Raw genomic sequence first — 57,477 nt, forward strand, 5'->3', positions numbered from 1 at the left:
GCGTTCTCCGCGCCCGCGTCGCTCGGGCACGCTGTACTCTCCCGGGGCGTCGAGGAACAGGCCAGTTTCGCCTCGCTCGCCGCGCGCCAGACGCTGCGTGCCTGCGATGCGTACCGTCTGGTGGTCGGCTGTGAACTGGTCGCCGCCGTAAGGGCGTTGCATCTGCGTGGCCTCAGGCCCGAGCCTGAGCTCCCGGTGGGCCGGGCGCTGGAGCTCGCCGAGACGGTGCTCGACCGGGACCTGGCCGACCGGCCGCTCACGGACGACGTGACGGCGGCGGCGCACCTGCTCGACCGGTTCACCGACATCTGGAGGGGGAGCACGCCATGAGCGTGACCGACAGTCCGGCCGCACGGCTGCAAGCGCTCTTCGAGGGGCACCGGCTCACGCCGACCCAGCGGCGCATCGCGCACAGCATGGTGCGGCGGGCCGCCGACGTGCCATTCCTGTCCAGCGTGGAGCTGGCCGAGCTCGCCGGGGTCAGCCAGCCGTCCGTCACCCGCTTCGCGGTCGCCCTCGGTTTCGACGGCTACCCGGCGCTGCGCCGGCACCTGCGCGACGTGACGCCCGCCGAGCAGACGTCGGGACCGGGGTCGTACAACGAGTACCAGCAGGCCGTCGAGGCGGAGATCGAGAACCTGAAGCACCTGGCGGAGGTGCTGGCCGACCCGCGGCCCGTGGAGCAGGCCGGGCGGATCCTCGCCGCCTCACGCCCGCTGCCCGTCCTCGGACTGCGGGCGGCGGCCTCCCAGGCGTACGGCTTCGCGTACTTCGCGGCGAAGGTGCACCCCGATGTCCGGCTGCTCAACGAGGGCGGCACGATGCTCCAGGACCGCGTCGACGCGGCCGTGCGGGCGGGGGCGAGCGCGCTGCTGTGCTTCGCGCTGCCGCGGCACCCGCGCGAGGTCGTGGACGCGCTCGCCTACGGCAAGGAGGCGGGTCTGACGGTGGTCACCGTCGCCGACTCGGTGTTCGCACCGGTGGCGAAGTTCTCGGACCTGCTGCTGCCCGCCGCGGTCGGCACGGGACTCGCCTTCGACACGGCCTGTGCGCCGATGCTGCTCGGCCGGGTGCTGCTCGAGGCGATGTGTGACGACCTGCCGGACGCGCAGGCCCGCCTGGAGGAGTTCGATGTGCAGGCCGCTTCCCGGGGGCTGTTCGTGGAGTAGGCCCGCTCGATGCCGGACCTCCCTCGGGCGGCGGTCTTTTTCAGACTCGTCTCAGTTTCAGACTCGTCTCAGTTTCTGTTCAGTTTCTGTCGTTAGCCTGCCCGAACTGATCCACATCACCAGGTGAGACGGGAGGCCGGAACGTGGGACGCGGAGGACATGGAGGACAGGGACTGGCCCGGGTGGCCGTCGTCGTGCGAGCCGGGGCCGCGCCACTGTGCTGGCTCGGAGTGTTCGCGGCCGGCATCGGCGTGCTCGTGCCGGGAGTGACGGGGCGCCGGATCGGTGTCATGGCCGGAGCCGCGCTGTTCATCGTCGCGACCGCGGTCACCGCGTACGGGGGCCGCAAGCGGTACATGGCCCTCGCCCGCGGTGCCGCCCGCGTCGGCAAGTACGACGTGCTCCAGGACCGGGCGGTCACCGTCCGCGGCTGGCGGCTGGGACACCGCTGGTGGCTGCTCGCAGCCGTCGTCGCCGCACTCGGCAGCTCCTTCGCGGTACCCGCCGCCGGTGGCATGCTGCTCGCCGGAACCGGCGCCGGGCTGTGGCTGAAGGCAGCCTGGCTGGGCCGCCGCGAGCGTGCCGACGAAGCTCTGCTCTGGGTACGGGTGGACTGGCTCGGCCGCTGTGGCGGCGCACCCGCGGGCAAGCCGGTCAAGGGCTACCGCGGCACCGGCGTCGCGGCCGGCGACGCGGCCCCGGGCGGGGCGCGCCGCCGTACCGCGGAGCTCGTGTAGCGCGGCGGCTACCGCGGTCAGACCTCCAGATCCTCCTCGATCTTCTTCAGCTGGTGGCGGGCCATCGCCAGATTGGCGCGCTTGGCGTCGAGGACGAGGTAGAGGAACAGACCGTTGCCGCCGCGGCCGGTGAGCAGCCGGATCAGGTGGTACTGGTCGCTCAGCGTGATCAGGATGTCCTCGATCTGCCCCTTCAGGCCGAGGTGCTCCATGGTGCGCAGCTTGGCCCGGACGACGTCGGTGTTGCCCGCGGCCGCGACGGTGAGGTCGAAGCTCTTGCTGCCGCCGAGTGTGCCGAGCGCCATGCCGCTGGTGTAGTCGACCAGGGCTGCCCCGGTCGCACCCTCGATCGCGGCGAGCGCTTCTTTCAGCGTGGTTTCGGTGTTGGCCATTTGGTGGTGTGTCCTTTCAACTTTCCGTGGTGGTGCGCGCGTTCGCGGCCGATCGAGGGCTCGCGGGGGTGCGCGTGGTGCGGGTCCGCGTAGGTGCGGACCTGGCGGCGGTCTTGGTGGGTGTTCCGATGGCGCGGGAGGGCGCGGGCTCGGCCGGGAGCGCGGCCTCGTCGACCAGTTCGCCGATCCGGGTGCTCGCGCGCCGGCCCTCCAGGTGCAGCCGGCCGACGTTGACCCGGTCCTGGGCCAGCAGCGTCAGCACGGCGCTGCGGCCGGCCGCGTAGGTGGCCACATAGCCGTGGACGCCGCGGACGAGCAGCTCACGGAAGTCGCCCTGGCCCGTCGTGTCGGACAGCCGCATGGCGACGCCCAGCGCGGCCGCGGTCAGCGCGGCGATCCCTTCCGGTTCGACGCCCGGCGCGTCCTGGGCGAGGACGAGTCCGTCGACGCTCGCGGCGAGGGCCCCGGTCAGCTGGGGGATGCGGGCTCTGAGCCGGCGGAGTTCCTCGAGGACCTCGGGCTCCGCGTCCATCAGGGGTCTCCTCTCGGCGGGGCGTTGCCGTTCGATCCGGTCAAAGGGCCTCCAGCGCATCCCTCAGCCTCTTCAGCAACGTGATGTGGGGGTCGACGAAAGGCGGCAAGGACGGCGCGGGCACAGGGGGTGCAACGCTCTGCGCGACCGCGCCGGCGGTGGGCGAGACGACGCCCGCCGCGGCCAGGCGCCGGACGTCGACCAACGTGTGAAACGCGGGGCGGCCCAGCTCTCGTGAGATGTCGGCCGCCGTCCGTACTCCGTCGATGCGGACGAGCACCTTCCCCTGGCGGGGCGTGACCGCCGGGCCCGCGGGGAGGCCGGTGCGGGCGAGGGGCGCCTCGTCCGTCGCCGGGTCGGGCCAGATGCGGTGCAGGAGCTCGCGGCGGCGCAGCGTCTCCCGTTCCAGCGCGGCCACCGGAACCGGGCGGACGGGGCCGAGCCAGTGGCCCTCGCCGTAGCGGAAGCGGGCGGGCGCGCTGCTCGGGCCGAGGACGAAGTACGCCGCGTCGAACAGCGCCCCCAGATGGCACAGCTCCAGCGCGCCCTGGCCGATCCGGCCGCGGTCCACCAGGAACCGGCCCACCAGGCGCTGTGCTCCCGCCTGGGCGACCGCCTCCCGCCAGCCCTCCTCCTCGAGTGCGCCGCGCGCGATGAGCAGGGCGTCGAGGCCCGGGGTCGCGGGGCTCTCGGCGTACACCACCCGGCCGTCGGACAGATGGAGCATGCCGCCCTCGCGCATCAGCACCCCGGTCGCGCGTTCGGCGGCGAGCCGGCTGAGCATGGGCGACAGGCCGCCGCTCGGGATCTGCGTCTGCTGCCGCACGGGCAACGGCGGCGGGGAAGGCATCCTGACCGTCGTCATCCCAGCACCAGCCGCCCTGCCATCTCGCCGAGCCGGATGCGGGCCAGGGCGAGATTGCCCTCCGCACGGGCCAGCCACAAATGCAGGAAGACGCTGCTGTCGAAGCTGGTCGGGACGAATCTCAGCAGGTGGTAGCTGTCCCGGTTGGCGATGATCAGGTCCTCGACCGGGCACGCCTCGTCGGCCCAGTCGGCGTCCTCCGGGGCGAACGCGCGGTGTTCGGCGGCCAGCCGGGCCAGTTCGGCGGCCTCCGCCGCCGTCGTCTCGTGGTCACCGCCGGGTGAGTCCCCGACCGTGCCCAGGGCGAGCCCGCTGATCCAGTCGACCACCGCGGCACCCCGGGCACCGGGCAGTCTCATGGCCTCCAGCAGGCACTCGTCGATTCCGGGCACCGTGGCTCCCCTCCCGCCTCGGGTACGGCTGAGTGACGCCGACGTTACGCAACGTGTGCGCGAGGAGTGAGTGATCCGGCATTTTCCAGTGGAAAATGCCGCCGACCGCTAAGGTGGGCCGGCTCTGCCTGCTCACGAGGCTGTTGGGGCAGGTGTGACGCCTGCGCTCTGACGTGTGGATATGTGGACGAGGTGCACGGGCAGGGGCGCCCGCTGGGGCGCGCGGCGTCCTCAGAGCTCCGTGAGGGTGCCCACGTGCGCTCCGCCCGACTCCGCGACGATCTCCTCGAGCGTCTGCGGCTCCCGGACCACCGCGAAGCGGATCCCGCCGCCCTCGCCCGGCGCATAGCCGTACACGCCCGGCCGGGCCAGGGAGTTGTACGCGTAGTGGTGCGCGAAGTAGTAGGCGCCGGTGTCCAGCGCCGCGGCGTAGTCGCCCTGCTCCAGGAGCGGAAGCGCCTGCGCCTCGGCCAGCAGGTCGCCGGAGAAGCACGCCGGTCCCGCCACGTCCTGCACCACGTCGGGCCCCTCCTTCGGGTGCCCCTTCGCGTCGTACGCCCCGATCCGCAGCGGCCACGACGCCGGCGCGTACACCGTGCGGGTCGCGACCTGCACGCCCGCGTGCGTGACGGCGACGGCCCGGCCGCCCGCGCGCTTGGTGTACTCCACCCGCGCCACCACGGTCCCGTGCTTGGCCAGCAGGGACCGCCCGAACTCCGTGACCAGCCCGTACCGCCCGTCGAACAGCCCGGGCACCGCCTCCGCGAGGAGCCGTGCGTACTGCGCGTACGTCGGCGTCGTCCTGTCCGAGGCGAAGTTGACCGGCAGCCCGCCGCCGATGTCGATCGTGTCGATCTGGCGCCGCCCGACCCTCCGGTTGATCTCCTCGGCGAGCGTGTGGCTCTCCGCTATGCCCCGGGCCATCAGCGAGAGCGGTACGCCCTGCGAACCGGAGTGCGCGTGCAGCCTGGTCAGCCAGGGCCGCTCCGCATAGGCGCGTATCAGCCACTCACGCGCCCCCTCGTCCCGCAGCGCGACCCCGAACTTGGAGGTGGCGGTCGCCGTGGACAGCGCCTCGATCGCACCGCCCCCGATCTGCGGATTCACCCGGATCCCGAGCGGGGAGGACGTCTTCGTCGTGCGGACGAGGGAGTCGATCCGCGCCAGCTCCTGAGGATTGTCCGCATTAACGGCGATCCCCAGCTCCAGCGCCTGCCGCAGCTCCGCCGGTGTCTTGGCGGGCGCGTCCAGCACGATCCGCTCCGGGGCCATCCCGGCCGCCCTGGCGAGCGCCAGCTCCCCGGGGCTCGCCACCTCGGCGCCGATGCCCGCCTCCCGCAGCAGCCGCAGCACCGGTACGAGCGGGGTCGCCTTCACCGCGAAGGCGTGCAGCACCGGCGTGCCCGGCGGGAGCACCGCGTCGAAGGCCGCCCGCAGGGCCGCCGCCGAGTCCCGGATGCCGGCCACGTCCAGCAGTGCGGCGATGGGGGCGTCCGGCCCCAGCAGCCCATGCTCGACGGCGCCGCGTACGGCCTCGTCCCGGCGCGCCACCCGCTCGGCGTCGTCGGGGCGCTCGTCCCCGCCGGCCCTCCGGGTCCCACTGCCCCTCGTGTCCACCGCGTCCCCCGTCCCCGTGTCACCGTGTGCGGTCATCTCTCCAGCCAAACATCCCCGCCGCCGCCACGCTGGCGCAAGAACGTATTGACTAGTTCTATTCAGATGGTCAGGATGTGAATAACCACTGCAACAGTCCGTGCGCGCCCCCAGCCGCGTGCGGCCGTACCCCAGGAGGCAGACCATGTCAGGACCCCGCCCTGTCCGAGCGCCGCGCGGCACGGAACTGAGCGCCCTGGGATGGCAGCAGGAAGCCGCCCTGCGGATGCTGCAGAACAACCTCGACCCCGAGGTCGCCGAGCACCCCGACAAGCTCGTCGTCTACGGCGGCACCGGCAAGGCCGCGCGTGACTGGCGCTCCTTCGATGCCATGGTCCGCACGCTGAAGGGCCTGAAGCAGGACGAGACGATGCTCGTCCAGTCCGGCCGTCCCGTCGGCGTCATGCAGACCCACGAGTGGGCGCCGCGTGTCCTGCTCGCCAACTCCAACCTCGTCGGCGACTGGGCCAACTGGGAGGAGTTCCGCCGTCTGGAGGCCCTCGGCCTGACCATGTACGGGCAGATGACCGCCGGTTCCTGGATCTACATCGGCACCCAGGGCATCCTCCAGGGCACCTACGAGACGTTCGCCGCCGTCGCCGCGAAGAAGTTCGGCGGCACGCTCGCCGGCACCATCACCCTGACCGCCGGACTCGGCGGCATGGGCGGCGCCCAGCCGCTCGCCGTCACCATGAACGACGGCGTCGCGATCTGCATCGACTGCGACCCGCGTGCCATCGACCGCCGTATCGAGCACCGGTACCTGGACGTGAAGGCGGACTCCCTGGAGCACGCCCTCCAGCTGGCCGTCGAGGCGCGGGACGCCCGCCGCCCGCTGTCCATCGGCGTCCTCGGCAACGCCGCCGAACTCGTCCAGCAGCTGCTCGCCATGAGCGCGCCCATCGACATCGTCACCGACCAGACCTCGGCCCACGACCCGCTGGCGTACCTGCCGGTCGGCGTCGCGTTCGAGGACATGGCCGACGCCGCCGCCAAGGACCCGGCCGGTTTCACCACGCGCGCCCGTGAGTCGATGGCCAAGCACGTCGAGGCGATGGTCGGCTTCATGGACGCCGGTGCCGAGGTCTTCGACTACGGCAACTCGATCCGCGGCGAGGCTCAACTGGCCGGATACGACCGCGCGTTCGCCTTCCCCGGCTTTGTGCCCGCCTACATCAGGCCGCTGTTCTGCGAGGGCAAGGGCCCCTTCCGCTGGGCGGCGCTGTCCGGCGACCCGGCCGACATCGCGAAGACCGACCGGGCGATCCTCGACCTGTTCCCGGAGAACGAGTCCCTCGCGCGCTGGATCAAGATGGCCGGTGAGCGCGTCCACTTCCAGGGCCTGCCCGCCCGTATCTGCTGGCTCGGCTACGGCGAGCGGGACAAGGCCGGCGAGCGGTTCAACGACATGGTGGCGAGCGGTGAGCTCAGCGCGCCGATCGTCATCGGCCGCGACCACCTCGACTGCGGCTCGGTCGCCTCGCCGTACCGCGAGACCGAGGCGATGCTCGACGGCTCGGACGCGATCGCGGACTGGCCGCTGCTGAACGCCATGGTGAACGTGGCGTCGGGCGCCTCCTGGGTGTCCATCCACCACGGCGGCGGCGTCGGCATGGGCCGGTCGATCCACGCCGGTCAGGTGACCGTCGCCGACGGCACGAAGCTCGGCGGCGAGAAGATCCGCCGGGTGCTGACGAACGACCCCGGGATGGGTGTCATCCGGCACGTCGACGCCGGGTACGACATCGCGGAGTCCGTGGCCGGGGAGCGGGGCGTGCGGGTCCCGATGCGCGAAGGTGACGACGCGTGACCTTCCACAGCATGTGGGCGGAGCTGCTGCCGATCGGCCGCAGCTCCGCCTCCGGCGGCTACCGCCGCTTCGCCTGGACGCCCGTCGACGGCGAATGCCGGGCCTGGTTCGAGGAGCAGGCCCGCAGCCGGGGGCTCGGCTACGAGGTCGACCGCAACGGGAACCAGTGGGCCTGGCTCGGGGATCCCGCCGCCGGGGACGCCGTGGTCACCGGGTCGCATCTGGACTCCGTACCCGACGGCGGCGCCTTCGACGGGCCCCTCGGCGTGGTGTCCTCCTTCGCGGCCCTCGACGAACTGCGCCACCGGGGCGTCGAGTTCACGAGGCCGCTCGCCATCGTCAACTTCGGGGACGAGGAGGGCGCCCGGTTCGGGCTCGCCTGTGTCGGGTCGCGGCTGGCCGCCGGGCAGCTCACCCGGGAACAGGCGCACCGGCTGACCGACGGCGACGGCGTCACCCTGCCGAGGGCCATGGAGGCCGCCGGACACGACCCCGACGCCATCGGGCCGGACCCGGAGCGGCTCGGCCGCATCGGCGCGTTCGTCGAACTGCACGTCGAGCAGGGCCGCGCCCTCGACCTGAGCGGCGACCGGGTGGGCGTGGCCAGCGCCATCTGGCCGCACGGCCGGTGGCGGTTCGACTTCCGTGGCGAGGCCAACCACGCGGGGACGACCCGGCTCGACGACCGCCGCGACCCCATGCTGCCGTACGCCGAGACCGTCCTCGCCGCCCGCCGTGAGGCCGCGCTCGCCGGTGCCGTCGCCACCTTCGGCAAGATCGCCGTCGAGCCCAACGGCGTCAACGCCATCCCCTCGCTGGTCCGTGGCTGGCTCGACTCCCGCGCCGCCGACCAGGAGAGCCTCGACACCGTCGTCGGCGACATCGAGAAGGCGGCTCGTGAGCACGCCGACGCCCACGGGGTCGACCTCGACGTCGTCCGTGAGTCCTTCACGCCCGTCGTCGAGTTCGACCACGCCCTGCGCGACGAACTCGCACGCATCCTCGGCAAGGACGCCGGCCTGACCGTTCCCGTCCTGGGTACCGGGGCCGGACACGACGCCGGGATCCTCTCCACGAGCATCCCGACCGCGATGCTGTTCGTGCGCAACCCCACCGGTGTGTCGCACTCCCCGGCCGAGTACGCCGCCGAGGACGACTGCCTTGCCGGGGTGACCGCACTCGCCGACGTACTGGAAGGGCTGATGTCCAGGTGACACGGACGTACTGGCTGGAGCACGCCTGGCTCGACCCGGTCGTCGAGCAGGGTGTGGCCCTCGATGTGGCGGACGGCCGCATCACCGCCGTCCGCACCGACGTCGGCACTCCGCCCGCCGGCGCCGAGATCCTGCGCGGACTCACCCTCCCCGGGCTCGCCAACGCCCACTCGCACGCCTTCCACCGCGCCCTGCGCAGCACGGTCCAGGTCGGCTCCGGCACCTTCTGGACCTGGCGGGAGGGCATGTACGCGGTCGCCGACCGGCTGACCCCCGAGACGTACCACGCGCTCGCCCGCGCCGTGTACGCGGAGATGGCGCTGGCCGGGGTCACCGCCGTCGGTGAGTTCCACTACGTGCACCACGCCCCGGACGGCACCCGGTACGCCGATCCCAACGCCATGGGCGAGGCTCTCATCGACGCCGCCGCCGAGGCCGGCATCCGCATCACCCTCCTCGACGCCGCCTATCTGTCCTCCGGCTTCGGGCAGCCGCCCAACGCCCACCAGATCCGTTTCTCCGACGGCACCGCGGACGCCTGGGCCGAACGCTGTTCAGTTCTCAAGGAACGGGATCACGCGCGGATCGGTGCGGCCATCCACTCCGTACGGGCCGTGCCCGCGGGGGAGTTGGCCACGGTGGCGCGCTGGGCCGAGGAGCGGCGGGCCCCGCTGCATGTGCACCTCTCCGAGCAGACGGCGGAGAACGACGCCTGCCAGAAGGCCCACGGCCGCACCCCCACGCGCCTCCTGGCCGACCACGGTGTCCTCGGGCCGCGCACCACCGGCGTCCACAACACGCATCTCACCGACGAGGACATCCGGCTGATCGGCTCCACCGGCACGGGCACCTGTATGTGCCCGACCACCGAACGCGACCTCGCCGACGGCATCGGCCCGGCCAAGGCCCTGCAGGCGGCCGGCTCCCCGCTCTCCCTGGGCTCCGACAGCCACGCCGTGATCGACCTCCTGGAGGAGGCGCGCGCGATGGAGCTGAACGAGCGGCTGCGCACCCGTACGCGCGGGCACTGGACGGCCGCGGCCCTGCTGCGTGCCGCCTCCGAGGACGGGCACGCGGCACTCGGCTGGCAGGACGCGGGCGTCCTGGAGCCAGGCGCGCTCGCCGACTTCACGACGATCGCGCTCGACTCGGTCAGGACCGCGGGGCCGCTGCCCCGGCAGGGCGCCGAGACGGCCGTATTCGCCGCGACGGCAGCGGATGTGCGCCATACGGTCGTGGGCGGGCGCCATGTCGTACGCGACGGGGTGCACACGCTCCTACCGGATGTGCCGCGGGCGCTGGCAGACGCCGTCGAAGCCCTGCGCGCCTGACGTCCACCACCGGTCCGGCCACCCACGAGGAAACCATGAGCAGCACGGTCATCACGAACATCGCCAGCCTGGTCACCAACGATCCCTCCCTCGGACGGGGGTCCCCCGGCTCGGGCACATCCGAGAACGGGGGAGCCTCCCCCCTCGGACTGATCCAGGACGCGGCCGTCGTCATCGACGGCGACCGCGTCGCCTGGATCGGTGAGTCAAGCCAAGCACCCGCCACTGACAACCGGGTCGACGCGGGCGGCCGGGCGGTGATCCCGGGCTTCGTGGACTCCCACTCGCACCTCGTCTTCGCGGGCGACCGCACGCAGGAGTTCAACGCCCGTATGTCGGGCCGCAGCTACTCGGCGGGCGGCATCCGGACCACGGTGGCCGCGACCCGGGCGGCGACGGACGCGGACCTCGAGGCCAATCTCGTCCGCTACCTCGACGAGGCCCTCCGCCAGGGCACCACCACGTTCGAGACGAAGTCCGGCTACGGCCTGACGGTCGAGGACGAGGCGCGCGCCCTGCGCATCGCCGCCGCGCACACGGACGAGGTCACCTATCTCGGCGCCCATGTCGTCTCCCCGGACCACGCCGACGACCCGGCCGCGTACGTGGCGCTGGTCACCGGCGAGATGCTCGACGCATGCGCCCCGTACGCCCGGTGGATCGACGTCTTCTGCGAGAAGGGCGCCTTCGACGGCGACCAGGCCCGCGCGATCCTGACCGCCGGCAAGGAGAAGGGCCTGCACCCGCGCATCCACGCCAACCAGCTCTCGTACGGTCCCGGTGTGCAGCTCGCCGTCGAACTCGACGCGGCCAGCGCCGATCACTGCACGCATCTGACGGACGCCGACGTGGACGCGCTCGCCAACGGCCGGACGGTCGCCACGCTTCTGCCCGGCGCCGAGTTCTCGACCCGCGCGCAGTGGCCCGACGCCCGCCGTCTGCTGGACGCGGGGGTGACGGTGGCCCTGTCGACGGACTGCAACCCGGGTTCGTCCTTCACGTCCTCGGTACCGTTCTGCATCGCACTGGCCGTCCGGGACATGCACATGACCCCCGACGAGGCGGTCTGGTCGGCCACGGCGGGAGGGGCCGAGGCCCTGCGCCGCACGGACATCGGCCGCCTCACCCCGGGGGCGTACGCGGACCTGGCGATCCTCGACGCCCCGAGCCATGTCCACCTGGCGTACCGGCCGGGGGTACCGCTGGTCACCGAGGTGTGGCGGCGCGGCAGGCGCGTGGTCTGACCGGGTGCGCCCCCCGGCCGCGGCCGCCGTCGGTCAGGGGGCGCCCGCCCGCCAGCGCTGGTCCGCGCCTCCGGTCAGCGGGTCCAGCGACAGGCTGTCGTCGTCGTGCGCGGTGAGCGCCGTCTCGATGGCGATGGCCGGGCGGATGACCCCGTCGCTGCCCACGGCGAACTTGAGGTTCTGGCCGTTGGAGCCGTAGACCGAGTGGCAGGTCCAGATGCCGACGCCGTTGTAGACGGAGCCGCGGCTGTCCAGGCAGTAGTCGGGGTCAGCCGCGGACTGCACGACACCGCGTTCCGAGTCGACGCGCCACCGCTGGCTGGGGGAGGACGTACAGCGGACCATGGCCACGTCCGTGCCGTTGTCGAAGTCTCCGGCGACCTCCAGGCACAGACCCGAGGCGGTGTTCACCATCTGGGCGAAGGAGCCGTTCGGCGCGTGCGCCGTCGGGGTCGGCTTCGGCGACGGCTTCGGCGGCTTCGAAGTCCGCGAGGGAGAAGGTGACTTGGGGGTCGGCGTGGGTGTGGGAGTGGGGGAGGCCGACGGCGACGTGGAAGGGTGCACCGAGACCGTCGCGGTGACCGTCACCGCCGGCGGGACGGCCGGAGGGCTGACGGAGGCGCCGGCCGCGCTCTGGTCCGGTGAGCCGCCCGAGGACAGCAGGAAGATCACCAGCGGCGCCAGTGCCAGTCCGAGAGCCGTGGAGGCCAGGGCGAGCCGGCGGTTGTGAGCCCAGGCGGGCCGCCCCGTCGCGGCCGTGACGCCGAGCGGCTCGCTCGTGCCGTTCCCGATGTACGCCGTGCCGCCCCATGGCAGCAGGCCATCCGCCAGCGTGCCGCGCGGGTTCTCCCGCAGAGCGGTGAGTTCTTCGTAGGCGGCCGTGCAGTACGCGCAGTGCGCCATATGGGCGTGAAGATCGGCGCTGTAACGGGGGTTGTCCGGCCGTACCGACTCCTCGATCAGCCGCCGGAAGTCGCCGCAGCGCGGATCGTCGGATGCGGCGAGGCGCATTCTCAGACAGGCCTGCACCATGGACTGGAGGGCCTGTCCGACGCCGTACTCGACGTCCTGGACCCGGAGACCGAGGAAACCCGCCGTCCTCGCCGCGGGCTCCTGTTCCACGAGGCCGTACCAGATCAGGCCCTGGGTGCGGGACGGAAGGGACTGGAACGCCGCGAGCATCGGCGGGACGGGACCCTTCGGCCCGGCTGTGTTCAGCACCAGGAGCAGACCGGGGTCGAGGCCCGCGGCCCGCTCGTCGACGGCCCAGGACAGCGCCAGCCCGGCGGTCAGCAGAAGGAGCCGGTGCCGCCAGGGGACGCCCGGGTCGACGCCGCGCGCCGTTTCGCGGGCCGCCGCGGTGAAGGCCTGTCCGGCCAGCTGCCGCGCGACCGTTTCGCTCGTGGTGCACAGCCGTGCGTAGGCGAGGACCGGGGCCCTATGGCGGGCGCGCAGTTCCTGCAGTGCCGTGTACGAGGTCGCGGTGTCCGCCCGCAGCAACTCGGTGAGCCGTGTGTCGGACGGACCCGTGGGTGTCTCACCCCTGTCGTCCGCCGCGGATGTCCCGCCCGCGGCTTCGGCCGCGTTGCCCGTCCCGTCGGACCGAGCCATCCACCTGCCTCCTCGCACCCGCGCGGCGCAGTTCGCCGCTCCGCTGACTTACCGGCCAGTTTGGGGGTGACCCATAGTGGAGGACTGTGGCCCGCGGGGAAAGAGGTTTCCCCTGGTAACCAAGAGGTGGAAGTGAGTCCGTGACATGCGTCGTGGATGTCCTGGCGGGTCCTCAACATGCGTCCGTCCGGCGCCGATTGGAGCGCCGGACGGAGACATCACATCAGGTGGGCCGTCACTCCTCGACCGTGAGACCCTTCCGCAGCCGTCCCAGGGTTCGGGTCAGCAGACGGGACACATGCATCTGCGAGATGCCGAGTTCCTCGCCGATCTCCGACTGCGTCATGTTGGCGACGAAGCGCAGAGACAGGATCTTGCGGTCGCGCGGCGCGAGTTCGGCGATCAGCGGCTTCAGCGACTCGATGTACTCGATGCCCTCGAGCCCGTTGTCCTCGTAGCCGATGCGGTCCGAGAGCGCGCCCTCGGAGTCGTCCTCCTCGGGCTGGGCGTCGAGGGAGCTCGCGGTGTAGGCGTTGGAGGCCGCCATGCCCTCGACGACCTCGTCGTTCGAGATGCCGAGGCGCTCCGCCAGCTCGGTCACCGTGGGTGCGCGATCGAGCTTCTGGGCGAGTTCGTCGCCGGCCTTGGCCAGGTCGAGGCGGAGTTCCTGGAGCCGGCGCGGGACCCGCACCGACCACGAGGTGTCGCGGAAGAAGCGCTTGATCTCGCCGATGATCGTCGGCATCGCGAAGGTGGGGAACTCCACACCGCGGCTGAGTTCGAAGCGGTCGATGGCCTTGATCAGGCCGATCGTGCCGACCTGGATGATGTCCTCCATCGGCTCGCTGCGCGTGCGGAAGCGGGAGGCGGCGAACTTCACCAGGGCCAGGTTCAGTTCGACGAGCGTGTTGCGTACGTACGAATATTCGTGCGTGCCTTCTTCGAGCGACTCCAGCCGTTCGAAGAGCGTCTTGGAGAGGGCCCGCGCGTCCACCGCTCCCACCTCGTCGTACGGGGGGATCTCCGGGAGGCCGTACAGGCCGTCGGGCTCGGAGAGACCCCCGAAGCGGGCGAGGTCATGGGTGCCGTCGTGATCCGGTCGTTCCAGGGGGGTTGTCGACGTCGCCCTCTGGGTCTGCGATGCGTCGAGCCGGGGTGACATGATGTCCTCCATCGTTCTCGGCATATGGCTGCCGATGCCAACTACTGCACTGCGGTGTGCGGCGCCTCCGAAGCCGGCCGTGTCGAATGGCTGTCCCTCTAGCCCTACCTGCTTTCGCGAGTCGACCGCAAGTGCTTTCTGTGATGAAATGTCCGAATTGGAAGGGTTGTTCGGGTGTTGAGAGTCGTATGGAAGGCGTAGTGTTCGAGAGCGTCCACCAACAGGCACGAAGGTCGGGAGAGAGACGGCATGGACCGCGGGACGGTCGGCAGCGCACAGTCGGGCCGGCTTCTGGTCGAGGTGCGGCAGGAGGGCACGAGCGCCGTCGTGACCCCGGCGGGTGAGCTGGATCACCACACCGCCGATCTGCTGCGCGAGCCACTCGAGGACTGCCTCGAGAAGGGGTTCGCGCGCCTTGTCGTGGACTGTTCACGGTTGGAGTTCTGTGACTCCACCGGGCTGAACGTGCTGCTCGCCGCCCGGCTGAAGGCCGAGGCCGCGGGCGGCGGTGTCCATCTGGCGGGAATGCTGCCCGTCGTGGCCCGGGTCTTCGAGATCACCGGGGCGGACGCCGTCTTCGCCGTCCACGACACGCTGGACGCGGCTCTGGCCGAGTAGAGCGGGTCGGGGGGCCCAGATGTCACTGTGTGACCGGTGCGTTACGCGCGTCACAGTTTCCCGGCCGAATCCATGGGTGTTCCAGCGGCCCGGTCGGGCAGGAGACATGCTGAATATGTCGGCAGCCAGGGCGAAAGCCGCACAAGGAGAGCCCCCGTACGAACAGCGCAAGCAACTACCGGCGGTGACCCCCGTCGGCCCCGTACTGAGTCTTGAATCGTGAACTGGTGAATCGGTGAGGTGAAGCGCTGATGAGCACCACCCGGCCCTACTCGCCGGGCGACCGCGGCCCCGAGCCCAGCGGCGCTTCCGGAACGCCCGCGCAGGGTCCGTCCGCCGGGGGCGCCTCCTCGGGCACACCCGAGGAGGGGGCGTCACCCCCGGGCCGGCAGATGCGCAGGATGAGCTTCGAGGGAGAGAGCGGCGTCGTCCCGCTCGCCCGCGACTTCACCCGCCAGGCGCTCTACGCATGGGGCTGGCTGCCCGCCGGCAGCGCCGACCAGCGTGCCGCGGCCGAGGATGTGCTCCTCGTCGTCTCCGAGCTCGTCACCAACGCGTGTCTGCACGCCGAGGGGCCGGAGGAGCTGTGGATCTCGTGTGACAGGAAGGTGCTGCGCGTCGAGGTCTCCGACCACGGTGCGGGCCAGCCCACACCGCGCACCCCGCACCGCGCCGGCCGCCCCGGAGGGCACGGGATGTTCATCGTGCAGCGGCTGTGCCTCGACTGGGGGGTCGTGCGCTCGCCGGGGGTCGCGGGCAAGAGAGTGTGGGCGGAGCTCGGCGCCCCCGCCTAGCGCTTACCGTCGGTCACCGCAGTTCGAACCCTCCTTCGCACATCACTCCCGGCATCACTTCCCGCACACCGGATCGCCATGGATCCGGTGCGCACTGTGTCTTCCCTCTGCAGGGCCCCGGGCGTACCTTGACGGCCGATCTGATGTGCCGTCAGGAATGAGGGGACCGTGTCGTACCACAAGCGAACCGTCGCGGTCGCGTCCGCCGCTGCCCTGGCCGGCTCGGCGGTGCTGCTGACCGCCCCCGTGGCCCGGGCCGAGGTCGTCGACGTCAACTACCAGTGCAAAACGCCGATCGGCGCCAAGAGCGCCGTCTCGCCCATCGACATCAAGGGCGTCAAGAACGGCAGCGCCTACAGGATCACGATGTCCTGGCAGAAGGGCGTCTCCTCCAGCCCGGTCGAACTGGGCAAGGGCGCGATGAACCCGAGCGCGACCATCGATCTGGGCGGCGCCGAGAGCGGCACCATGTCGGTGACGGGCCCGGCCAACCAGGCGGCCATCCCGGCCAACACCCCGATCAAGATCAACGACTTGAGCGGGACGTACACCCCGAAGAAGACCGGCAAGGTCACCTTCACCGCCGGTGTGCTCACCATCAAGGCACTCGGCACGACGACCACGTGCACGCCCGCCGGCCATCCGGGGCCGTCGCTGACCCTCGACGTCACGGCGGCGGGCGGTGGCTCAGCGGGCTCGGCCCCGAGCGGGGACTCAGCCGGGCAGCTTCCGCAGACCGGCCCCGAGGACTCCGCGATCGCCCTGGGCACCTTCGGCGGGACGGTCCTGCTCGCGGGTGCGGCCGGTGTGCTCTGGCTGACACGCCGGAACCAGGCGGTACGCCGCTGAGGCGTACCCCCGGGCCCGTACCCGCCGCCCACCCGTCCACCGTCCCTGCGAAGCGCTGCGCGCACCTCCCCCCTTTCGCCCCGGGAGCCGCCGATGCCGTACCTCCGCCACGTCCTCCGCCTCTCCGTCGCCGCCCTGGCACTGCTGGGTCTCGCGCCCGGCGCGAGCGCCGACGGCTGGTGGTCCGTGGCGCCCGCGACGGGCGGCGCGGGCGGGCGGCCGTACGTCTACGCGGAGGGAGAGCCGGGATCGGTCCTGCAGGACGCGGTGTCGGTGCTCAATCCGGGCCGCGGGCCGCTGACCGTCCGGCTGAGCGGGGCCGACGCCGGCGACACCACGCAGGCCGGCTCCACGGCGCCGCGTACGAGGCCCGTCGAGGCCGGAGCGTGGCTCAGGTTCGCGCGGACGACAGGAGGGCGCAGGGTCGCCGCGCACACGGTCTCGGTCACGGTCCCCGCCCGCACTCGTGCCGACGTGCCGTTCTCGGTGACGGTGCCCACGGACGCAGCCCCCGGCGACCGCGCGGCCGCGATCCTGGCGAGCGCGGACGGCCGCACGTCCGCGGTCCGTCTCCGGCTGCGCGTGCGGGGACCCGCGTTGTCCGCGGTGACCGTCGAGCACGTGCGGGTGCACGGTGGACGCATCGCGTACGAGCTGGTCAACCGCGGCACCACGGTGCTCGCCCCGAGACTCGCGGTACATGCCGACGGGGTCCTCGGCCCGGTCCTCGACCGTGCCCCGCGGGCGCTGCCCCTCGAACTGCCTCCGGGCCACCGGGTCCGGCTCACCGAACCCTGGCCGCACCACCCGGTGTTCGACTCCGTGAAGGTGCGACTCACCGTCACGGCGGCGGGCGCGGCGCCCGGTTCGGCGTCCGCGTCGGCATGGTTCGTGCCCTGGGGTGCGCTGGCCGGGACGGCCGCCGGGCTGCTCGCGGCCCTGGGCGCCGGTGTCGTCGTACGGCATCGCGGGCGCCGCCCGGCGGACCGCGAGACGGACGACCGGACGCGTACGGACGCCGAGTTGACGGGAGCGGTGACGTGAAGGGGCGGATCCTGGCGCTGATGGCGGCCCTCGTGCTCGTCCTCGCGCCCCTGTCGGCACCCGCCTGGGGCACGGACAAACCGGCGGTCGAACTGTCCGCGTCCCAAGCCGGGACCGGGGGTTCGATCACCGTGAGCGGCAGCGGGTGGCGGCCCAGGACCCTGCTGATGATCCTGATCTGCGGGCGGTCCGTGCCCTCCCGGGGGGTGATCGGCGGCACCAACTCCTGCGCCAACGCGGACGGAAAGGCCGTCACGACCGACACCCAGGGCGCCTTCCGCAGACAGCTGCCGGTGGCCGAGCCACCTGTGCCGTGCCCCTGTGTGGTGCACGTCGCCACCGTCACCGGGGCGAAGGCGGACGTCGACGCGATCTTCCAGGTCGCGGGCCACCCCGTGGAGCCGCTGCCCGCCGAGCCCGCCACCGGGCGCCTCGCGGTGCTGGCGGACACCCGCCTGGACGGCACCAGCGGCCTGCTGACCTGGTTCGGGGCACCGCCCGCACGCACGCTCGTCTTCACCGTGGGCAACGTCGGCTCCTCGCCGGTCAAGGACCCCGTCTTCCGGGTCGGGACCGCCCACGGCGTGTTCGCCCCGCAGTGGGACGAACAGCAGTGGCACGGCACCGTCGCGCCGGGACACAAAGCGCGCATCGAGCTGCCGGTGGAGCTGCCGGCGGGGGCCCACGGCGACTACACGGTCTCGCTGGAGTACGGCGGCAAGCTCCTCGCCGAACAACCGTGGGGCGTCGGCCGCCCCTGGGGCGTGACCCTCTTCTGGATCCTGCTCTGCCTGGTCGTCCCGGCCGCCGTCTTCCGCATCGGCATGGCCGTCGTGGACCGGGTGAGGCCGCGCGGAACGGCGAGGCACACGGCAGGCCGACGGACTCTGCGGCTGCCCCAATTCACCCTGCGCAAGCCGGGGCCGGACGTCTCCTCGCCCGCCCCGGCCACCTCCGGCACTTCGGCCCTGCCGTGGTTCACCCCGGACACCGGTCCGGGTACCGCGGTGAACGGTCGGCTCTCCGCACCGCAACAGAACAGTCCGACGACCCCGACGAAGGGAAACACGTGAGCGCGCAACGGAGAGCCCTTGCGGCAGGGGGCAGGAACAGGAGGGCGGGCGCCGCCGGTCTGGCGCTGATGCTGGGCGGGGCGGGTGTCCTGCTCGGTGTGGCGGCCGCACCCGCACAGGCCGCCGAGGTGGCCTACAGGACCGAGTGCATCCCGCCCGCGATCTCGGGCCTGCCGCCGGTCGAGGGCACCACCAAGGTGCAGATCACGGCGCCCGCCGAGGCGAAGGTGGGCGACGAGGTGACCGTCACCTGGAAATTCGTGCAGGCCGCCGCCAGGAACCCCGATGTGCTCGACCTGGACAAGGACACCGTCAAGCCCACGGGGACGCTGAAGGCGGGCGGCGCACAGACCGCGGACATCGCGATGGAGGGCCCGCGGTCGAACCCCGCGATCCCGAAGAACAGCGACATGAAGCTGTCCGACATGACGGGCAAGGTGAAGCTGACCGCGGCCGGAGAGGTGACGCTCACACCGGACGCGTACAACGTCAACGTCAGCAAGCCCATCTCGACCGACACCAAGTGCACGCCGAAGGAGACGGTGCAGCCGGCGGCGACCATCAAGGTGACCGACGGCGGTGGCTCGGGCGGGCAGCCGACGATCAACCCCACCTTGCCGACGGGGCTGCCGACGCTGCCGACGAACCTGCCGACGAGGCTGCCCACCGGCTCCTCCCCGTCCACCTCCACACCGACGGCGAGCGCGAGCGAGACCGGCGGGAACGGCGGTGACTCCGGTACCGGCGGGCAGAGCGACTTCACCGGCAAGGAGGTCCAGGTCCCGTACGCCTGCAAGACGCCCATCGGCGACAAGAACGCCACGTCACCGGTGCAGATCAACGCCAAGAAGGACGGCGGGAACTTCGCTCTCACGGTCCAGTTCAAGAAGTCGGTGATGAACAGCCCGGCGGACATCCCCAAGGGCTCGGTCAAACCGTCGATGGAGGTCGTGCTGGGCGGCGCGGACAAGGGCACCGTCCATGTCGAGGGCCCGGTGAACGCGAACGACATCAAGTCGGGCGACCCGATCGAGATCCCGGACCTGACGGGCACCTACAAGCCGGGGGCGAGCGGACAGTCGACGCTGTCGCCCGGTGTGCTGACCATCAAGGCCCTCGGTACGACCACGACCTGCACGCCGACGAAGACCGAGGTGTCGCTGACCCTCGACACCTCGCAGCAGCCGGGCGGGGCGTCCGGCGGCACGTCGACGTCCGAAGGGACCTCCGCGGGAACCTCGGGCGGTCTGGCACAGACGGGCGCGGAGGACCACGGCGCCCTGAAGGCGCTGGGCCTGGTGGCCGGGACGGCGATCCTGCTGGGCGGGGCGGTCTTCACGTTCCTGCCCCGGCGCGCCCGCTGACCCGGGTGAACGGCGGAGGGCCGCCGCACCCCCATGGGTGCGGCGGCCCTCCGGAAGCCGGGACCGACGTCAGTGCACGTCGCCCATGAGCTCCTTGACCTTCTTGCGGTACATCACCACCGCGACACCCGCGACCACGGCGATCGCGGCCTCCAGGGTCACGATGCCCGTCGTGTTCAGGTCGACACCCGCGATGGAGAGCAGACCGGTCGTGGCGTCACCGGCGGTGACGGCCAGGAACCAGACACCCATCATCTGGGAGGCGTACTTCGCCGGGGCCATCTTCGTGGTGACGGAGAGGCCGACCGGGGACAGCGTCAGCTCACCGACGGTCTGCACGAAGTAGATCGCGACCAGCCACAGCGCCGCGGCCTTGTGGCCGCCGTCGGCGATCCCCAGCGGGGCGAGGAACAGGAAGAAGGACGCACCGATCAGGACCAGACCCGAGGCGAACTTCACCGCCGTGCTCGGCTCCTTGCCGCGCCGGTTCAGCGCCAGCCACATCCAGGCGAAGACCGGGGCCAGCGCCATGATCATGACCGGGTTGACCGACTGGTACCAGGAGACGGGGAAGTCCCAGCCGAAGATCGTGTTCTTGGCCGAGGAGTCGGCGAAGATCGACAGGGTCGAGCCACCCTGGTCGTAGATCATCCAGAACACGGCGGCGGCCACGAAGAACCAGATGTAGGCGGTCATCTTGGACTGCTCGACGCGGTCCAGGTCCTTGTCCCGCTTGATCCGCGCGATCACCATGATCGGAATGACCAGACCGGCGACGGTGATCGGGACCAGCAGCCAGTTCAGCGTGTAGACACCGGAGAAGCCGACGATCGCGTAGAAGACGACCGCGATGGCCGCCCAGATCGCCGACTTGCGCAGCGTCGAGGCCTTCTCCGCGGCGGTCAGCGGCGTCGGGACCTCCTTCGAGCGCTGGCTCAGGTGACGGCCGCCGAGCAGGTACTGGCCGAGGCCGAGCGCCATGCCGAGCGCGGCGAGCGCGAAGCCCAGGTGCCAGTTGACGTTCTCGCCGACGGTGCCGATGACCAGCGGCGCGGCGAAGGCGCCCAGGTTGATGCCGACGTAGAAGATCGTGAAGCCACCGTCGCGGCGCGCGTCGTCCGGGCCCTCGTAGAGGTGGCCGACCATCGTCGAGATGTTGGCCTTCAGCAGACCCGAGCCGATGGCGACGAGGCCGAGACCGGCGTAGAACGTGCCGGCCGACGGCAGGGCCAGGGTGAGGTGGCCCAGCATGATGACGAAGCCGGCCACGGCGACCGTCTTGCGCGGGCCGAGGACGCGGTCGGCGAACCAGCCGCCCGGCAGGGCGAGCAGGTACACGAGCGACACGTACACCGAGTAGATCGCGGTCGCGGTGGCCGCGTTCAGGTGCAGGCCGCCGGGGGCGACCAGGTACAGCGGGAGCAGGGCCCTCATGCCGTAGTAGGAGAACCTCTCCCACATCTCGGTCATGAAGAGAGTGGCCAGTCCGCGGGGGTGGCCGAAGAAGGTCTTCTCGGAACCGGGGGTGCCCGGGCGGACCGAGTCCTTCGTCAGGCTGGACGCCATGGTCGTTCCTTGCTGTCGGGGCGTGCACGTGGGGTCCCCTGCTCGATCGAGGCCGAGGCTCGGGGGTCGCATGCCCGATGGGGCGGCCGGCACCGGCGGGATCGGTCGTCCACCTCACGCCCACGAGGTGTCCGCTCCAGGTCACGGAGCGGCGGACGTCGACCACCGGGATCCACGCCTCTACGCGCGTCAACACGCCGAGGCCCGGCCACAGGTCATTCCTTCGAAGGCTGGAGGGGGACCAGCCCGCACGCGAAAAAGACCTTCAGCGTCATGTATCCGCCAAAGGTCCCTCATGGTGCTACAGGCGTTCCGGTCACCATACGTCATCGCGCTGCCGGACATGAAAGGACTTGAGACACGGATCACAGGTGACGCGGGAACCGCAAGGAGCATTCCAAGGCGTACACGGCAGCCAGGCCTCTGACACGAAAAGGCTGACTCCGCTCCGTGATCACGGACGGCGCGGGCGCATCATGGCAGCCGAAGGTAAGAATCCCCTTGCGGTGATCACACCTGCGATCACACCTCTGCTCCTGTCGTCGGCGGACTACCATCACCCCCATGACCCGTGTACTGCTCGCCGAGGACGACGCGTCCATCTCGGAGCCGCTGGCCCGTGCCCTGCGCCGGGAGGGTTACGAGGTCGAAGTGCGCGAAGACGGACCCACCGCACTCGACGCCGGCATGCAGGGCGGTGTCGACCTTGTCGTGCTCGACCTCGGGCTCCCCGGCATGGACGGCCTGGAGGTGGCCCGTCGGCTGCGCGCCGAGGGCCACACCGTGCCGATCCTCATCCTGACCGCGCGTGCCGACGAGGTGGACACCGTCGTCGGCCTCGACGCGGGCGCCGACGACTACGTCACCAAGCCCTTCCGGCTCGCCGAGCTGCTCGCCCGGGTCCGGGCGCTGCTGCGGCGCGGCTCCAGCGAGCCGTCGCAGCCGCCGGCCACGCACGGGGTGCGCATCGACGTCGAGTCGCACCGGGCGTGGATGGGGGACGAGGAGCTGCAGCTGACCGCCAAGGAGTTCGACCTGCTACGTGTCCTCGTCCGGGACGCGGGCCGGGTCGTCACCCGCGACCAGCTGATGCGCGAGGTCTGGGACACGACGTGGTGGTCGTCGACCAAGACCCTGGACATGCACATCTCCTGGCTGCGCAAGAAGCTGGGCGACGACGCGGCGAACCCGCGGTACATCGCGACGGTACGGGGCGTGGGCTTTCGCTTCGAGAAGAACTAGGCGCTGCCGGGCAGCCCGGCCGAAGGCGTCCGCGGCGCGCAGGCGCTACGCGTGTCACACCGTGACGGTCCGTACGGTGCGGACCGTGCGACCGCGCGCCGTCGACGGCCGGTCGCGCGGTTGCCCGCGCCCTTCGGCGCATGCCTCCCCACCACGGGGTGCCGACCGTGCCCGAGGCACACTGGTCGTCGTAAAGCCACCGCCCGGAGGGCCCCGTGCGTCGTCGTCTCATCCAGTCCACCCTCGCGGTCGTCCTTGTGGTCATCGCCGTCTTCGGGGTCTCCCTCGTGATCGTCGAGACCCGGACGATCAGCAACAGCGCCCAGGAGCGCGTCGACTCGGAGGCACTGCGGCTCGCCAGCATCGTGGACAGCCGGCTCCTCGGCGACGAGGGGGTCACTCCCCCGGTCTTCAAGGCCCAGGTCACCGGTGACAGGTACGCGGTGATCGACATCCCCGGCCAGCCTGTCATCCAGGTCGGTGTCAAGCCCACGGGTGACGTGATCCACTCCACCGCCAAGGGCGAGGAGGGCGAGACCGTCCGCGTCGAGGAACCCCGCTCCGCGGTCACCCGGGAAGTCGGCCGTACGCTGCTGATCATCGCCCTGGTCGCGCTGCTCGCGATCATCGCCGCGGTGCTGCTCGCCGTGCGTCAGGCCAATCGCCTCGCCTCCCCGCTCACCGATCTCGCCGAGACCGCGGAGCGCCTCGGCTCCGGTGATCCGCGACCTCGTCACAAGCGCTACGGCGTCCCCGAGCTGGACCGGGTCGCCGACGTCCTCGACTCCTCGGCGGAGCGGATCGCGCGCATGCTCACGGCCGAGCGGCGTCTGGCGGCCGACGCCTCCCACCAGTTGCGCACGCCCCTCACCGCGCTCTCCATGCGCCTGGAGGAGATCACCCTCACCGACGACCCGGACACGGTGAAGGATGAGGCGACCATCGCGCTCACCCAGGTGGAGCGGCTCACGGACGTCGTGGAACGGCTGCTCACCAACGCCCGGGACCCGCGTACCGGGTCCGCCGTCTCCTTCGACCTCGACGAGGTCATCCAGCAGCAGCTCGCCGAGTGGCGCCCCGCCTACCGCAGTGCGGGCCGTGCGATCGTCAGTTCCGGGAAACGGCATCTGCGGGCGGTGGGGACCCCGGGGGCGGTCGCCCAGGTGCTGGCCGCGCTGATCGAGAACTCCCTCATGCACGGCGGCGGCACGGTCGCCCTGCGCACCCGCGTGACCGGCAACCAGGCGGTGGTGGAGGTCACCGACGAAGGCCCGGGTGTGCCCACGGAACTGGGCTCCCGCATCTTCGAGCGCACGATCAGCGGCCGCAACTCCACGGGCATCGGCCTTGCGGTCGCCCGTGACCTCGCGGAGGCCGACGGAGGCCGTCTGGAGATGCTCCAGGCCAAGCCACCGGTCTTCGGCCTGTTCCTGTCCCGCACGCCGCTACGGGTGCCCCCGACGGACGACGACGGGACGGAGTCGACGGTCCGGTAGGCGGCGCCGACGGGCGGTGGGGGAGCGGTATCGCCGCGGCAGGTGCCGGATACGCCACGGGGCCCACTAGGCGGGCGGTGGGACGGCTTGCGCGCGGGGGTGGCCGGGCGGCCATGGACCGGGATCTGCGGGGCCGGCTGGTGTCCGTACAGGGCCGGGGGCCGGGGTGCGTAGCGTAGGGCCTGGCGGGGCTCGGAATGGACGCCGAGCGGGGCTGGGACGCGCGGGTCAGGGCGGTCCGGGAAGCGTGCGAGGTCCGGCAAGCGGTCCGGGGGACGTGGCGTCGTCGGTGGCCCGGTGGGTCAGGCGGTGGGTGGCCGAGAGGCCGGAGGCTCGCCCGTGAGGGTGTGCGTGGGGTGATGGCCCGTTCAGCGGTTGACGCGGTGCTGGTGGCGGCGCTGGCGCTCCGCCGCCTCGAGTATCGACTCGGCTCCGGCCACGGCCTCGCCGGCCGGCAGCGCCTTGAAGACCCAGGAGCGGTACGACCAGAAGCGGAACAGCGTGCCCAGGCCGATGCCGAGGAACTTGAAGATGTTGCTCTGCAGTGGGCTGTCCCAGCCGAACCCGTACGTCGCCACGTACAGCACGCCGTTCTCGATCACCAGGCCCGCCGCGCTGAACAGCAGGAACAGCGTCATCTCACGGGTACGGCCGCTCTTGTCCCGGTCCCGGTAGGTGAAGTAGCGGAACCCGATGTAGTTGAAGATGATCGCGACGATCGTGGCGACGATGCTGGCTCGGACCACCTGGAGACCGGTGACGTGCCGCACCAGGTTGAACACGAGGAGGTTGACCAGCAACCCCGCGCCGCCGACCGCGCCGAACTTGGCGATCTCGCGCATCAGCTGATCGAACCGCCGGCGCACAGTGCTCTCAGGTTTGACCTTCAGGCCTGTGGAACCACTGCCCATCGCGTTGCCAGCCCCCGTCGCTCGTCCTGATCGGTCGTGTCGGTCCATCGCATCGGCCGGTCGGCAGGTTGCGCCGAGCGGTTCCGTCAACCCCGCCATGCTAACCAGCGGCCGTGAGCCCTGCCCGTGGACCAGTTCATGAGGACGGAAAGAAAGCTCTCACCAGCAGTGTCCCCAGTCGCCTCACACAGCCCACACAGGGCGAAAAGGACGGAAACCGGCTGCGACGGCGCGGCCGATACCCTGGGTGCGTGACATTCCCGGTAGTCGGCATGGTCGGCGGTGGCCAGCTCGCTCGTATGACCCACGAGGCGGGCATCCCGCTCGGCATCAGGTTCAAGCTCCTCAGTGACACCCCTCAGGACTCCGCGGCGCAGGTCGTCAACGACGTCGTCATCGGCGACTACCGCGACCTGGAGACGCTGCGGGCCTTCGCGCGGGGCTGTGACGTGATCACCTTCGATCACGAGCACGTGCCCACCGAGCACCTGCGGGCCCTGGAGGCGGACGGCATCCCCGTGCGCCCCGGCCCGGCGGCGCTCGTGCACGCTCAGGACAAGGGCGTGATGCGCGCGAAACTCGACGCGATCGGGGTGCCCTGCCCGCGCCACCGGATCGTGAGCGATCCGGAGGACGTCGCCGCCTTCGCGGCGGAGGGCGCCGGTTTCCCGGTGGTCCTGAAGACCGTCCGGGGCGGCTACGACGGCAAGGGCGTGTGGGTCGTGCGGTCCGCCGAGGAGGCCGCCGAGCCGTTCCGCGCCGGTGTGCCCGTCCTCGCCGAGGAGAAGGTCGACTTCGTACGCGAGCTGGCCGCCAACGTCGTACGGTCGCCGCACGGCCAGGCCGTGGCCTACCCCGTGGTCGAGTCGCAGCAGGTCAACGGGGTCTGCGACACCGTGATCGCTCCGGCTCCCGGCCTCGAGGACGAGCTGGCGCTCAAGGCCGAGGAACTGGCGCTGACGATCGCCAAGGAACTCGGCGTCGTCGGTCACCTCGCCGTCGAGCTGTTCCAGACCCGTGACGGCCGCATCCTCGTCAACGAGCTCGCGATGCGTCCGCACAACTCGGGTCACTGGACCCAGGACGGCTCGATCACCTCGCAGTTCGCCAACCACGTCCGGGCGGTCCTCGATCTGCCGCTCGGCGACCCGCGTCCGCGCGCCAAGTGGACCGTGATGGTGAACGTGCTGGGCGGCGACTACCCCGACATGTACTCCGCGTACCTGCACTGCATGGCCCGCGACCCTCAGCTCAAGATCCACATGTACGGCAAGGACGTGAAGCCCGGCCGCAAGGTCGGGCACGTCAACACCTACGGCGACGACCTGGACGACGTGCTGGAGCGCGCCCGTCACGCTGCCGGCTACCTGAGAGGCACCATCACCGAATGAGCCCTGTTGTTGGCATCGTCATGGGGTCGGACTCCGACTGGCCCGTCATGGAGGCCGCCGCCAAGGCCCTCGACGAGTTCGAGATCGAGTACGAGGTCGACGTCGTCTCCGCGCACCGCATGCCGCGCGAGATGATCACGTACGGCGAGCACGCCGCGGACCGCGGTCTGAAGGTGATCATCGCGGGGGCCGGCGGTGCCGCGCACCTGCCCGGCATGCTCGCCTCCGTCACCCCGCTGCCCGTCATCGGCGTCCCCGTCCCGCTGAAGTACCTGGACGGCATGGACTCGCTGATGTCGATCGTGCAGATGCCCGCCGGTGTGCCGGTGGCGACGGTCTCGGTGGGCGGTGCCCGCAACGCAGGGCTGCTCGCGGCGCGCATCCTGGCCGCGCACGACGAGGAACTCCTCGGGCGGATGCGGGACTTCCAGCAGGACCTGCGCGACCAGGCCGCCGAGAAGGGCAAGCGCCTGCGCTCCAAGGTCGAGGGATCGGCGGGCTTCGGCTTCGGCTCGGGGAAGTGACGCGATGACCCCGCCTTCCCTGGAGGCAGCCCGGGAGCTGCTCCGTGAGTTCCCGGTCGTCGACGGGCACAACGACCTGCCGTGGGCGCTGCGGGAGCAGGTCGGCTACGACCTGGCCGCCCGCGACATCGCCCACCACCAGAACGAGCACCTGCACACCGACCTGCCGCGGCTTCGCGAGGGCGGGGTCGGCGCGCAGTTCTGGTCGGTGTACGTGCGCAGCGATCTGCCCGACCCGGTGCCCGCGACACTCGAACAGATCGACTGCGTACGGCAGTTGACCGAGCGCTATCCGTCGGACCTGCGCCGGGCGCTGACCGCCGCCGACATGGAGGCGGCGCGTGCGGACGGCCGCATAGCGTCCCTCATGGGCGCGGAGGGCGGCCACTCGATCGCGAATTCCCTCGGCACCCTGCGCGGGCTGTACGAGCTGGGCGTGCGGTACATGACCCTCACCCACAACGACAACGTCGCCTGGGCGGACTCGGCGACCGACCGGCCGGTGGCGGGCGGCCTCTCGAACTTCGGCCGTGAGGTCGTGCGCGAGATGAACCGCCTCGGCATGCTGGTCGACCTCTCGCACGTGGCGGTGACGACGATGCGGGACGCGCTGGACACCACGGACTCGCCGGTGATCTTCTCGCACTCCTCCGCCCGCGCGGTGTGCGACCATCCGCGCAACATCCCCGACGACATCCTCGAGCGCCTGCCCGCCAACGGCGGGGTGGCGATGGTGACGTTCGTGCCGAAGTTCGTGCTCCAGGGCGCGGTCGACTGGACGGTCGCGGCGGACGAGAACATGCGCGCGCACGGCTTCCACCACCTCGACACGACCCCGCAGGCGATGAAGGTCCACCGGGCCTTCGAGGAGCGGCATCCGCGCCCGGTCGCCACGGTCTCGACGGTCGCCGACCACCTGGACCACATGCGCGAGGCGGCGGGCGTCGACCACCTCGGCATCGGTGGCGACTACGACGGCACGGCCTTCACTCCGGACGGACTCGGCGATGTCTCGGGTTACCCGAACCTGATCGCCGAACTGCTGGACCGCGGCTGGTCCACGTCCGACCTGGCCAAGCTGACCTGGCAGAACGCGGTACGGGTGGTGGGCGCGGCCGAGGACGTGGCCCGCGACCTCCAGGGCAAGCGCAGCCCTTCGAACGCGAAGCTGGAAGAGCTGGACCGCTGAACCGACGGGCGCGCGCCGTGGCCCGCGCCCGTCTCACGCCGTCGGTGGGGTGCGGATCCGTTCCGGGCAGCCGGTGCGGATCCGCGCCCCTCCGGGCGGTCAGGTGAAGTCGGCGTACGCCAGGTGCTTCGCACAGGTGCGGCAGCGGAACAGATACGCGGTGGGCTGTCCGTCGGCGTCCAGGGACGCGAAGAACGTCTCGCCGAGGGTCTCGCGGAGGCTCTCCGCGGCGTCCGGGTGGTCCCTGAGCTCCTTGGTGCCCGCGCGGCCGAGATAGGTCGCCGCGTCCCCGCAGTGCGTCAGCCAGCGCTCCTGCTGCCAGCCGGAGAAGCCCGGGGTGCGCCGCTCCACGGTGTGGACCACCGACCTCGGTGCCTCACCCGTCACCTCGGTGAACTGCGCCTCGAAGCGCTCCGCCGCGCTGCCGTCCGCGATGCACCAGGGGCACAGCTCGGCGCGGATGTCCGCGACCGCGTAGACGGGGCCCACGTACACATACCCGCGCCGGAGCCCGCAGCACAGGCACTCGGTGTCCCCGGTGACCACCGAGCCGGTGGCCAGGGGGTCCGGGTGGTACGGGAAGGACGGCAGTTCCGCCGTTGTCGCCGGATCGTTCATGTCCCCACCCTGCCGTATCAAGGAAAGGGGCACCCCTGAGGGTGCCCCGGAACCTCCCGCGCGTTGCCGCAACCGGCCGCGCGCTACGGCAGGTTGCGCGCCATGACGATCCGCTGGACCTGGTTCGTGCCCTCGTAGATCTGGGTGATCTTCGCGTCGCGCATCATGCGCTCGACCGGGTAGTCACGGGTGTAGCCGTAGCCGCCGAGCAGCTGGACGGCGTCCGTGGTGACCTCCATCGCCACGTCCGAGGCGAAACACTTGGCGGCGGCGCCCTGGAAGGTCAGGTCGCTGTCGCCGCGCTCCGACTTGGCCGCGGCCGCGTACGTCAGCTGACGGGCCGCCTCGATCTTCATCGCCATGTCGGCGAGCATGAACTGGATGCCCTGGAAGTCGGCGATCGGCTTGCCGAACTGCTTGCGCTCCTTGACGTAGCCCTTGGCGTAGTCGAAGGCGCCCTGGGCGACACCGAGGGCCTGGGCGGCGATGGTGATGCGGGTGTGGTCGAGCGTGCGCATCGCCGTGGCGAAGCCGGTGCCCTCCTCGCCGATCATGCGGTCGGCCGGAATGCGGACGTTGTCGAAGTAGACCTCGCGGGTGGGGGAGCCCTTGATGCCGAGCTTCTTCTCCGGGGCGCCGAAGGAGACACCCGGGTCGGACTTCTCGACGACGAAGGCCGATATGCCCCTGGAGCGCTTCTCGGGGTCGGTCACCGCCATCACCGTGTAGTACTCGGAGACGCCCGCGTTGGTGATCCAGCGCTTCACGCCGTTGAGGACCCAGTCGTCGCCGTCGCGGACCGCCTTGGTCTTCATGCCGGCCGCGTCCGAGCCCGCCTCGGGCTCGGACAGGCAGTACGAGAACATCGCGTCGCCCTTGGCGAGCGGACCCAGGTACTTCTTCTTCAGCTCCTCGGAGCCGGAGAGGATCACCGGGAGGGAGCCGAGCTTGTTCACGGCGGGGATCAGCGAGGACGACATGCAGGCGCGCGCCACCTCCTCGATCACGATGACGGTGGCGAGGGCGTCCGCGCCCGCGCCGCCGTACTCCTCGGGGACGTGCACCGCGTGCAGGTCGTTCGCGACGAGGGCCTCCAGTGCCTCCTGCGGGAAGCGGGCCTCCTCGTCCACCGCGGCGGCGTACGGCGCGATCTTCGCCTCAGCCAGCGAGCGAATGGCGTCGCGGAGCATGTCGTGCTCCTCGGACGGGCGGTACAGGTCGAATTCAGCCGATCCGGCCAAGATCTCTCACGCTCCAAAACGCTGCGATGCCGACGCTAATTACCGTTAAGTAACCCGAATTTTAGGGGTAGGCCCACACGAGTGATACGTGAGCTTGGCGACAGCGGGAAACCTGCCCGTCAAGTGCCCCGGCTATGCTCGGGCACCGGTTCACCGACGTATCCCCTGGAGCACCCCATGAGCCTCAAGATCACCGTGATCGGCACCGGCTATCTCGGCGCGACGCACGCCGCAGCCATGGCCGAGCTCGGCTTCGAGGTGCTCGGGCTCGACGTCGTTCCCGAGAAGATCGAGCTGCTCCGGCGGGGCGAGGTCCCCATGTACGAGCCCGGTCTCGAGGAGCTGCTGCGCAAGCACATCGCGGGCATCGAGGGCTCCACCGGGCGGCTGCGCTTCACCATGGACTGGTCCGAGCTGGCCGAGTTCGGCGACGTCCACTTCGTCTGTGTGAATACTCCCCAGAAGCACGGCGAATATGCCTGCGACATGTCGTTCGTCGACGCCGCGATCGCCTCCCTCGCTCCGCATCTGACGGGCCCGGCCCTGGTAGTCGGCAAGTCGACCGTGCCCGTCGGCTCCGCGGACCGCCTGGCCGCCTACCTCGCCGAGCACGCGCCCGCCGGCGAGGACGTCGAGCTGGCCTGGAACCCGGAGTTCCTGCGCGAGGGCTTGGCCGTCGAGGACACGCTGCACCCCGACCGGATCGTGGTGGGCGTGCGCAGCGAGCGGGCCGAGAAGCTGCTGCGCGAGGTGTACGCGACACCGGTCGCCGGGGGCTCGCCCTTCGTGGTCACCGACTTCCCGACCGCCGAGCTGGTGAAGACCTCAGCGAACTCCTTCCTCGCCACCAAGATCTCCTTCATCAACGCGATGGCGGAGGTCTGCGAGGCCGCCGGCGGCGACGTGGCCAAGCTGGCGGAGGCCATCGGGCACGATGACCGGATCGGCAAGAAGTTCCTGCGGGCCGGGATCGGGTTCGGCGGCGGCTGTCTGCCGAAGGACATCCGGGCCTTCATGGCGCGGGCCGGTGAGCTCGGCGCCGACCAGGCGCTGACCTTCCTGCGGGAGATCGACTCCATCAACATGCGCCGCCGCGGCCAGATGGTCGAGATGGCGCGTGAGGCGCTGGGCGGCGGCTCGTTCCTCGGCAAGCGCGTCGCGGTGCTCGGGGCGTCGTTCAAGCCCGACTCCGACGACGTGCGCGACTCGCCCGCGCTGAACGTGGCAGGTCAGATACACCTTCAGGGCGGTCAGGTGACCGTCTACGACCCCAAGGGCATGGACAACGCCCGGCGGCTCTTCCCGACGCTCGGGTACGCCCCCTCCGCCCTCGCGGCGGTCCGCGGCGCCGATGTGGTGCTGCATCTGACGGAGTGGCGCGAGTTCCGCGAGCTGGACCCGGCCGAGCTGGGCCAGGCTGTGGCCGCGCGCATCGTCCTGGACGGCCGCAACGCGCTCGACCCGGAGCTGTGGCGCCGGGCGGGCTGGACGTACCGGGCGATGGGCCGCCCCACCGCCTAGCGGACGCAAGACGCCGGTCCGGCCGAGGCTCAGTCGGCCGGACCGGCGTCCTGTTGCATTCTGCACCACGGCCGTGACGCGCGAGCGGTGAGTGCCCAACCCTGTGCGCCGTGGCCCTATTTCGCCCGGTATCGCCGCATCTTCGCGCGCGCCCCGCACACCGTCATCGAACACCAGCGGCCCTTTCCGGCCGGGCTGCGGTCGTAGTACGCCCAGTGGCACTCGGGCAGTTCGCAGGCCTTGAGGCGCAGCCAGGTACCCGCGGTGAGCGCTTCGGCGACGGCCGCCGCGACACGGGAGAGCAGGGGGCTCTCGTCGGCGGGTGCGAGGGACGCGGAACCGTCCCGTTCGTCGACGGCCACGTACAGCGGCGCCCGCGCCAGCAGCCCGCCCAGCGGTGCCACCGCGCGGTGCGGGGGATGGCCGGCGTGGGCCAGGAGAACGGCACGCAGCGACTCCCGCAGTTCCCGCGCACCGGCCAGGTCCGCTTCCGCGACGCGGAACTCGGCGCGTCCCTCCGGTGTGTCCAGGCGGTCCTCGCCCGTCTCCAGGTCCACGGTGTTGACCAAGGCCTCCACCAGGGCGAGACCGCCGGGAGCAGGGGCTCTGTCACTCATCTCTGCGACCTCATGCCCGCCACGATTCCTCTCGGTATTTCCGTTGCGACGTTACCGCCAATCCGCAAGCATGCGGTAACGGTTACCGGCTGCCTGGCTCTACAGGTAACCCGTCCCCTGAGAACTCGTACTCCGAGGAGGAAGTCATGGCTCTCGCCAAGCTGGGCGTCGTCGTCCTGGACTGTCCCGACCCGCGCGCGCTCGCCGGTTTCTACGCGGAAGTGCTGGGCGGCACGGTGGAGGGCGACGGTGAGTGGGTCGACCTGAAGGCGCCGGACGGCCGGTCGCTGGCGTTCCAGGCCGCGCCCGGACACGTACCGCCGAAGTGGCCGGCGCCCGAAGACTCGCAGCAGTTCCATCTGGACCTCACCGTCGAGGACCTGGACGCGGCCGAAGCGGGCGTCCTCGCGCTCGGCGCCCGCCCGCTGGACGCGGAGGACCGCTCGCGCACCTGGCGGGTTTACGCCGACCCGGCGGGGCACCCGTTCTGCCTCTGCGCCTGCTGACCGGGCGCCCGCTCCTCGAGGAGGTCACGATGGCACAGCCCGTCGCCCGTATGCGGTCCGTCGTCCTGGACTGCCCGGATCCCCGAGCACTCGCCGAGTTCTACGCCGCGGTGCTGGGCGGCACGGTGGAGGGCGAGGGCGAATGGGTCGATGTGCACCTGCCCGGCGGTCCCAAGCTCGCCTTCCAGGAGGCGCCCGAGTACAAGCCGCCGGAGTGGCCGAGGGCCGATGCCGACTCGCAGCAGGTGCACCTCGACCTCGACGTGGGCGCCACCGTGGAGGCGATAGAAGCCGCCGAGGAGCAGGTGCTCGCGCTCGGAGCGCGCCCGCTGGACGTGAACGACCTGAACGGCAAACGGGACTTCAGGGTGTACGCGGATCCCGCGGGGCATCCCTTCTGCCTCTGCCGGATCGAGCACCCGGAGTCCGCCTGAACGTGCAAGGCCCCGCCGAACCGCTCGGCGGGGCCTTGCACAGCACACCGGCTCAGTTGCCGGTGACCGTCACCTTCTCGTCGTTCTTCAGCTCGTTGACCAGGGTCTTGACCTTGGACTTGTCCCACACCAGGTTGCCGCCGGTCGAGCCGGATATCGGCATGTTCAGCGACGTGCCGTCACCACCGCTGACGCCCTTCATCGCCCAGAACATGGACCCCAGGTTCCACAGGCTCATGTCCTTGTCGACGGTCAGGGAGTCCAGGCCCGCGCTCATCGTCGGGTAGAACTTGAAGGGGTTGAGGATCGTCCCCGGGGTCGCCACCTGGTGGGCCAACGCGGAGAGGAACTTCTGCTGGTTCTTGGTGCGCTGCAGGTCGCTGGTGGCGAAGGCGTGCCGGGTGCGGACGAAGGCGAGGGCCTGCTCGCCGTTCAGCGTCTGCGTGCCCGCCTTGAAGTCGGCGCCCGAGTACTTGTCCTTGAAGCCCTTGTCGATGGTGAGCTGGACACCGCCGACCGAGTCCACGATGTTGGCGAAGCCGGCGAAGCCGATCTCCACATAGTGGTCGATGTGCAGGCCGGTGTTGTACTCGATCGTGCGGACCAGCAGCGTCGGTCCGTCCTCCGCGTACGCCGCGTTGAGCTTGGTGTGCCGGCCCGTGCCCTTGAAGGTCTTGCCCGAGTCGCTGCCCACGTACGTCGGTATCTCCACGTCCGAGTCGCGGGGCAGGGATATCAGCGTGTCGCCGTTGCCGCCGACGTGCAGGATCATCATCGAGTCCGTTCGCTTGCCCTCGGCGGACCCGGTGTGCAGCTTCTTCTTGTCCGCGGCGGACATCCCCGCGCGGCTGTCGGAGCCGACGATCAGGTAGTTCGTGCCCTCGCCCGCGGCGGGCCGGTCGATGACCTTGGAGAGGTCGACGTCCCGGTGGAGCTTGGAGTCGGCCCAGAAGTACGTGGCCACAGAGGTCACCACCACCACGGTGACCAGGGTGATCACGGTCCACTTGATCCGGCGGCCCCAGTTGGGACGCTGCCGGTAGTGCTGAAGCTGCGGATCGGGGTCATCGTCGTTGGGTACGAAGCCGCCCTGGCGGCCGCCGTAGACCTGCCCCGTGTTGTAGCCGCTGTCGTAGCCGCCGTACCCCTGGTCGTACGTCGGCTGCTGCGGCACCCCGCCGTACGGCGGCGCGCCCTGAGGGCCGCCCGGCGAGCGCCGGACCTGCCGCATCACCCGCGCGTTCTCGGGCTGTGCGCTGCTGCTGCCGCGTCCGTAGTGGTTGCCGCGGCCATCGTCGGACCATCCCTCGGGCCAATCGTTCATGCGCCCCAGTGTGCAGGGTCCTGGTATGGGCCGTACAAGGGCCGACGAAAAACGGGGTCAGGGCTGTTGCGAAGCCGACACAAAATCTCCCGCCCGTCGGCCCGGCATAAGGTGGACGCCATGACAGACCAGGTCTCAGCCCCGGAATCAGAAATTCCGGACGATATCCCGGGTGACATACCCGGGAAGCCCACCTCGGCTTCCCGGACCACCCTCAGCCACATCATGACCCACAACGACACCAACCTGCTGGGCACGGTGCACGGCGGTGTGATCATGAAGCTCGTCGACGACGCGGCGGGAGCCGTGGCCGGCCGGCACTCCGGAGGTCCGGCCGTCACCGCGTCGATGGACGAGATGGTCTTCCTCGAGCCGGTCAGGGTCGGGGATCTGGTCCATGTGAAGGCCCAGGTCAACTGGACCGGCCGCACATCGATGGAGGTGGGTGTGCGGGTGCTGGCGGAGCGCTGGAACGAGTCGACGCCGCCCACCCAGGTCGGCTCCGCCTACCTCGTCTTCGCCGCGGTCGACGCCAACGGCACGCCCCGGCCGGTGCCGCCGGTCATCCCGGAGAAGGAGCGCGACAAGCGCCGCTACCAGGAGGCCCAGATCCGCCGCACCCACCGCCTCGCCCGTCGTCGCGCGATCAGGGAGCTGCGGGAGAAGAGGGCGGCCGAGGGTTACGAGGACTGAGGAAGGCCGCGGGGCGCCGGCGCCGTAGGCCCGGGAGGGGGTTCAGGGACACACCACCTGGTCCCCGGTCACCACCTCGTCCGGTTTCTGCGGCTCCGCCGCCTTCACCCGCTGCACCGTCTTGAAGTCCGTCCCCGCGATCACCTTCAGCGTCGGCCCCTGACCCGGGGCCGCCCGCAGTTCGCTGCCCGGCAGGGCCGCCGACAGCGACTTCGCCGAGCGGTCCCAGCGCGGGTCGTAGACGACGACCGTGCGCCGGACAGTACGGTCCTTCGCGTTCGCCGGCTGATGCGTCGTGCGGAACCCGGCGGCCGCGAGAGCGTCGTCCACGCGTTTGCCGAGCCCGTCCGTGGGCGTCCCGTTCTCGACCCGTACCTGGATCTGCTGCGGCGGCACGTCCACGGTGACCATGGACGGGCCCGGGCCCTTCGCCTTCGGCCGGGGACGGCTGAGCGGCTTGTCGTCGCGCAGCGACCGGAACAGCGCGCGTGCCTTCGCCTCGTCCCACTTCACCGTCGAACCGAGCTCCTTGACCTGGAAGGTCATGTCGCCGATCGGCACGGTCGTGAACTCCGAGGAGCGCGGCGAGAAGTTCCGCATCGCGCGGGCGAGGCCGACCAGATCGTCCGCGCCGAAGTCCCCGTCCGCGCGCACCGAGCCCAGCACGGCCCGTGTCGCGTCCCGGAGCTTCATCGGGTTCAGCAGGACGCCCGACGACGTCGCCCGGTCGATCATCGCCGCGAGGAACTTCTGCTGCCGCTGCATCCGGCCCAGGTCGGAGGCGCCGTCGACGTGCCGGGAGCGCACGTACTGCAGGGCCTGGCCGCCACCCAGCACATGCGGGCCGGCGGTCAGGTTCAGCCCGGTGTAGCGGTCCTTCAGCGGCTGCGAGGTGCAGATGCGGACGCCGCCCAGCACGTCGACCGTCTTCATGAAGCTGATGAAGTCGACCTCCATATAGTGGTCGATCTTGAGATCCGTCATGGCCTCGACCGTGCGCACGGTCAGGTTCGGCCCGCCCTCCGCGTAGGCCGCGTTCAACCGGATCGGATGGGCGGGGTGCTGCACCCCCGTCGCGGGGTCCGAGTACGCCGCGACCTGCGCGTACGAGTCACGCGGCAGGCTGACCACGGTGGCCCGCTCCCAGTCGGCCGAGAGGTGCACGATCATGAGTGTGTCGGTGCAGTGGCACGGATTCCCGCCGAGGCGGAACTTCCGGCGCTCCTTCTCCGTGATCCTGTCCCGGCCGTCGGTGCCGACCAGCAGGATGTTCATGCCGTGGCCCGCCGCGGGGCGGTTCTTCATGTCCTTGAACGGGTCGATCCGGGAGATGCCCGCGCCCAGGCCGGTCACCACCACGTGCCCGATGCCGGCCGCGGCGAGGACCCCCACGGACAGCGTGGTGATCAGCCGCGCGGCCCAGCCGGACTTTCTCCGCCGCCGCACGGGCGGCCGCCGGGCGGGAGTCCGGCGGACCGGCTGCGGGCGCGCGGGCAAGCGGGTCTGCGTGGGCACAGCGGAGACCTCCGCGGGACTGGGCGTGGGATCCCTGAGCACGGTAGGCCGATACGATCTGCGGCCTGCGGCGGCACCCGGGCGGCGCGCATCGCTGTCCCTCGTTCGCGGTAACGTGAGCCACCTATGAACGCCAAGCCCGACGTGCAGCTCCCCGCCGTCTCCGTGATCATGCCCGTGCTCAACGAGGAGCGGCATCTGCGGGGGGCCGTCCAAGCGATTCTCGCTCAGGACTACGGCGGCGAGACGGAGGTCGTGATCGCCCTCGGTCCGTCCACGGACCGCACGGACGAGATCGCGGCCGAGCTGGTCAGCGAGGACCCGCGGGTGCACACGGTCGCGAACCCGACCGGCCGTACGCCCGCCGCGCTGAACGCCGCGATCAAGGCCTCCCGCCACCCGGTCGTGCTTCGCGTCGACGGTCACGGCATGCTGTCGCCCGACTACATGGCGACGGCCGTGCGCCTGCTGGAGGAGACCGGCGCACAGAACGTCGGCGGCGTCATGCACGCCGAGGGCGAGAACGACTGGGAGCGCGCGGTCGCCGCCGCGATGACCTCGAAGATAGGAGTCGGCAACGCCGCCTTCCACACGGGCGGTGAGGCCGGCCCCGCGCAGACGGTCTACCTCGGGGTCTTCCGGCGCGAGGCCCTGGAGCAGCAGGGCGGCTACAACGAGGAGTTCATCCGCGCGCAGGACTGGGAGCTCAACTTCCGGATCCGGGAGGCGGGCGGCCTCATCTGGTTCTCGCCGGAGCTCAGGGTCTCCTACCGCCCCCGGCCCTCGGTGCGGGCCCTTGCCAAGCAGTACAAGGACTACGGGCGCTGGCGGCACGTCGTCGCCCGCTACCACGAGGGCTCCATCAACCTGCGCTACCTCGCGCCGCCGATCGCGGTGTGCGCGATAGCGGCCGGCATCGTGGTGGGTGCCGCGCTGACCCCCTGGGGCTTCGTGGTCCCCGGCGCCTATCTCGCGGGGATCGCCCTCGGCTCCGTCCCCGCGGGCAAGGGCCTGCCGCTGAGGGCGCGTCTGCAGATCCCCGTGGCCCTCGCGACCATGCACATGTCCTGGGGCTGGGGCTTCCTCACCAGCCCGAAGGCGCTGGCCAGGAAGGTCATCGCGTCGCGCAGGCCGGCGGTCGTGGTCCCCGACTGAGCCCCCGCGTACCCGGGGCCCTCTCCGCACGAAGAGAGCCCCTTCCCCGCGGTCACCAGGTGTAGTTCGGGTCCACCTGCATGCACTGCTTGGTCGCGCCGTTGAGTATGTTCGCGGACTTCGGGGTCTTGTCGTCCTGCTTCGGCGCCGTGTACTCGGAGCCCGACCGCCAGTCGGAGCCCACGACGAGCGTGACGCCGGAGACGTCCGTCGACTGCTCCACCGAACTCGTCGGGACACCCAGGGCCTTGGCGACCCGCAGGGCGTCGCCCTTCAGGTCCGCGCTCGGATAGCGGATCACCGTCTTGTCCTCGGCGAGCAGAGTCGAGGAGTCGGCCCTGGCCTCGTCGAAGCCCTTGCCTACGAGGAGTTTGGCCACCTCGCCCGCCCGTCCGCCCACCGGTGCGAGCGCCGGCGTGCTGGTGCCGTTCTGCACCTGTACGGCGATCTTGTCGTCGCTGTCCGTCGGGGCCGCACTCGCCTGGGGGTCGGTCTTCTTCTTGGTGCCCTTGCCGTCCAGCGAGATGTCCTCGCGCACCAGACGGAACAGCTTGTCCGCGTCACCCGGCTTGGGCACCACGCGCTCGCCGACGTAGTCGTACGGCATCGTCGTCATCGTGATGCGGTTCGTCGGCACCTTCTTCAGCTCGGTGCTCAGGTTGTAGAGATCCGCGACCGAGCCGAGCCCCTTGTCGACCGTGAGCGCCTGGGTGGCCGTCTCGGCGAGCCTGCGCAGCTTGTCGGGGTTGCTCAGCGTGGCGTTCTCCCGCAGCTGGCGGACCATCGCGCTCATGTACTGGTGCTGCGCCTTCGTCCGCGCTATGTCGCTGCCGTCCTCGAACCCGTAGCGCGTGCGCAGCCACTGCAGGGCCTGCGTGCCCTTCACATAGGTGGTGCCCGCCTTGAGCTTCAGGCCCGAGCCATGGCCCGAGGACGTGTGCGAGTAGATGTTCTTGTCCACGCACACCGGGACGCCGCCGATCGCGTCGGCCATCGAGACCACGCCCGCGAAGTCGACCATGATGAAGTGGTCGATGTGGATGTTGGTGAGCTTCTCCCAGGTGGCGACCGTGCAGCCGGGGCCGCCGCGGCCCAGTGAGTCGTTCGTCATGCCCAGCGACGTCGTCGCCGGGTAGATGTGCCCGGTCTTCGGGTCGGTGCACTTGGGCAGGTGCAGCAGCGTGTCGCGCGGCATGCTGACGACCGACATGTTGGTGCGGTCCGCCGAGACGTGCAGAAGCATCTGGACGTCCGCGCGGGGAGGCGTCCCGAAGGTGTCCTTCGCGCCGCCCAGTTTCTGGTTCTCCTGGGAGTCACGGGCGTCCGACCCGATGAGAAGGATGTTCAGCGGGGTCTGCCCCGCCGCGTTCGGCCTCGAAGTGGCCGCCCGGTCCTTCTGGTCGCCGATGTTGAGGTCGTCCTTCTTGAGGTTGTCGTTCAGGTGCTGGTAGTAGAGGTATCCCGCTCCGGCGGTCCCGAGTATGACCACCGCCAGCACGGTCGCCGACCAGCGCAGGACACGGCGTCTGCGGCGCGGGCGCCCCTTCGACGCACCACCGCGTCCACGCCCGTCGGAGCCGAGTGGGTCGGTCGGCGGACCGCCGTCGCCGCCCTGAGTGCCATCGCCGTCCTGTTCGTACAGGCTGTCGTCCCAGCCGAGTTCACCGGCCTGCCGCTCCTGCGCCCCCGCGCCACGCACACCGCTCCGCACCAAGTCCCTGCCTCCCCACCCTGCGCCCGACGAACGGGTCCGCCCGCGGTGCCGAAGAACGCCTGCCGGCGTTCTTCGGCACCGTCGCCGTACGGCGGGCCGCACCATCGCGTCCCACCCGAATCTGTCTCGCGTTCAGTAACTAGACGCTCGACATGCCCGGCAGGATGCACAGGCCGGGCGAATGCGTCCTGTTAGACGCGCAACGGACCCGTCAAGTCATCACGTCGAGCACACTTGCTTGTCCGCGGTGGCCTTGACGACGTCGGGTGCCTTGCTCGGTGCCGTAAGGGGCACACCGGCTCCCTTGAAGTCCTTGCCCAGGGTCAGGATGATCGCGGGCAGACCCTGGTCGTTCGTCTCGCTCTTGCCCGGCTTCAGCGCCGACGCGGGCAGCCCCATGAGGTCCGCCAGTTTGCGTGCCTGGTCGGCCTGGTCGGGAGCGTATTCGAGGGTCGTCTTGGCCAGACTCGTGCCCGCGTTGCCGAGTTGGCTGGACTTGGTGACGCCCTCGTTGTTCTGCAGCCAGTTGAGGGTCGCCTGTGCGCTGCCGCCCGCGGCGCCGCCGTTGTAGATGTCGACGCGGATGTCGGAGGCGGCCGAGCGGGAGCCCTTGAGACGGGCGGCCGCGGTGTCCTTGGCCGCCTTCGCCTTCTTCTTCACCTCGGTGAAGGAGACGTCGTTGTTGATCGCGTCGAAGACCTGCGGGGCGGCGCTCGGGTCGACGATCACCGTCTTGTGGACGACGCCGTCGGCCGGATTGTCGCGTACGGGCACCGTCAGGAACGAGATGTTCTTCGGCGGCACCTTCTTCAACTCCAGGGCGACGTCCTTGAGCGTGCTCACGCTGCCGATGCCGGTGTCGACGGTGAGCGCCTTGGTGGCCGCCTCCGCCAGTTCCAGCAGCTTGCTGGGGTTGGTGAGCGTGTCACTGGAGGTCATCTTGCGGGCCAGCGCGCCGAGGAACTGCTGCTGCACCTTGATCCGGTCCAGGTCGCCCGCGTTGCCGAAGCTGTGCCGGGTGCGCACGAAGGCGAGGGCCTGCTCACCCTCGATCTTCGACACGCCCTTGGGCAGCTTGAGGTGCGACTCCTTGTCGTTGATCGGCTTGCCCACGCAGACGTCGACGCCGCCCACGGCCGTGGTCAGCGTCTTCACCGCGTTGAAGTCGGCCATCATGAAGTGGTCGGGCGAGATGCCGGTGACTTCCTTGACCGTGCGCATCGTGCAGCCCGGGTCGCGGCCGTCCTGGCCGAGGCTCGTGTTGAAGCGGACGTCCTCCGTGCCGGGGATGACCTTGGTGCTGCCGTCGGGCTGCTTCGTCGGGCAGTCGGGGACGTTGACGATCAGATCGCGCGGGATGCTGAGTGCCGTCGCGTTGGTCCGGTCCTTGGAGACGTGCAGCAGGATGTTGGTGTCGGCGTGCCCGACGCTACCCGCGTCGCCGTAGCCCGTGTTGCCCTTGCCGGTGCGCTTGTCGGTGCCGATGATCAGGATGTTGAAGGCCTCGTCCTTGCTGAAGCCGTTCTTGGCGGCGCTGCCGACGTCCGTCGTCGTGACGTTGCCCTCGAGGTGCTTGAGGTAGAGGTAACCGGCGCCCGTGACCGCGATGAGGATGAACGCCATACTGCCGCCGGTCCACAGCAGTACCTTCTTCGCCTTGCCCTTCCTGGGCTTCGTCCGGCCCCGGCGGCGTCCCGGCTGCGGCTCGGGAGGTGCCCCCCGGCGACGGCGTGGTCCCGGCAGGTCATCCGGAGCCGGTTTGTCCGGAGCCGGGGCGCGCGGACCGGGGGTGGTGGTGCGCGTGCCCCTCGGTGCGCCCTGGGGAGGTCCCCCTCGCCGCGGTCTCGGCACGGCCGAATGCGGTGCGGAAGGGCTCAGTCGCAATTCGTATTCGCCAGTCTTCGGGTTGAGCACCCACTGGTCTGCGGGGTCGATGTTGTCCGCCCGCCCACGGCCTTGCGCGTCCACGGTTGTCCGAATCCTCCGTCGGGGCCACGCGGCGCCTTCCCCCTCGAGGCGCTCGGGTCTCTTCAACCAGTGCGGAAACCCAGGACGGACCTTATGGGCGTGGCACCGGATCGCTCACACTATCCGCCCAGTTCAGCGTCGAGCGACGACGGTGACAAATTCCACTCCCATACAACCGGGCAATCTGCCCTATATCTCAGTGAGTTCTTAGCTCATACGTTCCCCGCCTTGGTGTGCGCTTTACCCGCAGGCGTCCTGCGCGGCGGTGTTTCCCTTGAAAGTGGGCGGGGGTTCGGGTGATCGCAGAGGAAGAACCGGGTCCACGGTCCGCTTTTCGACGGACTTTCCGTCGCCGTACGACTCCTTGCCGTCACCAGGACCGGACGCCGTATTGCGAGTTTTCGGCACCGATTCGTCCGAGACCGCCTTGGTGACCTCGACGGGCCGGTCCGTGCGCAGCCGGGTGAAGAGTCTCTCCGCCTCGGGTTCCACGAGTTGGTCGCGATTGGTGTTGTCCGGGTAGGAGGTGCGCGGTGCCGTCAGGAACTGGACCCGGTCCGTGGGAAGGTTCCGCATCGCGCGCACAAGATCGTAGAGTCCGCGCAGACTCGCCAAAGCCGGGTCCGTGGTGAGGGACGAGGTGGCGGCGTCCAGCACGGGATACAGCTTCACGGGGTTCAGCAGCACGTTGTCGCTGCGCACTTTGCTGACCAGCGCGCCGAGGAAGCGCTGCTGCCGTTCCATCCGCTCGGTGTCGCTGCCGTCCCCGAGGCTCTTGCGGGCGCGTACGTAGCCGAGCGCCTGCTCGCCGTTGAGCGTGACCCTGCCGGCGGGCAGCGTGAGCTTGGCGGCCCTGTCGTCGATCGGCTGCTTCAGGCACACCTCGACGCCGTCGAGCGCGTCGACCATCTTCTTGAAGCCGTTGAAGTCGACCACCATGTGGTGGTCGATCCGGATGTTCGTCAGCTTCTCGACGGTACGGATCGTGCAGGCCGAACCCCCGGTCGCGAAAGCGTAGTTGAACAGTGTGAAGGCGGCCTCGCTGCTACTGCCGTCCGGGCGCCTGCAACTCGGTACGTTCACCATGAGGTCGCGCGGGAGGGAGACGGCGGTGGCGCTGCGCCGGTTGGCCGCGAGGTGGAGCAGGATCGTGGTGTCGGACCGCTCCGTGCCGAAGTCACGCCCGTAGCGGCTGTTCCCGGTGCCCGACCGCGTGTCGGACCCGATGATCAGGATGTTCAGCGCCCCGCGTACGAGCGCCGTGGGCCGCTCCTTCTCGTACCGGGCGAGCTCGGCGGCCGCGTCGTTGTCCGCGGTGATGTTCGAGTTCAGCTTCTCGTACGCGGCCCACCCGGCCCCGGCGGCCCCGAGCAGCAGCAGGGCGAGGCCGAGCGAGCAGCGGCGTATCCAGCGCCGCCGGCGGTGGCGCAGGAGCCCGGGCCCGGTGGGAGTGGCACCGACGGGCCCGGGACGGCGCGGGCCGCCCGCCCCCTGGCTTCGTGAGGTGCCATCCGTTGCCACTGCCGGATCCACCGCCTTGTGACGTACGAGCGTGCAGCGCTCTTACGACCATGGCCCGGCGCGGACGCCGGGGCGGCCGGTGCTAGGCCGAACGGGGGACAGGGTGGCGCCCCGGCCGCGCCCTGTCCCAGCGGGGCGTGGGGCCCCGTGACCTCCTGCGACGCCGCCGCAGGGGGGAGCGAGGGGACCGGGAGCGACGGGTGGCGCCTCCGTTGTGCGGACGCCTTCTGGGTGCGGCGGCTGGGTGCTTGCCGGGACCTCGTCGCGCGGCGGTCGCTGCTCGCCCGGAGGGGTCGTCCGAGGCCGCTCAGCGTGCGGTGGCCGTGACCCTCTCGCTCTCGATCCGCTTGGCGAGCGCGTCCTCGCCGAGCCGCTCGAGATGCCGGCACAGCACCACCGAGCCCCCGGAGGCCAAGGGTGCGTACAGCCCGGCGCTCAGCCCTTCCCATGTGTCGTACGCCAGTCCGGACAGCAGACGTGAGCCCGGGCCTGTCAGACCCAGGGACGGTGCGTCGGCGCGGGCCAGCTCCGTCACCTCCGCGCCCGTGTACTCCGCTCCCGCGACGATCAGCGCCGGCTCCTCCGGGTCGACCGGCGCGTAGGGCTGGAAGCGGTCGCCCTGGCTCGGCACTTCGACCGCGTAGTCGACGAAGCCCTGCGGGGTCTGCGGGAAGCGGCCACCGAGGGGGCGCAGGGCCAGGGCGACGCGCTCCCCGGAGCAGGCGCGCGCCGCGTCCAGCGTGTCGGGTCCGCTCACCACGAGGTCGGCGGCGCCGGCGTCACCGCCCACGTCCGCGACGACGCCCACGGATGCGCACGCGAGCAGCCACACCGCCGTCTGCCAGTGCGCGGGCAGCAGCAGGGCGACCCGGTCGCCGGGCTCGGCGGCGAGGTCGCCCTGGAGGAGATTGGCGGTCTTGGACACCCAGTTGGCGAACGTGGCCACGGAGAGCTCGACGCGTTCACCCGTGGCGTCGTCGTAGAAGGTCACCAGGGGGCGCGCGGGGTCCGAGGCGAGTGCGGATCGCAGCAGGTCGGCAGGGGTGCGGTCGGTGGCGTTCACGCGCGCAAGAGTACGCGGGGGCGGTCGTCTTGGGGCTCAGCGGCGGGCGGGTGAACGGACCACCGGTTCGGACCACCTCAGCCGACGATCCGTCAATTCGTTAATAGACATTGTATGTCGTTAATGGACATGTATGTATGGCTATGCCCAAGATCGGGGGCATGCGCGGATACCTTGCTTCCTCCATCGGACTCACATGCTCGGCGGTACTGACTCTCTCCTTCGCCGTCCCGGCCACAGCGGCCGGGCCGGTTGTGCGGGGTCCCTCGGCTGCGGCGCACATGCCGGCCGCGTCGCCCGCCGGACCGCTCACCGGGGCGAGCATCCCCGGCGACACCCAGTCCCTGCCCCTCGTACCCCTCCATCCCAGGCGGGCCGCCGGTGCGCTGCCCGAGGCGGGGCTGGCCCCGCAGACCGTACGGTCCTTCTCGCTGGTCGGCGTCGTCTGGGACGACCCGCAAACCGAACTGCACGGCCTGGTCCAGATCCGCACCCGTGCGAGCGGCACGACCCGTTGGTCGGCCTGGCAGGAACTGGAGACGCACAACCACGGCCACGGCCCCGACCCGGACAGCGCGGAGGGCGCCTCGCACCGGATGCGCGGATCGACCGCGCCGCTGTGGGTCGGCAACTCGGACGGCGTGGAGGTGAGAGTGCGCGCCGAGGCGGACCAGACCGGCGGAACCCGTGCGCCGACCCTCCCCGACGGCCTGCGCGTCGAACTGGTCGACCCCGGCAAGGGGCCGCAGGCGGGCGCCCCCGCGCAGACGCAGGCCGTCGACGGACAGCCGTCGGACGGGGGCGCATCCGCCGAAGTGAGCGGCGCGGGTATCGCCGCGTCCGCCATTGACGCCGCCCTGGCGCCCCCGAATGTTCTCGCGCCCCCGAACGCCGCGGAGATTCCGGCGCTGTCGAAGGAGGCGACGAAGGAAGCGGCCGACGAGCAGAGGGCGGAGGCGGCCGGAACGCTCCCGGAAAGTGCGCAGCCGTACATCGGGCCGCGCCCGCGCATCATCACGCGCAGCGGCTGGGGAGCCGACGAGAGCCTGCGTGAGCCGGGCTTCATCTACACGGCGAGTGTGAAGGTGGCCTTCGTCCACCACTCGGCGTCGGGCAACAACTACACCTGCGCGCAAGCGCCTTCCGTCATCCGCAGCATCTACCGCTACCACGTCGTGAGCAGCGGCTGGCGGGACATCGGGTACAACTTCCTCATCGACAAGTGCGGAAACATCTACGAAGGCCGCGCCGGGGGCGTGGACAAGCCCGTGATGGGCGCTCACACCCTCGGGTTCAACACCAACAGCATGGGGGTCGCCGTCCTCGGCACCTACACCAGCACCCAACCGTCGGCCGCCGCCGTGAACGCCCTCGCCGCGCTCACGGCGTGGAAGGTGGGCCTCTACGGCATGGATCCGCGTGCCAAGACATACCTGCAGTCCGGTGGTGGCAACCTCTACCCGAAGGGCGTCAACGCACAACTCAACGTGGTTTCCGGCCATCGCGACGGGTTCGCCACGGAATGCCCGGGGCAGCTGCTGTACGCCAAACTCGGGTCGATCCGTACCACCGCGGCGCGGTTGCAGGGCCGCTGAGGAAGGGGGCCGTCCCACGAAGCCGTACCGACCACCCGCACGACATCCACGGTGTTCGGTACGCCTGCGCACGACGGTCCCCACGACGCCGTACGCGTCTTTGAGTACGAAGGTGTACGGGGGGTGTCCCCCGCACGGCCGTCGAAGGACACCCCACTGTCGTCGAAGGCACCTCTAACGGTTCTCATAACGCCCTTAGCGGTCCTCATAACACGGTCTGCATACACTGGCCGGCCGATGGACAGTTCGGCCGGTCCCGGCAGGAAGCAGAGACGACAGGTGACAGAAGCGATCCTCCTGGTCGGCGGTAGAGGCACCCGGCTGCGGCCGCTCACGGTGCACACTCCCAAGCCCATGGTTCCGGCCGCAGGGGTGCCCTTCCTTACGCATCAGCTGGCGCGGGCGAGGGCGGCGGGTGTGGAGCACATCGTGCTCGCCACCTCCTATCTGGCAGAGGTGTTCGAGCCGTACTTCGGTGACGGCTCGGCCCTCGGCCTCCGACTCGAGTACGTCACGGAGGAGGAACCCCTCGGTACGGGCGGCGCCATCAGGAACGTGGCGAGCCGCCTCCACTCGGGACCCGACGAGCCGGTCCTCATCTTCAACGGGGACATCCTCACGGGCCTGGACATCCGCGCCCTGGTCCGCACCCACGAATCGACGGGCGCGGACGTCTCGCTGCACCTCACGAAGGTGACGGACCCGAGGGCCTTCGGCCTGGTGCCCACGGACGAGACGGGCCGGGTGACGGCGTTCCTGGAGAAGCCGCAGACGCCCGAGGAGATCGTCACCGACCAGATCAACGCCGGCGCCTACGTCTTCCGCCGCTCGGTGATCGACACCATCCCGGTGGGGCGCCCGGTCTCGGTGGAACGGGAGACCTTCCCCGGCCTGCTGGCCGCGGGCGCCCATCTGCAGGGCATGGTGGACTCCACGTACTGGCTGGACCTCGGCACCCCGGCGGCGTTCGTGCGCGGTTCGGCGGACCTGGTCCTCGGGCGTGCACCGTCCCCCGCGGTGCCCGGCCGCTGCGGCGACCGGCTGATCCTGCCGACGGCGACGGTCGCCACGGGCGCGAAGCTGACGGGCGGCACGGTGGTCGGTGAGGGCGCCTTCGTCGGGGAGGGTGCCCGGATCTCCGGCAGCACACTGCTCGCCGGCGCGGTCGTGGAACCGGGTGCGGTCATCACCGACTCCCTGATCGGCGCGCGCTCCCGGATCGGCGAACGCTCGGTCGTCTCGGGCGCGGTCATCGGCGACGGCGCGGTGGTCGGCGCGGACAACGAACTCCGTGACGGAGTACGGGTCTGGTGCGACGCGAGGATTCCGGCGGGCGCGGTCCGCTTCTCCTCGGACCAGTAGGTTCCGCACCGCCCGTCCGCAACGCAGGGTGCCCTCCATGGGGGGCACCCGCACTCCTACAACCGCCCGATGTCGCCCCGCCGCATCTTCGGAGCACGCCGGGGCGGCGCGGATCCGCTCAGCAGGATCAGCCGTGCCGCCCGGTGCCGCTGCCCCGCGTACGGCTCGAGCAGCGACAGCATCACCTCGTCGTCCGCATTCCGGTCCCCGGCGAGGGCATAGCCCACGATCCCCGGCAGATGCAGGTCGCCGACGGTCACCGAGTCGGCCGCCCCAAGACTGCGCTGCACGGTCTCCGCGGAGGTCCACGGCCCGATCCCGGGCACCACCTCGAGACGTGCCTGCGCCGCGGCCGCCTCCATCCCCGTGGTCTCCTCCAGCCGTGCGGCCACCCGCACCGCCCGCAGGATCGTCGAGGCCCGTTTGTTGTCGACCCCTGCCCGGTGCCACTCCCAGGACGGAATCAGCGCCCAGGTACGCGGCGCCGGCATCACATGCATCCGGGCCGGCGCGGGTCCCGGCGCCGGCTCCCCGAACTTCCGTACGAGCAGCCGCCATGCCCGGTACGCCTCGTCCGTGGTGACCTTCTGTTCCAGGACCGAGGGGATCAGCGACTCCATGACGAGGCCGGTCCGTGTCAGCCGCAGCCCCGGCCGCCGCTTCCACGTGAGCGCCACCAGCCGGTGCCGCGGTGCGAACGCGGCGGGATCGTCCAGCGCGCCCAGCATCTCGGGCAGTTGATGCAGCAGCCACTCGGCCCCGGGTCCCCAGGCCTCCGCCTCGGCCACCCCGCTCCGCAGCGCGACCCGCAGGGTGCCCGGCCCCGTCGGCGTTCGGCTGGCCCGCCACACCGAGCCGTCCGGTGTCGTCCGGAACGTGGGATCGCCGGGACCGCGTCGCAGCGGCCCGAGCACCAGCCCGAGGTCCAGCGGCCACGGCAGGGCCCAGGAGCGCCTCCGCCCCGGGGCCATGGCCGGCCGCGGCACACCCCCGGGCACGACGACATCCCCACCGCGCACGGTCGTGGAGGTGGGGCGGAGAGGGAAACGTCCGGCCACGGTTGATGTCCTGGTGATTCTGGGGCTGTGCCATATGAGGGTAGGCGTGCCGGGGCCGTGCCGGGGTGGTTCTGCGCGTTTCCGGGCGCCGGGGTCCGGCTCAGCGCACTTCGATGAACGCCTCCGCATCCCGCACGGCACGCGGCTTGGGTTCCTCTGCCGGGTGACCCACCGCGACGGCGCCCATCGGCTCCCAGTTCTGAGGCAGCCCGAGCACCTCGCGCACGACGTCCCGGCAGAACATGGTCGACGACACCCATGCGGAGCCCAGTCGCTCCCCGGCGAGCGCGACGAGCAGGTTCTGCACGCCGGCCCCCGTGGCGACCACGAACATCTCCCGTTCGGCCGCGTCCCGCCGTGCGTCGCCGTAGGTGTGGGACCCGTCCATGACCATGCAGGGCACGACGAGGTACGGCGCGTTGCGCAGCACGTCCCCGCGCCGGATCCGCTTCGCGATGGACTCCTCGGTCTTCGCGTCCCGCCGCAGATCGGCGATCCACGCGTCCCGCATGGCGTCCAGCAGTCGCGTCCGCGATGCAGCGGACTCCAGGAGCACGAACCGCCACGGCGTCGTGTGGTGCGGCGCCGGCGCCGTCACCGCGGCGGCCACGGCGCGTCGTACGGCACCGGGGTCGACGGGCTCGTCGGTGAAGGCCCGCACCGTACGCCGCTGGGTCACCGCCTCCCGTACCGCCTCGGAGGTGCCCAGCCGGAACATGTCGTCGCGTGCGTCGCGCACCATCGCGCGTGCTCCCTCGCCGTCGTCCTGTGAGACCACGTGCGGCAGCCCGCGCACCACGGCGACGGGCAGCCCCGCTGCCTTCCCCTTGACCAGGTCGCCGGCCGCGGCCAGTTCGTCCGCGGTGGCGACGACGGTCGCGCTCAGCGGATTGCCGTGCGCGTCCGTGCCGCCGCGCAGGTCGTCCAGGACCCGTACGCCCGCGGCGCCGACGGCCACATCGGTCAGCCCGGTGCGCCAGGGTCTGCCGAAGGTGTCCGTCACGATGACGCCCACCTCGACCCCCAGCGTGTCCCGCAGTCCCTCCCGGATGAGCCGCGCGGAGGCGTCGGGGTCCTCGGGCAGCAACAGCACCGTCCCCGTCGGGGTGTTGGAGGCGTCGACGCCGGCGGCGGCCATGATGAGCCCCTGCCGGTTCTCCACGATCCTGAGCGGTCCGCGCCGGGCCACGACCCGTACGGTCTCGGCGTCGATGGCGGCCTCGCGGTCGTCCGCCCGGACGATGCGTCCCTCCGCCTTGGACACGATCTTCGAGGTGACGAGCAGGACGTCCCCGTCGACGAGCCCGGGCTCGGTGGCCGCGATCAGCTTGGCCAGGTCGTCACCGGAGCGGACCTCGGGGAGTCCGGCCAGGGCCCAGACCCGGTAGCCGGCTGTCTCGGTCACGACGTCCGCACCTCCTCGGCGAGCGCCAGCGCCTCCTGGGCCATCCGGGCCGTCGCCTCCAGGTCCGTCATCATCAACGGCACCGCGCGGCAGCGGATGCCCGCGGCTTCCACGCGCTCCACGGCGGACGCGTCCACCGTGTCCACGAGCCAGCCGTCCAGCAGCCCCGAGCCGTAGTGCTCGGCGACCGCCGCTGCCGTCGATTCGACGCCGACCGCCGCGAGCACCTTGTCCGCCATCCCGCGCACGGGCGCGTCACCGATGATGGGGGAGAGGCCCACCACGGGGACCCCGGCGTCCGCGATCGCCTCGCGTATGCCGGGCACGGCGAGGATCGTGCCGACCGAGACGACGGGATTGGACGGGGGGAAGAGGACGACGTCCGCTTCGGCGATGGCCTCCAGGACACCCGGCGCCGGCTTGGCCTGGTCGGCGCCGACGGGCACGACCGCCTCGGCCGGGACGGAGGCCCGCAGCCGCACCCAGTACTCCTGGAAGTGGATCACCTTGCGCTCGCCGGCCCCTGCGCCGGAGTCACTGTCGGGCAGGGTGACGGCGACATGGGTCTCGACCCGGTCGTCCGACATGGGGATGAGCCGGACCCCCGGCTTCCAGCGGTCGCACAACGCCTCCGTGACCGCACTGAGCGGATAGCCCGCGCCCAGCATCTGCGTCCGCACGATGTGCGTGGCGAAGTCGCGGTCACCGAGCCCGAACCACTCCGGTCCGACGCCGTACGCCGCGAGTTCCTCCTTGAGGTGGAAGGTCTCGTCGGCCCGGCCCCAGCCCTGTTCCTCGTTGATGCCGCCGCCGAGCGTGTACATCACCGTGTCGAGGTCCGGGCAGACCTTCAGCCCGAAGAGGTGGATGTCGTCGCCGGTGTTGCCGATGACCGTGACGTCCGCGTCTGGCACGGCCCGCTTGAGACCGCGCAGAAACCGGGCACCGCCGATGCCGCCTGCCAGAACCACAATGCGCATTGAAACAGTGTGTCAGCCGCCAGGCCCACTCGTTGAGGGGTGGTGGCCGGTGACGAGGGGGACGGTCCTGTCGGAGGCTACGACACCGTGCGACCCGGCTTGTGGACGGCCCGCCGGCTGTCCGCGGCGCCCCCGCCGGTACCGGCCCGTGCCGTCCGGCAGTGCGCCGTCGACTCAGCGGCTGACGGTGTCGACGGCGCTCCGGTCGGCGGCGCACGCCTCGACGGGGGTTCCTTCGGCCGTGCCCGGCTGGGACTGCGGGAGCATGGCCATCTCGGTCAGACCCGGGAAGTAGACGTGCAGGCTGACGGCCGGCTCCAGCGTGTCGTTCACCACTTCGTGCACATACCCGGGCGCGAAAACCCGTTGCGCACCGGCCTCCAGCGCGCGGGTGCCGCGCTCCGTGCGCTCGGTGAGCGCGCCTTCCAGGACGGTCAGCACGCCGGACGAGCGCCCGTGGTCGTGCAGTCCGCTGCCCTGCCCGGGCACCCAGGACAGCAGCCACACCTCGTAGCCGGGTCCGGTGCGCAGCCGGTGGTACCAGCGGGACGTCGCGTCGTACTGAACCAGGTGCGCCCACTGGGAGCGGTCGGCGGCGACGGAGCGGGCGAGGCCGGCGAACTCGGCCACGGTGGCCGGGTGCTCGCGCGGCGGCTGGAGCAGGTGCGGCACTTCGAGGATGTCGCCGGCGATCTGGAGGTCGCTGTCGCTGTTCATGGGTGCGGAGTTCCTCGGCGGGAGGGAGCGGGGGGCTGGGTGTCGCGTGTCGTCCGCCCGGATCACGGGCGTGGCGCGGGCCCTGGTACGGGCTGAGGGACAGCAGCCGAGTCGCGTGGACTCAGGAGCGGCCGGAGCGGCGGAAGGCTCAACAGCCGGAACAGCAACAGCGAGCACGGGCAGCACCGAGGGACCCGGCGGTGCGGGTCTGGGTGAGTGCCGAGTTCGCGAGCATGCCCACAAGGACATCGGTTCACATCCCACCTGTCAACTTGAGGCCTGGAATGTGGGATCTGTTTCACCTCATCCGGTTCATCTGACAGGCGAAAGGTTTGTGCAGGGCGAGTCGCGGACACATGGAGCGCACCGCCCGGCGCACGAACGTCGTTGCGATCTCGTGATCCGACTGTGATCAGGTTCGCTCCGCCGTACGTATCGGAACGAGATCGAACTGATGGGCGTCCTTCTCTGTGAGGGGTGGGGGGCTCGCGTACACCCCTCTCGAGTGACATGGTTTATGCCGATTTGCACACTTTCCGCATAGCCTTGGTTCCGCAGAGTGAATAAGGGGCCCAATAGCAGATCTCGGCTTGACTGGCCCGGATCGGCACACTTGTAATTTCACTCGTGTCGTTCAGCCGAAATCGGTAACGGCTACATCACGGGGACGCGAAAGACTGACGAGGGGCGCACATGACCGAGCTGGTGCAGCAACTGCTGGTCGACGACGCGGACGAGGAACTCGGCTGGCAGGAGCGCGCGCTGTGCGCCCAGACCGACCCGGAGTCCTTTTTTCCCGAGAAGGGCGGCTCCACCCGTGAGGCCAAGAAGGTCTGCCTCGCCTGCGAGGTCCGCTCCGAGTGCCTTGAGTACGCACTCGCCAACGACGAACGGTTCGGTATCTGGGGCGGCCTGTCCGAGCGTGAGCGCCGCCGCCTCAAGAAGGCCGCCGTCTGAGTCCGCCGAGCGGCGGGAGCCGTCGAGGACCTCGCAGGACAGCTGCGCGTGCGTCGCGGCCGGACCCTTGGGCCAGAGATGAAATGGCGCACACCGATACGTAAAGAACGGCCCGTCGCAGATGGGTTGTCCACAGGCGGCGGGCCGTGATCTTGTCCAGCCGTTAGTGTGGGCCTCCGTCCGAGACGTCCCGCTGCCCCCAGGGGCACAGGCGTCCACCGCAGTCCAGCGAACCGGGGCCCGTACCTCGATGTCCGTGTACAGCCATACGACGGTCCAACACGACGCCGCCACGTCGCCGTTCGACCCGACCCGCCCGCCCGAGTTTCCGCGTCACGTGGTCACCGCGGTGCTCGTCTCCCATGACGGAGCACGCTGGCTGCCCCACGCGCTCGCCGGGCTGCTCGGCCAGGAGCGGCCCGTGCAGAACGCGGTCGCAGCCGACACCGGCAGCGCGGACGACTCCGCCCAGCAGCTCACCGACGCTCTCGGCGCCGACCGTGTACTGCACCTCGCCCGTCGTACCGGTTTCGGCCAGGCCGTCGAGGAGGCGAACCGCAGCGCGGCCGTACTGACCCCGGACGACCTGACCTACCTCAAGCGCCCCAGCGGCTGGGACCCCGTCACTCGCACCTGGCGGGACGAGGCGTACGACATGCCGGAGCTGCCGTACGGCGAGCCCGTGGAGTGGCTGTGGCTCCTGCACGACGACTGCGCCCCGGAACCCGGCGCCTTGGCCCAGCTGCTGCAGGTCGTGGAGAACGAGCTGGAGCTGGGCCGCGACGACCTGGCCGTCGTCGGCCCCAAGCTCCGCGGCTGGTACGACCGCCGGCAGCTCCTCGAGGTCGGCGTCACCATCGCCAACTCCGGCCGCCGCTGGACCGGCCTTGACCGCCGCGAACAGGACCAGGGCCAGCACGACCACATCCGTACGGTGCTGTCCGTGTCCACGGCCGGCATGCTCATCCGGCGCGACGTCTTCGAGGAGCTCGGCGGATTCGACCGTCACCTGCCCCTCATGCGTGACGACGTCGACCTGTGCTGGCGCGCCCATTCCGCGGGATACCGCGTCCTGGTCGCCCCCGATGCGGTGGTACGGCACGCCGAGGCGGCCTCCCGCGAGCGTCGCACCGTCGACTGCGTGAGCCGTACCGCGGCCTCCCCGCACAAGGTCGACAAGGCGGGTGCCGTCTACACCCTGCTGGTCAACGCCCGCTCGGCACAGCTTCCCTGGGTCCTTCTCCGCCTGGTGCTCGGCACCCTCCTGCGCACGTTGGCCTACCTCGTCGGAAAGGTGCCCCGACAGGCCGTCGACGAGATCCGCGGCCTGCTCGGGACCCTGCTCAGGCCCGAACGGATTTTCGCCGCGCGGCGCAGGCGCGGCCGGCCGCAGATCGACAAGGACGAGCTGCGCCCGCTCTTCCCGCCGCGCGGGGCGACCGTCCGGGCCACCGTCGAACAGATCGCGAGCAACGTGGTGGGCCGCTCCGACCCCGAGGTCTCCTCGGCCGGCCGGCACGGCGGCGGCATCGAATCCGGACCCGGCGGCGACGACGCCGACTTCCTGCAGGTCGAACAGTTCGCCCGGCTCAAGCGCATCGCCCGCAAGCCGGGGCCGGTGCTCTTCGCCGTCCTGCTGCTGTTCTCGCTCGTCGCCTGCCGCGCCCTGCTCGGCGGCGGCGCGCTCGCGGGCGGTGCGATGCTGCCCGCGCCCCCGGACTCCTCCGACCTGTGGTCCCGGTATCTCGACGCCTGGCACCCGGTGGGTGCGGGCGGCACGCAGTCCGCGCCGCCCTATCTCGCGCTCGTGGCCATGCTCGCGAGCATCCTCTTCGGCTCCACCGGGCTGGCGGTCACGGTCCTGCTCGTCTGCTCGGTGCCGCTGGCCGGCTTCACCGCGTACTTCGCCTCACGCCCGCTCGTCGAGTCGCGGCTGGTACGTGCGTGGGCGTCCGTCGCCTACGCCTTCCTGCCCGCCATCACGGGTGCCCTCGCCGGCGGCCGCATCGGCACGGCGGTCCTCGCGATCCTGCTGCCGCTCATCGCACGCGCGGGGATCGCGGCCGGCGGGCTCGCCCGTGCCTCCCGCGCCCGCGGCAGCTGGCGAGCCACCTGGGCGTACGCCCTGCTGCTGACCGTCACCACCGCGTTCACGCCCATCGTGTGGCCGATCGCCCTGGTCCTCGGTCTCCTGCTGCTCGCCCTGCGCAGGCACGACCTCGTCGCCCGCGGCCTCCGCCTCCTCGTGCAGCTGGGCACCCCGCTGCTGATCCTCGCCCCCTGGTCGCTGTCGCTGCTGCCCTTCGGCTTCTTCAAGGAGGCCGGTCTCGCCTACGGCGCGAGCGCGGCCTCCGCGTCCGACCTGCTCGGCGCCAGCCCCGGTGGTCCCGGCACCGTCAGCGGACTGATGCTCGTCGGTGTCGTCCTCGCCGCGCTGGCCGCCCTGATGCGCGGCGAGCGTCAGGGAGCCATCTGGACGGCGTGGGCGGTCGCCCTGACGGCGCTGGTCTTCGCGGTGCTGTCCAACGGCTCCACATGGGCCGGGCCCGCGACCCTCGTCTACGGCCTCGCACTTCTGGCGGCCGCCTCCATCGGCGCGGAAGGCGCGAAGGAGCGGGTGGCCGAGCAGAGCTTCGGCTGGCGCCAGCCGGTCGCCGCGCTCATCGCGTTCGCCTCCGTGGCCGGTCCCCTGCTGATCGCCGCCGGGTGGATGATCCGCGGCGCCGACGGGCCCCTGGAGCGGCGCGACCCCGTGCAGGTGCCGGCATTCGTCGCCGAGGAGGGCGGCACCAGCGACCAGGCCCGCACGCTGGTCCTGGACAGCCAGTCCAGCGCGCGCGTGGGCTACACCCTCGTCCGCGGCTCCGGCGCCCGCCTCGGCGACGGCGAACTCGCCGCGGAGGACGGTGAGAACCAGATGCTCGACAAGGTCGTGGCCAACCTCGTCGCGGGGTCCGGCGCCGACCAGGCGGACGAACTCGGCGGCTTCGCCGTGCGGTACGTCCTCGTCCGCAGGGGCGCGCCGCGTGAGATCAGCCGCGTCCTCGATGCCACGCCCGGCCTGAGCCGGCTCAGCCAGCAGGACGGCAGCGCCCTGTGGCGGGTGGACCGGCAGGTCTCCCGCGCCGCGATCGTCGCGGGCTCCGCCACACCCCAGTCCATCGCCTCCGGACCTGTCGAGATCCACACCAAGATCCCGTCCGGCCCGGGCGGCCGTGTACTGCGGCTCGCCGACACCGCCAGTGCGGGCTGGACCGCGACCCTGGACGGCAGGCCGCTCGTCCGCACCACGGTCGACGACTGGGCCCAGGGCTTCCAACTGCCGACTTCCGGCGGCACGTTGGACGTCACCTACGACACGCCGATCACCCACACAGGCTGGCTGTGGGCGCAGGGCTCGCTCGCCGTCGTCCTCGTGGTCCTCGCCCTGCCCGGCCGCCGCCGGGACGTCGACGACGACCTCCCCGAGGAGCGTTCCGTGCCCGCGCAGGAGACCTCGGGCGAGGGCCGCCGGGCCCGCCGGCTGCGGGCCCAGGCCGAGGCGGAGGAGGCCGACCAGGACACCGACGCCCCGCCGCCCCCGGCCGAGGAGTCTCCGGCCGACATCCCGCAGCAGCCGGCGTACGGCGAGTGGGACACGGCGGGCCAGACAGGCGGCGAGTACGACACGTACGGCGGCGAGCAATACCCGGACTACCAGCAGCAGTACGCGCAGAGCGGCTACGAGTACGGGCAGCAGCAGTACCCGGCCGACCCCTATCAGGGCGCCCAGTACGACCCGTATGCCTACGGCACCACGGCACCGTACGACCCGACGTACGACCAGGGCTACGGCACGCCGTACGACCCGGCGCACGGCACCGACAGTGAGCGCCCCGACGGGAGCCAGCAGTGAACCGCACGACCCTGTCCCTGATCGTCGGCACGGCCGCGCTCGCCGCCGTCACCGGATTCGCGGCGCTCACCGCACCGGCCGCGTCCAGTGGCGGCACCGCCAAGGCGGCGGCCCGGCTGCCGGTGGAGCAGACCCGGCTGCTGTGCCCGGAGCCGAGCACCTCCGACATAGCCGACACCACGTACACGTCCTTCACGCCCGTCTCGCCCGGCACGAGCAGCGGCGGCAAGGCCGAACTCACCGCGGCGGGCGCGCAGTCCGCGGCCGGCTCGGACTCCTCCGGAAGCGGAAAGTCCGCCAAGAACAAGAAGCAGCCGGACGCTCCCAAGGTGACCCCCAAGGAGCCGGGCACCCCCGTCACCGGGACCGCCTCCGGCAGCGACACGCCTGCCCTGCTCGGTACTGCCACCGGCCGTCTCGCGCCCGGCTGGACGGTCCAGGAGACGACACAGGTCGACGCGGGCACCGGCCGGGGGCTGCTCGGCACCGGCTGCAGCGCCCCGGACACGGAGTTCTGGTTCCCGGGCGCAAGCACCGCCGGGTCCCGCACCGACTATGTGCACCTGACCAACCCCGACGACTCCGCCGCGGTCGTCGACATCGAGCTGTACGGCAAGGACGGCAACCTCAAGTCGACGGTCGGCGAGGGCATCACGGTCCAGCCGCACTCCAGCGAGCCGGTCCTGCTGTCCACGCTCAGCAGTGCCCAGGAGAGCGACCTCACGGTCCACGTCGGCGTCCGAAGCGGCCGGGTCGCCGCCGCCGTGCAGGCCCTCGACGACAAGCTGGGCGGCGACTGGCTGGCCGCCTCCACCGACCCCGCGGGCTCCCTGGTGATGCCCGGCATCCCCAAGGACGCCACGGACGTACGACTGATCGCCTTCGTACCCGGCGACGCCGACGCCGACCTGAAGGTGCGCCTGGCCTCGCCCTCCGGTGAGATCACCCCGGCCGGGAACGAGACGCTGCATGTGAAGGGCGGCATGACCACCGCCGTCGACCTCGGCGACGTCACCCGCGGGGAGGCGGGCTCCCTGGTGCTGACGCCCAGCGACTCCCCGGTCCCCGTGGTCGCCGCGCTGCGCGTGCTGCGGGGCAAGGGCGACAAGCAGGAGTCGGCGTTCATCCCGGCCACCGCGCCGGTCGGCACGCGCGCCTCGGTGGCCGGCAACTTCGGCAAGGACTCGACGCTCGCGCTGAGCGCCCCGGGCGGCGCGGCCACGGTCAAGGTCACCGCGTCCGCGGGCAGCGAAGGCGGGACCGCCGTCACGAAGCAGTACACGATCAAGGGCGGTACGACACAGGACGTGCACGCGCCCGTGCCGAGCGGTCTCAAGGGCTCGTACGCGCTCACCGTGGAGCCGGTCTCCGGAGGACCCGTCTACGCCGCCCGCACCCTGCAGACGACCGTCGAGGGCGTACCGGCGTTCACGGTGCAGACCCTC

50 protein-coding genes (1 of these 50 only partly in view) are annotated in these 57,477 nt (G+C 71.1%); 28 read left to right on the forward strand and 22 right to left on the reverse strand.

Annotated features, from left to right (window positions below):
• The 3 genes from ABZ904_RS32875 to ABZ904_RS32885 all read left to right on the forward strand — a co-directional run.
• Positions 1-330 (forward strand): aromatic amino acid lyase (locus ABZ904_RS32875; protein WP_359409404.1); only part of this gene is annotated, 330 nt, incomplete at its 5' end.
• Positions 327-1,169 carry a MurR/RpiR family transcriptional regulator gene (locus ABZ904_RS32880; protein WP_359409406.1) on the forward strand — a complete coding sequence of 281 codons (843 nt, stop codon included), beginning with the start codon at positions 327-329 and terminating at the stop codon, positions 1,167-1,169. The genes ABZ904_RS32875 and ABZ904_RS32880, both read left to right, overlap by 4 nt.
• Positions 1,170-1,312: 143 nt before the next feature.
• The gene (locus tag ABZ904_RS32885; RefSeq protein WP_360999727.1) at positions 1,313-1,906 is read left to right on the forward strand and encodes a hypothetical protein; all 594 of its coding nucleotides are present in this window, start codon (positions 1,313-1,315) and stop codon (positions 1,904-1,906) included.
• A gap of 17 nt (positions 1,907-1,923) precedes the next feature.
• Here the strand turns inward: ABZ904_RS32885 and ABZ904_RS32890 are convergent, their stop codons facing one another.
• The 5 genes from ABZ904_RS32890 to ABZ904_RS32910 form a co-directional block, all read right to left on the reverse strand.
• Entirely contained in the window at positions 1,924-2,298 is a 375-nt protein-coding gene (locus ABZ904_RS32890; protein ID WP_359409410.1) for a hypothetical protein, read from the reverse strand.
• Between the two features lie 16 nt (positions 2,299-2,314).
• Positions 2,315-2,830 carry a roadblock/LC7 domain-containing protein gene (locus ABZ904_RS32895; protein WP_359409412.1) on the reverse strand — a complete coding sequence of 172 codons (516 nt, stop codon included), beginning with the start codon at positions 2,828-2,830 and terminating at the stop codon, positions 2,315-2,317.
• Between the two features lie 40 nt (positions 2,831-2,870).
• Positions 2,871-3,695 carry a transcriptional regulator gene (locus ABZ904_RS32900; RefSeq protein WP_360999731.1) on the reverse strand — a complete coding sequence of 275 codons (825 nt, stop codon included), beginning with the start codon at positions 3,693-3,695 and terminating at the stop codon, positions 2,871-2,873.
• The gene (locus tag ABZ904_RS32905; protein ID WP_359409416.1) at positions 3,692-4,087 is read right to left on the reverse strand and encodes a hypothetical protein; all 396 of its coding nucleotides are present in this window, start codon (positions 4,085-4,087) and stop codon (positions 3,692-3,694) included. The genes ABZ904_RS32900 and ABZ904_RS32905 overlap by 4 nt, the downstream gene beginning before the upstream one ends.
• Before the next feature lie 231 nt (positions 4,088-4,318).
• Positions 4,319-5,740 (reverse strand): diaminopimelate decarboxylase, encoded by a 1,422-nt coding sequence (locus tag ABZ904_RS32910; protein WP_359409418.1) that lies wholly within the window; start codon positions 5,738-5,740, stop codon positions 4,319-4,321.
• Positions 5,741-5,885: 145 nt separating this feature from the next.
• Here ABZ904_RS32910 and hutU point away from each other — a divergent pair, with 145 nt between their 5' ends.
• From hutU to hutI, 4 genes are read left to right on the forward strand one after another with little or no spacing between them, the layout of a single operon-like run.
• On the forward strand, positions 5,886-7,550 hold the full coding sequence (hutU, locus tag ABZ904_RS32915; protein ID WP_360999734.1) for a urocanate hydratase: 1,665 nt from the start codon (positions 5,886-5,888) through the stop codon (positions 7,548-7,550).
• Positions 7,547-8,764 (forward strand): allantoate amidohydrolase, encoded by a 1,218-nt coding sequence (locus tag ABZ904_RS32920; RefSeq protein WP_361827430.1) that lies wholly within the window; start codon positions 7,547-7,549, stop codon positions 8,762-8,764. The genes hutU and ABZ904_RS32920 overlap by 4 nt, the downstream gene beginning before the upstream one ends.
• On the forward strand, positions 8,761-10,095 hold the full coding sequence (locus ABZ904_RS32925) for a formimidoylglutamate deiminase (RefSeq protein WP_360999740.1): 1,335 nt from the start codon (positions 8,761-8,763) through the stop codon (positions 10,093-10,095). Before ABZ904_RS32920 ends, ABZ904_RS32925 begins: the two co-directional genes overlap by 4 nt.
• Positions 10,096-10,130: 35 nt before the next feature.
• Positions 10,131-11,339, forward strand: coding sequence for an imidazolonepropionase (hutI, locus tag ABZ904_RS32930; RefSeq protein ID WP_359409427.1), 1,209 nt, complete (start codon positions 10,131-10,133; stop codon positions 11,337-11,339).
• Between the two features lie 33 nt (positions 11,340-11,372).
• Here hutI and ABZ904_RS32935 read toward each other — a convergent pair whose 3' ends face one another.
• Together ABZ904_RS32935 and ABZ904_RS32940 are read right to left on the reverse strand one after the other, a co-directional pair.
• Positions 11,373-12,950, reverse strand: coding sequence for an RICIN domain-containing protein (locus ABZ904_RS32935; protein WP_361827433.1), 1,578 nt, complete (start codon positions 12,948-12,950; stop codon positions 11,373-11,375).
• Between the two features lie 235 nt (positions 12,951-13,185).
• Positions 13,186-14,112, reverse strand: a complete 927-nt coding sequence (locus tag ABZ904_RS32940; RefSeq protein ID WP_361827436.1) for an RNA polymerase sigma factor SigF — start codon at positions 14,110-14,112, stop codon at positions 13,186-13,188.
• Between the two features lie 249 nt (positions 14,113-14,361).
• Here ABZ904_RS32940 and ABZ904_RS32945 point away from each other — a divergent pair, with 249 nt between their 5' ends.
• The 6 genes from ABZ904_RS32945 (at position 14,362) to ABZ904_RS32970 (ending at position 19,854) form a co-directional block, all read left to right on the forward strand.
• Complete coding sequence (locus ABZ904_RS32945) at positions 14,362-14,730, forward strand: STAS domain-containing protein (RefSeq protein ID WP_359409433.1); 369 nt, start codon at positions 14,362-14,364, stop codon at positions 14,728-14,730.
• Positions 14,731-14,981: 251 nt separating this feature from the next.
• Positions 14,982-15,524: an ATP-binding protein gene (locus tag ABZ904_RS32950; RefSeq protein ID WP_359409435.1), complete on the forward strand. Its 543-nt coding sequence runs from the start codon at positions 14,982-14,984 to the stop codon at positions 15,522-15,524.
• 168 nt (positions 15,525-15,692) lie between these two features.
• Positions 15,693-16,373 (forward strand): LPXTG cell wall anchor domain-containing protein, encoded by a 681-nt coding sequence (locus ABZ904_RS32955; protein ID WP_359409437.1) that lies wholly within the window; start codon positions 15,693-15,695, stop codon positions 16,371-16,373.
• 93 nt (positions 16,374-16,466) lie between these two features.
• Positions 16,467-17,417: a hypothetical protein gene (locus ABZ904_RS32960; protein WP_361827440.1), complete on the forward strand. Its 951-nt coding sequence runs from the start codon at positions 16,467-16,469 to the stop codon at positions 17,415-17,417.
• A gap of 20 nt (positions 17,418-17,437) precedes the next feature.
• Positions 17,438-18,490, forward strand: coding sequence for a hypothetical protein (locus tag ABZ904_RS32965; protein ID WP_361827485.1), 1,053 nt, complete (start codon positions 17,438-17,440; stop codon positions 18,488-18,490).
• Positions 18,491-18,558: 68 nt separating this feature from the next.
• The gene (locus ABZ904_RS32970) at positions 18,559-19,854 is read left to right on the forward strand and encodes a hypothetical protein (protein ID WP_361827488.1); all 1,296 of its coding nucleotides are present in this window, start codon (positions 18,559-18,561) and stop codon (positions 19,852-19,854) included.
• A gap of 69 nt (positions 19,855-19,923) precedes the next feature.
• Here the strand turns inward: ABZ904_RS32970 and ABZ904_RS32975 are convergent, their stop codons facing one another.
• A complete protein-coding gene (locus ABZ904_RS32975) occupies positions 19,924-21,420 on the reverse strand; it encodes an oligopeptide:H+ symporter (RefSeq protein ID WP_360999755.1) in 1,497 nt (498 codons plus the stop codon).
• Between the two features lie 564 nt (positions 21,421-21,984).
• Between ABZ904_RS32975 and ABZ904_RS32980 the strand changes: the two genes are divergently transcribed.
• Both ABZ904_RS32980 and ABZ904_RS32985 read left to right on the forward strand, forming a co-directional pair.
• A complete protein-coding gene (locus ABZ904_RS32980; protein WP_359403468.1) occupies positions 21,985-22,662 on the forward strand; it encodes a response regulator transcription factor in 678 nt (225 codons plus the stop codon).
• Positions 22,663-22,877: 215 nt separating this feature from the next.
• Positions 22,878-24,158, forward strand: a complete 1,281-nt coding sequence (locus tag ABZ904_RS32985) for an ATP-binding protein (RefSeq protein WP_361827444.1) — start codon at positions 22,878-22,880, stop codon at positions 24,156-24,158.
• A 368-nt stretch (positions 24,159-24,526) separates the two neighbouring features.
• On the opposite strand, the gene ABZ904_RS32990 is transcribed toward ABZ904_RS32985, so the two are convergent.
• Entirely contained in the window at positions 24,527-25,069 is a 543-nt protein-coding gene (locus ABZ904_RS32990; RefSeq protein WP_361827447.1) for a GtrA family protein, read from the reverse strand.
• A gap of 251 nt (positions 25,070-25,320) precedes the next feature.
• On the opposite strand from ABZ904_RS32990, the gene ABZ904_RS32995 reads away from it, so the two are divergent.
• Genes ABZ904_RS32995 through ABZ904_RS33005 form a run of 3 tightly spaced genes read left to right on the forward strand, consistent with a single transcriptional unit; the run spans position 25,321 to position 28,173 of the window.
• Entirely contained in the window at positions 25,321-26,460 is a 1,140-nt protein-coding gene (locus tag ABZ904_RS32995) for a 5-(carboxyamino)imidazole ribonucleotide synthase (RefSeq protein ID WP_359403459.1), read from the forward strand.
• A complete protein-coding gene (gene purE, locus ABZ904_RS33000) occupies positions 26,457-26,984 on the forward strand; it encodes a 5-(carboxyamino)imidazole ribonucleotide mutase (RefSeq protein ID WP_359403456.1) in 528 nt (175 codons plus the stop codon). The genes ABZ904_RS32995 and purE overlap by 4 nt, the downstream gene beginning before the upstream one ends.
• A 4-nt stretch (positions 26,985-26,988) precedes the next feature.
• Positions 26,989-28,173, forward strand: coding sequence for a dipeptidase (locus ABZ904_RS33005; protein ID WP_359403453.1), 1,185 nt, complete (start codon positions 26,989-26,991; stop codon positions 28,171-28,173).
• A 99-nt stretch (positions 28,174-28,272) separates the two neighbouring features.
• On the opposite strand, the gene ABZ904_RS33010 is transcribed toward ABZ904_RS33005, so the two are convergent.
• Positions 28,273-28,791 (reverse strand): CbrC family protein, encoded by a 519-nt coding sequence (locus tag ABZ904_RS33010; RefSeq protein WP_359403450.1) that lies wholly within the window; start codon positions 28,789-28,791, stop codon positions 28,273-28,275.
• Between the two features lie 83 nt (positions 28,792-28,874).
• The gene (locus ABZ904_RS33015; RefSeq protein WP_361827452.1) at positions 28,875-30,032 is read right to left on the reverse strand and encodes an acyl-CoA dehydrogenase; all 1,158 of its coding nucleotides are present in this window, start codon (positions 30,030-30,032) and stop codon (positions 28,875-28,877) included.
• A 177-nt stretch (positions 30,033-30,209) separates the two neighbouring features.
• Between ABZ904_RS33015 and ABZ904_RS33020 the strand changes: the two genes are divergently transcribed.
• On the forward strand, positions 30,210-31,553 hold the full coding sequence (locus ABZ904_RS33020) for a UDP-glucose/GDP-mannose dehydrogenase family protein (RefSeq protein WP_359403444.1): 1,344 nt from the start codon (positions 30,210-30,212) through the stop codon (positions 31,551-31,553).
• A 116-nt stretch (positions 31,554-31,669) separates the two neighbouring features.
• Here ABZ904_RS33020 and ABZ904_RS33025 read toward each other — a convergent pair whose 3' ends face one another.
• Entirely contained in the window at positions 31,670-32,170 is a 501-nt protein-coding gene (locus tag ABZ904_RS33025; protein ID WP_360999766.1) for a CGNR zinc finger domain-containing protein, read from the reverse strand.
• A 146-nt stretch (positions 32,171-32,316) separates the two neighbouring features.
• Here ABZ904_RS33025 and ABZ904_RS33030 point away from each other — a divergent pair, with 146 nt between their 5' ends.
• The gene (locus tag ABZ904_RS33030; protein WP_360999769.1) at positions 32,317-32,676 is read left to right on the forward strand and encodes a VOC family protein; all 360 of its coding nucleotides are present in this window, start codon (positions 32,317-32,319) and stop codon (positions 32,674-32,676) included.
• A gap of 29 nt (positions 32,677-32,705) precedes the next feature.
• Positions 32,706-33,110 (forward strand): VOC family protein, encoded by a 405-nt coding sequence (locus ABZ904_RS33035; protein ID WP_359403435.1) that lies wholly within the window; start codon positions 32,706-32,708, stop codon positions 33,108-33,110.
• A 52-nt stretch (positions 33,111-33,162) separates the two neighbouring features.
• Here ABZ904_RS33035 and ABZ904_RS33040 read toward each other — a convergent pair whose 3' ends face one another.
• Entirely contained in the window at positions 33,163-34,434 is a 1,272-nt protein-coding gene (locus tag ABZ904_RS33040) for an LCP family protein (protein WP_361827457.1), read from the reverse strand.
• Positions 34,435-34,554: 120 nt separating this feature from the next.
• Here ABZ904_RS33040 and ABZ904_RS33045 point away from each other — a divergent pair, with 120 nt between their 5' ends.
• Complete coding sequence (locus tag ABZ904_RS33045) at positions 34,555-35,127, forward strand: acyl-CoA thioesterase (RefSeq protein ID WP_359403429.1); 573 nt, start codon at positions 34,555-34,557, stop codon at positions 35,125-35,127.
• Between the two features lie 42 nt (positions 35,128-35,169).
• On the opposite strand, the gene ABZ904_RS33050 is transcribed toward ABZ904_RS33045, so the two are convergent.
• The gene (locus ABZ904_RS33050; RefSeq protein WP_361827460.1) at positions 35,170-36,642 is read right to left on the reverse strand and encodes an LCP family protein; all 1,473 of its coding nucleotides are present in this window, start codon (positions 36,640-36,642) and stop codon (positions 35,170-35,172) included.
• 126 nt (positions 36,643-36,768) lie between these two features.
• Between ABZ904_RS33050 and ABZ904_RS33055 the strand changes: the two genes are divergently transcribed.
• Entirely contained in the window at positions 36,769-37,797 is a 1,029-nt protein-coding gene (locus ABZ904_RS33055; protein WP_361827463.1) for a glycosyltransferase family 2 protein, read from the forward strand.
• Between the two features lie 52 nt (positions 37,798-37,849).
• On the opposite strand, the gene ABZ904_RS33060 is transcribed toward ABZ904_RS33055, so the two are convergent.
• The 4 genes from ABZ904_RS33060 to ABZ904_RS33075 all read right to left on the reverse strand — a co-directional run bounded on the left by ABZ904_RS33060 (position 37,850) and on the right by ABZ904_RS33075 (position 44,063).
• Entirely contained in the window at positions 37,850-39,511 is a 1,662-nt protein-coding gene (locus ABZ904_RS33060) for an LCP family protein (RefSeq protein WP_359403421.1), read from the reverse strand.
• A 219-nt stretch (positions 39,512-39,730) separates the two neighbouring features.
• Positions 39,731-41,479, reverse strand: a complete 1,749-nt coding sequence (locus ABZ904_RS33065; RefSeq protein ID WP_359403418.1) for an LCP family protein — start codon at positions 41,477-41,479, stop codon at positions 39,731-39,733.
• Between the two features lie 240 nt (positions 41,480-41,719).
• Positions 41,720-43,000, reverse strand: coding sequence for an LCP family protein (locus tag ABZ904_RS33070; RefSeq protein WP_359403415.1), 1,281 nt, complete (start codon positions 42,998-43,000; stop codon positions 41,720-41,722).
• A gap of 307 nt (positions 43,001-43,307) precedes the next feature.
• The gene (locus ABZ904_RS33075) at positions 43,308-44,063 is read right to left on the reverse strand and encodes a TIGR03089 family protein (protein WP_359403412.1); all 756 of its coding nucleotides are present in this window, start codon (positions 44,061-44,063) and stop codon (positions 43,308-43,310) included.
• Between the two features lie 143 nt (positions 44,064-44,206).
• Here ABZ904_RS33075 and ABZ904_RS33080 point away from each other — a divergent pair, with 143 nt between their 5' ends.
• Together ABZ904_RS33080 and ABZ904_RS33085 are read left to right on the forward strand one after the other, a co-directional pair.
• Positions 44,207-45,658, forward strand: coding sequence for an N-acetylmuramoyl-L-alanine amidase (locus ABZ904_RS33080; RefSeq protein ID WP_361827491.1), 1,452 nt, complete (start codon positions 44,207-44,209; stop codon positions 45,656-45,658).
• A 279-nt stretch (positions 45,659-45,937) separates the two neighbouring features.
• Positions 45,938-47,020, forward strand: coding sequence for an NDP-sugar synthase (locus ABZ904_RS33085; protein ID WP_359403409.1), 1,083 nt, complete (start codon positions 45,938-45,940; stop codon positions 47,018-47,020).
• A 56-nt stretch (positions 47,021-47,076) separates the two neighbouring features.
• Here the strand turns inward: ABZ904_RS33085 and ABZ904_RS33090 are convergent, their stop codons facing one another.
• The 4 genes from ABZ904_RS33090 to ABZ904_RS33105 all read right to left on the reverse strand — a co-directional run bounded on the left by ABZ904_RS33090 (position 47,077) and on the right by ABZ904_RS33105 (position 51,180).
• Entirely contained in the window at positions 47,077-48,078 is a 1,002-nt protein-coding gene (locus tag ABZ904_RS33090) for a DNA-3-methyladenine glycosylase 2 family protein (RefSeq protein WP_361827468.1), read from the reverse strand.
• A gap of 100 nt (positions 48,079-48,178) precedes the next feature.
• Positions 48,179-49,483: a coenzyme F420-0:L-glutamate ligase gene (locus tag ABZ904_RS33095; protein ID WP_359403403.1), complete on the reverse strand. Its 1,305-nt coding sequence runs from the start codon at positions 49,481-49,483 to the stop codon at positions 48,179-48,181.
• The gene (gene cofD / locus ABZ904_RS33100) at positions 49,480-50,463 is read right to left on the reverse strand and encodes a 2-phospho-L-lactate transferase (RefSeq protein WP_360999795.1); all 984 of its coding nucleotides are present in this window, start codon (positions 50,461-50,463) and stop codon (positions 49,480-49,482) included. Before cofD ends, ABZ904_RS33095 begins: the two co-directional genes overlap by 4 nt.
• Before the next feature lie 174 nt (positions 50,464-50,637).
• Complete coding sequence (locus tag ABZ904_RS33105) at positions 50,638-51,180, reverse strand: cysteine dioxygenase family protein (RefSeq protein WP_359403397.1); 543 nt, start codon at positions 51,178-51,180, stop codon at positions 50,638-50,640.
• Between the two features lie 693 nt (positions 51,181-51,873).
• Between ABZ904_RS33105 and ABZ904_RS33110 the strand changes: the two genes are divergently transcribed.
• The 3 genes from ABZ904_RS33110 to ABZ904_RS33120 all read left to right on the forward strand — a co-directional run.
• The gene (locus ABZ904_RS33110; RefSeq protein WP_003975777.1) at positions 51,874-52,137 is read left to right on the forward strand and encodes a WhiB family transcriptional regulator; all 264 of its coding nucleotides are present in this window, start codon (positions 51,874-51,876) and stop codon (positions 52,135-52,137) included.
• A 250-nt stretch (positions 52,138-52,387) separates the two neighbouring features.
• Positions 52,388-56,032, forward strand: coding sequence for a glycosyltransferase (locus ABZ904_RS33115; RefSeq protein ID WP_361827472.1), 3,645 nt, complete (start codon positions 52,388-52,390; stop codon positions 56,030-56,032).
• On the forward strand, positions 56,029-57,477 hold the 5' portion of the coding sequence (locus tag ABZ904_RS33120) for a DUF5719 family protein (protein ID WP_361827476.1). 69 nt of this gene lie beyond the right edge of the window; the window shows 1,449 of its 1,518 coding nt (coding positions 1-1,449); its start codon is at positions 56,029-56,031; the stop codon falls past the right edge of the window. Before ABZ904_RS33115 ends, ABZ904_RS33120 begins: the two co-directional genes overlap by 4 nt.

Origin of the sequence: Streptomyces sp. NPDC046900 (assembly GCF_040644975.1) — a bacterium.
Classification (GTDB): domain Bacteria; phylum Actinomycetota; class Actinomycetes; order Streptomycetales; family Streptomycetaceae; genus Streptomyces.

Coding starts and splice junctions, on each gene's coding strand:
- ABZ904_RS32880 (WP_359409406.1), top strand. CDS start 327: ATGAGCGTGACCGACAGTCCGGCCGCACGGCTGCAAGCGCTCTTCGAG.
- ABZ904_RS32890 (WP_359409410.1), bottom strand. CDS start 2,298: ATGGCCAACACCGAAACCACGCTGAAAGAAGCGCTCGCCGCGATCGAG.
- ABZ904_RS32895 (WP_359409412.1), bottom strand. CDS start 2,830: ATGGACGCGGAGCCCGAGGTCCTCGAGGAACTCCGCCGGCTCAGAGCC.
- ABZ904_RS32900 (WP_360999731.1), bottom strand. CDS start 3,695: ATGACGACGGTCAGGATGCCTTCCCCGCCGCCGTTGCCCGTGCGGCAG.
- ABZ904_RS32910 (WP_359409418.1), bottom strand. CDS start 5,740: ATGACCGCACACGGTGACACGGGGACGGGGGACGCGGTGGACACGAGG.
- hutU (WP_360999734.1), top strand. CDS start 5,886: ATGTCAGGACCCCGCCCTGTCCGAGCGCCGCGCGGCACGGAACTGAGC.
- hutI (WP_359409427.1), top strand. CDS start 10,131: ATGAGCAGCACGGTCATCACGAACATCGCCAGCCTGGTCACCAACGAT.
- ABZ904_RS32935 (WP_361827433.1), bottom strand. CDS start 12,950: ATGGCTCGGTCCGACGGGACGGGCAACGCGGCCGAAGCCGCGGGCGGG.
- ABZ904_RS32940 (WP_361827436.1), bottom strand. CDS start 14,112: ATGTCACCCCGGCTCGACGCATCGCAGACCCAGAGGGCGACGTCGACA.
- ABZ904_RS32945 (WP_359409433.1), top strand. CDS start 14,362: ATGGACCGCGGGACGGTCGGCAGCGCACAGTCGGGCCGGCTTCTGGTC.
- ABZ904_RS32950 (WP_359409435.1), top strand. CDS start 14,982: ATGAGCACCACCCGGCCCTACTCGCCGGGCGACCGCGGCCCCGAGCCC.
- ABZ904_RS32960 (WP_361827440.1), top strand. CDS start 16,467: ATGCCGTACCTCCGCCACGTCCTCCGCCTCTCCGTCGCCGCCCTGGCA.
- ABZ904_RS32965 (WP_361827485.1), top strand. CDS start 17,438: ATGGCGGCCCTCGTGCTCGTCCTCGCGCCCCTGTCGGCACCCGCCTGG.
- ABZ904_RS32970 (WP_361827488.1), top strand. CDS start 18,559: ATGCTGGGCGGGGCGGGTGTCCTGCTCGGTGTGGCGGCCGCACCCGCA.
- ABZ904_RS32975 (WP_360999755.1), bottom strand. CDS start 21,420: ATGGCGTCCAGCCTGACGAAGGACTCGGTCCGCCCGGGCACCCCCGGT.
- ABZ904_RS32980 (WP_359403468.1), top strand. CDS start 21,985: ATGACCCGTGTACTGCTCGCCGAGGACGACGCGTCCATCTCGGAGCCG.
- ABZ904_RS32990 (WP_361827447.1), bottom strand. CDS start 25,069: ATGGGCAGTGGTTCCACAGGCCTGAAGGTCAAACCTGAGAGCACTGTG.
- purE (WP_359403456.1), top strand. CDS start 26,457: ATGAGCCCTGTTGTTGGCATCGTCATGGGGTCGGACTCCGACTGGCCC.
- ABZ904_RS33005 (WP_359403453.1), top strand. CDS start 26,989: ATGACCCCGCCTTCCCTGGAGGCAGCCCGGGAGCTGCTCCGTGAGTTC.
- ABZ904_RS33010 (WP_359403450.1), bottom strand. CDS start 28,791: ATGAACGATCCGGCGACAACGGCGGAACTGCCGTCCTTCCCGTACCAC.
- ABZ904_RS33020 (WP_359403444.1), top strand. CDS start 30,210: ATGAGCCTCAAGATCACCGTGATCGGCACCGGCTATCTCGGCGCGACG.
- ABZ904_RS33025 (WP_360999766.1), bottom strand. CDS start 32,170: ATGAGTGACAGAGCCCCTGCTCCCGGCGGTCTCGCCCTGGTGGAGGCC.
- ABZ904_RS33030 (WP_360999769.1), top strand. CDS start 32,317: ATGGCTCTCGCCAAGCTGGGCGTCGTCGTCCTGGACTGTCCCGACCCG.
- ABZ904_RS33035 (WP_359403435.1), top strand. CDS start 32,706: ATGGCACAGCCCGTCGCCCGTATGCGGTCCGTCGTCCTGGACTGCCCG.
- ABZ904_RS33040 (WP_361827457.1), bottom strand. CDS start 34,434: ATGAACGATTGGCCCGAGGGATGGTCCGACGATGGCCGCGGCAACCAC.
- ABZ904_RS33045 (WP_359403429.1), top strand. CDS start 34,555: ATGACAGACCAGGTCTCAGCCCCGGAATCAGAAATTCCGGACGATATC.
- ABZ904_RS33055 (WP_361827463.1), top strand. CDS start 36,769: ATGAACGCCAAGCCCGACGTGCAGCTCCCCGCCGTCTCCGTGATCATG.
- ABZ904_RS33080 (WP_361827491.1), top strand. CDS start 44,207: ATGCCCAAGATCGGGGGCATGCGCGGATACCTTGCTTCCTCCATCGGA.
- cofD (WP_360999795.1), bottom strand. CDS start 50,463: ATGCGCATTGTGGTTCTGGCAGGCGGCATCGGCGGTGCCCGGTTTCTG.
- ABZ904_RS33105 (WP_359403397.1), bottom strand. CDS start 51,180: ATGAACAGCGACAGCGACCTCCAGATCGCCGGCGACATCCTCGAAGTG.
- ABZ904_RS33110 (WP_003975777.1), top strand. CDS start 51,874: ATGACCGAGCTGGTGCAGCAACTGCTGGTCGACGACGCGGACGAGGAA.
- ABZ904_RS33115 (WP_361827472.1), top strand. CDS start 52,388: ATGTCCGTGTACAGCCATACGACGGTCCAACACGACGCCGCCACGTCG.